The sequence below is a fragment of the Streptomyces litmocidini genome, from assembly GCF_014649755.1.
In the GTDB taxonomy this organism is placed as follows: domain Bacteria; phylum Actinomycetota; class Actinomycetes; order Streptomycetales; family Streptomycetaceae; genus Streptomyces; species Streptomyces litmocidini.
In genome coordinates, this window is record NZ_BMTQ01000027.1 from 1 (window position 1) to 47544 (window position 47544).

At 69.8% G+C, this 47544-nt stretch carries 40 protein-coding genes, 1 tRNA gene and 6 pseudogenes; 22 read left to right on the forward strand and 25 right to left on the reverse strand.

Annotated features, from left to right (window positions below; all coding sequences use genetic code 11):
* Positions 1–754: 754 nt before the first annotated feature.
* Entirely contained in the window at positions 755–1189 is a 435-nt protein-coding gene (locus IE180_RS34015) for a hypothetical protein (RefSeq protein ID WP_190160814.1), read from the reverse strand.
* 333 nt (positions 1190–1522) lie between these two features.
* Between IE180_RS34015 and IE180_RS34020 the strand changes: the two genes are divergently transcribed.
* Positions 1523–4393 (forward strand): DEAD/DEAH box helicase, encoded by a 2871-nt coding sequence (locus IE180_RS34020; RefSeq protein WP_190160815.1) that lies wholly within the window; start codon positions 1523–1525, stop codon positions 4391–4393.
* A 498-nt stretch (positions 4394–4891) separates the two neighbouring features.
* On the opposite strand, the gene IE180_RS34025 is transcribed toward IE180_RS34020, so the two are convergent.
* Entirely contained in the window at positions 4892–6073 is a 1182-nt protein-coding gene (locus tag IE180_RS34025; protein ID WP_190160816.1) for a hypothetical protein, read from the reverse strand.
* Positions 6074–6201: 128 nt separating this feature from the next.
* Here IE180_RS34025 and IE180_RS34030 point away from each other — a divergent pair, with 128 nt between their 5' ends.
* A complete protein-coding gene (locus IE180_RS34030) occupies positions 6202–6462 on the forward strand; it encodes a hypothetical protein (RefSeq protein ID WP_190160817.1) in 261 nt (86 codons plus the stop codon).
* Between the two features lie 138 nt (positions 6463–6600).
* Positions 6601–7296 carry a hypothetical protein gene (locus IE180_RS34035; RefSeq protein WP_190160818.1) on the forward strand — a complete coding sequence of 232 codons (696 nt, stop codon included), beginning with the start codon at positions 6601–6603 and terminating at the stop codon, positions 7294–7296.
* A gap of 992 nt (positions 7297–8288) precedes the next feature.
* Here IE180_RS34035 and IE180_RS34040 read toward each other — a convergent pair.
* From IE180_RS34040 to IE180_RS34055, 5 genes and pseudogenes are all read right to left on the reverse strand, one after another.
* On the reverse strand, positions 8289–8453 hold the full coding sequence (locus tag IE180_RS34040; RefSeq protein WP_190160819.1) for a hypothetical protein: 165 nt from the start codon (positions 8451–8453) through the stop codon (positions 8289–8291).
* A 367-nt stretch (positions 8454–8820) separates the two neighbouring features.
* On the reverse strand, positions 8821–9231 hold the full coding sequence (locus IE180_RS34045) for a hypothetical protein (protein ID WP_190160820.1): 411 nt from the start codon (positions 9229–9231) through the stop codon (positions 8821–8823).
* 42 nt (positions 9232–9273) lie between these two features.
* Entirely contained in the window at positions 9274–9579 is a 306-nt protein-coding gene (locus tag IE180_RS37730) for a helix-turn-helix domain-containing protein (protein ID WP_190160821.1), read from the reverse strand.
* 47 nt (positions 9580–9626) lie between these two features.
* Positions 9627–9806 (reverse strand): annotated as a pseudogene (locus IE180_RS37735) (hypothetical protein); the annotation flags it as partial.
* Positions 9803–9952, reverse strand: coding sequence for a hypothetical protein (locus tag IE180_RS34055; RefSeq protein WP_190160822.1), 150 nt, complete (start codon positions 9950–9952; stop codon positions 9803–9805). The pseudogene IE180_RS37735 and the gene IE180_RS34055, both read right to left, overlap by 4 nt.
* 71 nt (positions 9953–10023) lie before the next feature.
* On the opposite strand from IE180_RS34055, the pseudogene IE180_RS36950 reads away from it, so the two are divergent.
* Positions 10024–10293 (forward strand): annotated as a pseudogene (locus IE180_RS36950) (hypothetical protein); the annotation flags it as partial.
* 124 nt (positions 10294–10417) lie between these two features.
* On the opposite strand, the gene IE180_RS34060 reads toward IE180_RS36950, so the two are convergent.
* Entirely contained in the window at positions 10418–10810 is a 393-nt protein-coding gene (locus IE180_RS34060) for a hypothetical protein (RefSeq protein ID WP_190160823.1), read from the reverse strand.
* Here IE180_RS34060 and IE180_RS37695 point away from each other — a divergent pair.
* A complete protein-coding gene (locus IE180_RS37695) occupies positions 10726–11208 on the forward strand; it encodes a transposase (RefSeq protein WP_444545789.1) in 483 nt (160 codons plus the stop codon). The genes IE180_RS34060 and IE180_RS37695 overlap by 85 nt on opposite strands.
* A 38-nt stretch (positions 11209–11246) precedes the next feature.
* Here IE180_RS37695 and IE180_RS34070 read toward each other — a convergent pair whose 3' ends face one another.
* The 4 genes and pseudogenes from IE180_RS34070 to IE180_RS37635 all read right to left on the reverse strand — a co-directional run.
* Positions 11247–11954 carry a hypothetical protein gene (locus IE180_RS34070; RefSeq protein WP_190160825.1) on the reverse strand — a complete coding sequence of 236 codons (708 nt, stop codon included), beginning with the start codon at positions 11952–11954 and terminating at the stop codon, positions 11247–11249.
* Between the two features lie 315 nt (positions 11955–12269).
* Entirely contained in the window at positions 12270–12530 is a 261-nt protein-coding gene (locus IE180_RS34075; protein WP_190160850.1) for a hypothetical protein, read from the reverse strand.
* Positions 12527–12835 (reverse strand): DUF6247 family protein, encoded by a 309-nt coding sequence (locus IE180_RS34080; protein ID WP_190160826.1) that lies wholly within the window; start codon positions 12833–12835, stop codon positions 12527–12529. Before IE180_RS34080 ends, IE180_RS34075 begins: the two co-directional genes overlap by 4 nt.
* 49 nt (positions 12836–12884) lie before the next feature.
* Positions 12885–12974 (reverse strand): annotated as a pseudogene (locus IE180_RS37635) (hypothetical protein); the annotation flags it as partial.
* 228 nt (positions 12975–13202) lie between these two features.
* On the opposite strand from IE180_RS37635, the gene IE180_RS34090 reads away from it, so the two are divergent.
* Both IE180_RS34090 and IE180_RS34095 read left to right on the forward strand, forming a co-directional pair.
* The gene (locus tag IE180_RS34090; protein WP_190160827.1) at positions 13203–13415 is read left to right on the forward strand and encodes a PA2433 domain-containing protein; all 213 of its coding nucleotides are present in this window, start codon (positions 13203–13205) and stop codon (positions 13413–13415) included.
* 210 nt (positions 13416–13625) lie between these two features.
* On the forward strand, positions 13626–14003 hold the full coding sequence (locus IE180_RS34095; protein ID WP_190160828.1) for a hypothetical protein: 378 nt from the start codon (positions 13626–13628) through the stop codon (positions 14001–14003).
* Positions 14004–14175: 172 nt separating this feature from the next.
* On the opposite strand, the gene IE180_RS34100 is transcribed toward IE180_RS34095, so the two are convergent.
* Positions 14176–14979 (reverse strand): aldose epimerase family protein, encoded by an 804-nt coding sequence (locus IE180_RS34100; RefSeq protein WP_190160829.1) that lies wholly within the window; start codon positions 14977–14979, stop codon positions 14176–14178.
* A gap of 390 nt (positions 14980–15369) precedes the next feature.
* Here IE180_RS34100 and IE180_RS34105 point away from each other — a divergent pair, with 390 nt between their 5' ends.
* Both IE180_RS34105 and IE180_RS34110 read left to right on the forward strand, forming a co-directional pair.
* Complete coding sequence (locus IE180_RS34105) at positions 15370–15909, forward strand: EF-hand domain-containing protein (protein WP_190160830.1); 540 nt, start codon at positions 15370–15372, stop codon at positions 15907–15909.
* A 745-nt stretch (positions 15910–16654) separates the two neighbouring features.
* Entirely contained in the window at positions 16655–17149 is a 495-nt protein-coding gene (locus IE180_RS34110) for an EF-hand domain-containing protein (RefSeq protein WP_190160831.1), read from the forward strand.
* A 493-nt stretch (positions 17150–17642) separates the two neighbouring features.
* Here IE180_RS34110 and IE180_RS34115 read toward each other — a convergent pair whose 3' ends face one another.
* Positions 17643–18281 carry a hypothetical protein gene (locus IE180_RS34115; RefSeq protein ID WP_229861183.1) on the reverse strand — a complete coding sequence of 213 codons (639 nt, stop codon included), beginning with the start codon at positions 18279–18281 and terminating at the stop codon, positions 17643–17645.
* Between the two features lie 251 nt (positions 18282–18532).
* Here IE180_RS34115 and IE180_RS34120 point away from each other — a divergent pair, with 251 nt between their 5' ends.
* The 3 genes from IE180_RS34120 (at position 18533) to IE180_RS34130 (ending at position 21795) form a co-directional block, all read left to right on the forward strand.
* Positions 18533–20137: a multicopper oxidase family protein gene (locus IE180_RS34120; RefSeq protein ID WP_190160832.1), complete on the forward strand. Its 1605-nt coding sequence runs from the start codon at positions 18533–18535 to the stop codon at positions 20135–20137.
* 95 nt (positions 20138–20232) lie between these two features.
* Positions 20233–20306, forward strand: a tRNA-Met gene (locus IE180_RS34125).
* Between the two features lie 1012 nt (positions 20307–21318).
* The gene (locus IE180_RS34130) at positions 21319–21795 is read left to right on the forward strand and encodes a lamin tail domain-containing protein (RefSeq protein ID WP_229861185.1); all 477 of its coding nucleotides are present in this window, start codon (positions 21319–21321) and stop codon (positions 21793–21795) included.
* A gap of 289 nt (positions 21796–22084) precedes the next feature.
* Here the strand turns inward: IE180_RS34130 and IE180_RS34135 are convergent, their stop codons facing one another.
* On the reverse strand, positions 22085–23080 hold the full coding sequence (locus tag IE180_RS34135) for a helix-turn-helix domain-containing protein (RefSeq protein ID WP_190160834.1): 996 nt from the start codon (positions 23078–23080) through the stop codon (positions 22085–22087).
* 168 nt (positions 23081–23248) lie between these two features.
* Between IE180_RS34135 and IE180_RS34140 the strand changes: the two are divergent.
* Positions 23249–23554, forward strand: a pseudogene (locus IE180_RS34140) (transposase); the annotation flags it as partial.
* 815 nt (positions 23555–24369) lie between these two features.
* Here IE180_RS34140 and IE180_RS34145 read toward each other — a convergent pair.
* Positions 24370–24630, reverse strand: a complete 261-nt coding sequence (locus tag IE180_RS34145; RefSeq protein WP_190160836.1) for a hypothetical protein — start codon at positions 24628–24630, stop codon at positions 24370–24372.
* Between the two features lie 261 nt (positions 24631–24891).
* Here IE180_RS34145 and IE180_RS34150 point away from each other — a divergent pair.
* Positions 24892–25640 (forward strand): annotated as a pseudogene (locus tag IE180_RS34150) (MFS transporter); the annotation flags it as partial.
* On the opposite strand, the gene IE180_RS37435 reads toward IE180_RS34150, so the two are convergent.
* Both IE180_RS37435 and IE180_RS34160 read right to left on the reverse strand, forming a co-directional pair.
* Complete coding sequence (locus IE180_RS37435) at positions 25600–25788, reverse strand: hypothetical protein (RefSeq protein WP_308434459.1); 189 nt, start codon at positions 25786–25788, stop codon at positions 25600–25602. The pseudogene IE180_RS34150 and the gene IE180_RS37435 overlap by 41 nt on opposite strands.
* A gap of 411 nt (positions 25789–26199) precedes the next feature.
* Complete coding sequence (locus tag IE180_RS34160) at positions 26200–26382, reverse strand: hypothetical protein (protein ID WP_190160837.1); 183 nt, start codon at positions 26380–26382, stop codon at positions 26200–26202.
* Between the two features lie 409 nt (positions 26383–26791).
* On the opposite strand from IE180_RS34160, the gene IE180_RS34165 reads away from it, so the two are divergent.
* Positions 26792–29008 (forward strand): FG-GAP repeat domain-containing protein, encoded by a 2217-nt coding sequence (locus IE180_RS34165; protein WP_229861187.1) that lies wholly within the window; start codon positions 26792–26794, stop codon positions 29006–29008.
* A 384-nt stretch (positions 29009–29392) separates the two neighbouring features.
* Here IE180_RS34165 and IE180_RS34170 read toward each other — a convergent pair whose 3' ends face one another.
* Complete coding sequence (locus IE180_RS34170) at positions 29393–30472, reverse strand: FG-GAP-like repeat-containing protein (protein ID WP_190160839.1); 1080 nt, start codon at positions 30470–30472, stop codon at positions 29393–29395.
* A gap of 379 nt (positions 30473–30851) precedes the next feature.
* On the opposite strand from IE180_RS34170, the gene IE180_RS34175 reads away from it, so the two are divergent.
* Positions 30852–31660, forward strand: a protein-coding gene (locus IE180_RS34175; protein WP_190160840.1) for an IS5 family transposase whose coding sequence is annotated in 2 segments (ribosomal slippage) — positions 30852–31191 and positions 31191–31660 — 810 coding nt in all. Because the reading frame shifts where the segments join, the coding sequence is not laid out codon by codon here.
* Positions 31661–31684: 24 nt separating this feature from the next.
* On the opposite strand, the gene IE180_RS34180 is transcribed toward IE180_RS34175, so the two are convergent.
* Both IE180_RS34180 and IE180_RS34185 read right to left on the reverse strand, forming a co-directional pair.
* Positions 31685–32002, reverse strand: coding sequence for a putative quinol monooxygenase (locus tag IE180_RS34180; protein ID WP_190160841.1), 318 nt, complete (start codon positions 32000–32002; stop codon positions 31685–31687).
* A 121-nt stretch (positions 32003–32123) separates the two neighbouring features.
* Positions 32124–32283, reverse strand: a pseudogene (locus tag IE180_RS34185) (IS5/IS1182 family transposase); the annotation flags it as partial.
* Positions 32284–33026: 743 nt separating this feature from the next.
* Between IE180_RS34185 and IE180_RS34190 the strand changes: the two are divergent.
* The 3 genes from IE180_RS34190 to IE180_RS37290 all read left to right on the forward strand — a co-directional run bounded on the left by IE180_RS34190 (position 33027) and on the right by IE180_RS37290 (position 35037).
* The gene (locus IE180_RS34190) at positions 33027–33599 is read left to right on the forward strand and encodes a TetR/AcrR family transcriptional regulator (protein ID WP_268255502.1); all 573 of its coding nucleotides are present in this window, start codon (positions 33027–33029) and stop codon (positions 33597–33599) included.
* Positions 33596–34435, forward strand: a complete 840-nt coding sequence (locus IE180_RS34195; RefSeq protein WP_190160843.1) for an oxidoreductase — start codon at positions 33596–33598, stop codon at positions 34433–34435. Before IE180_RS34190 ends, IE180_RS34195 begins: the two co-directional genes overlap by 4 nt.
* A 476-nt stretch (positions 34436–34911) precedes the next feature.
* Positions 34912–35037, forward strand: a complete 126-nt coding sequence (locus tag IE180_RS37290; protein WP_268255503.1) for a hypothetical protein — start codon at positions 34912–34914, stop codon at positions 35035–35037.
* Positions 35038–35548: 511 nt separating this feature from the next.
* Here IE180_RS37290 and IE180_RS34200 read toward each other — a convergent pair.
* Positions 35549–36457: a hypothetical protein gene (locus IE180_RS34200; protein WP_190160844.1), complete on the reverse strand. Its 909-nt coding sequence runs from the start codon at positions 36455–36457 to the stop codon at positions 35549–35551.
* Positions 36458–37806: 1349 nt separating this feature from the next.
* On the reverse strand, positions 37807–38058 hold the full coding sequence (locus IE180_RS34205) for a hypothetical protein (protein ID WP_190160845.1): 252 nt from the start codon (positions 38056–38058) through the stop codon (positions 37807–37809).
* Positions 38059–38574: 516 nt separating this feature from the next.
* On the opposite strand from IE180_RS34205, the gene IE180_RS34210 reads away from it, so the two are divergent.
* Together IE180_RS34210 and IE180_RS34215 are read left to right on the forward strand one after the other, a co-directional pair.
* Positions 38575–38796, forward strand: coding sequence for a hypothetical protein (locus tag IE180_RS34210; RefSeq protein ID WP_190160846.1), 222 nt, complete (start codon positions 38575–38577; stop codon positions 38794–38796).
* Positions 38796–39047, forward strand: coding sequence for a hypothetical protein (locus tag IE180_RS34215; RefSeq protein WP_190160847.1), 252 nt, complete (start codon positions 38796–38798; stop codon positions 39045–39047). The genes IE180_RS34210 and IE180_RS34215 overlap by 1 nt, the downstream gene beginning before the upstream one ends.
* 24 nt (positions 39048–39071) lie before the next feature.
* Here the strand turns inward: IE180_RS34215 and IE180_RS34220 are convergent, their stop codons facing one another.
* Entirely contained in the window at positions 39072–40607 is a 1536-nt protein-coding gene (locus IE180_RS34220) for an FG-GAP-like repeat-containing protein (RefSeq protein WP_190160848.1), read from the reverse strand.
* A 208-nt stretch (positions 40608–40815) separates the two neighbouring features.
* Complete coding sequence (locus tag IE180_RS34225; protein WP_190160849.1) at positions 40816–42702, reverse strand: FG-GAP-like repeat-containing protein; 1887 nt, start codon at positions 42700–42702, stop codon at positions 40816–40818.
* Between the two features lie 614 nt (positions 42703–43316).
* Here IE180_RS34225 and IE180_RS34230 point away from each other — a divergent pair.
* Positions 43317–47378 (forward strand): DddA-like double-stranded DNA deaminase toxin, encoded by a 4062-nt coding sequence (locus tag IE180_RS34230; protein ID WP_229861191.1) that lies wholly within the window; start codon positions 43317–43319, stop codon positions 47376–47378.
* The last annotated feature ends 166 nt before the right edge of the window (positions 47379–47544 follow it).

The window sequence follows — 47544 nt, forward strand, 5'->3', positions numbered from 1 at the left end:
CCCGCGGAGCGGGTACCCCATCGCTGCGCGATGGGAAAGCGAACCACCGCGCTGCGCGCGGTGGTTGCGCTCCCGCTCCGCGGGAGCGCTGGCGGCCCGCTGTGCGGGCCGCTCACTTCCGGTGCTGCGCACCGGAAGTGAGGCTTCGTTCGCTGCGCTTCCGAAGCCGTAGGGCTTCGCCCTACCCCGGCCTTTCCGCTTCGCTCCAGGCCGGGGCGGCGGGTCCGCTGCGCTCCCCCGCCTTGAAGGGGCCTTCCGGCTACGCCTCCAGTCCCCCTTCGGCCCGCTGACGCGGGCCGGGCTGGCTACAGGGGCGGGCTACTCCCAGGAGCCGGCATGGATCTCGAAGGCCGCTCTCGCAGCGAAGGCATCATCGATCGGCACATCCCACCGGGCAGCCGCTTGCTTGAGGGCTTCCTCCACTTCCTCGAGAGGCCGGGCCCAATGTGTCGAGGAAACCTCCTCCCACACCATGCGCATCCTCCTCGCCTGCTCCACCACGTGCAGAACATCCACCCTGGACGGTCTAGGCCGCATGACCGATTCCCCTGACTCTCCTTTTGGACAAGGAAGCTGTTGCCCCGTCCGCTCATGGTGCTCTTCACTCGAGCCGAAGGGGCGATACCGGGGGCTTTCCCGGCCAAAGGCCAGATGAGCAGGGGGGTAGGGCAGGGTGGGGACTGGGGGCAGAGCCGGCGTCTGGTGTTGGTGTGGCTGGTACGGGTGGCTCCGGTGCCGGCGAGGTGCGGGAGGGTCAGGCCCGATCAGCCTTGCCTGGCGTCCAGGACCAGGGCTTCGGTGCAGGGGCTGGGCCCTCCATGGCACTGCGGAGCTTTTCCTTCAGGCTCTTCGAAGGTCCTTCCTTCTCTTCCCGCTCATGGACAAGCTGGGCCGTGGTCACCCGTATATGACATTCACGGTGACGCTGCTTCACGATCACTATCCACGCCCCGTCTTGAGTGAGCAGTGCATGGCGGGCGGGCTCATCTCCTGGGCGTGCGTGACGGGCCAGGATGCCTGGGATGTGGTGCAGGGCCGCGTCCTCGGCGGCCGCGGCCGCATCCGCCCGGTCCGGGCCGATGCGGTGGGTGCCTGTAAGCATCCATCGATGCAGTTTGAGGTCCGTGCCGTCGGCACGCTCGGTGGTCCGGGTGTCTTCCTCGATGAGGACGTACCAGTCAGCAGTCATGGGCGGACTTTATCTGTTGGTGTGAGGTGTGGGAGTGTCTTCTGGTTTGATGCAGCATGTAGAGATGGCAGAATGACGGGATACCCTGGGAATTTTTTCACTGGGTCTAGGTGCTGAATCTTGTTTTCGGTGGATCGCATTGCCCGTACTCGACAGATTTTTCGTAAGAATGGTCGCCGATGTAGAGGCACGGTGGGTAGACGGGCTGCATCCCGTACCAGACTGTCCAGATCAGGGCGGTGAGAGCGAGGGAGGACGCCAGGTGCTTCCACGTAGGAGGTCCTGCGACGCGACGGATCATGAAGCTGATCATAGGACGGGGAGGGAGGGGTCATGATTACGCTCAGGGAGCATCAGGTAGACCAGCGGTCGGCGTTTCGCAGATGGGTGGGATTTCCTGCACGATCTTCTGTGCCCCCGCAGGGCGCACGGGGCACGATCGTGTCAGCGACCGGCTCGGGCAAGACGATCACGGCCGCCGCGTGCGCCCTGGAATCGTTCGCGAACGGACGGGTCCTCGTCACTGTCCCGACGTTGGACCTGCTCACGCAGACCGCCCAAGCCTGGCGGGCGGTGGGGCATCGGGCGCCGATGGTCGCGGTGTGCTCACTGGAGAACGACCCCGTCCTGAACTCGCTGGGGGTGCGGACCACCACCAACCCGATCCAACTCGCCCTGTGGGCCGTGTCCGGGCCGGTCGTCGTGTTCGCCACGTACGCCTCGCTGGTCGACCGCGAGGACGTCGACGCTCCCGAGGGCCAGCGGAAGGTTCGCGGGCCCCTGGAAGCCGCACTCGCGGGCGGGGAGCGGCTGTACGGCCAGCAGATGGTCGGCTTCGACCTCGCCATCGTGGATGAGGCGCACGGAACCGCCGGCGATCTGGGACGTCCGTGGGCGGCGATCCATGACAACGCCCGGATCCCCGCGGACTTCCGGCTCTACCTCACCGCGACCCCGCGCATCCTCGCCGCGCCCCGGCCCCAGAAGGGCGCGGACGGCCAAGAGGTGGAGCTCGCGACCATGGCCGACGACCCGAACGGGACCTACGGCGCGTGGCTCGCCGAGCTCGGGCTGAGCGAGGCGATCGAGCGGGAAATCCTCGCGGGGTTCGAGATCGACGTGCTGGAGATCCGCGACCCCTCCCCCGTCCTCGGGGAGTCGGAGGAAGCCAGGCGGGGCCGGCGCCTGGCGCTGCTGCAGACCGCGCTCCTGGAACACGCCGCCGCCTGGAACCTGCGTACGGTCATGACATTCCACCAGAAGGTCGAGGAGGCCGCGGCGTTCGCGGAGAAGCTGCCCCAGACGGCTGCCGCGCTGTACATGAACGACACCTCCGACGAGGGCATGGCGAGGGCGGAGAAGCTGCCCGCGTCGTCGATCGGCGCGGAGTTCTACGAGCTGGAGGCCGGCCGCCACGTCCCGCCGGACCGGGTGTGGTCGGCATGGCTGTGCGGCGACCATCTCGTGGCCGAGCGCCGGGAGGTGCTGCGCCAGTTCGCAGGCGGCATCGACGCGGCCGGGCGCCGGGTGCACCGGGCCTTCCTCGCGAGCGTTCGCGTCCTTGGGGAAGGGGTCGACATCACCGGCGAGCGGGGCGTCGAGGCCGTGTGCTTCGCCGACACGCGCGGCTCCCAGGTCGAGATCGTGCAGAACATCGGCCGCGCGCTGAGGCTTAACCGCGACGGCAGCACGAAGGTGGCCAGGATCATCGTGCCGGTGTTCCTGGAGCCGGGCGAGGACCCCACCGACATGGTCGCCTCCGCCAGCTTCAAACCGCTCGTGGCCGTACTCCAGGGCCTGCGCTCGCATGATGAGCGCCTGGTCGAACAGCTCGCCTCCCGCGCACTCACCAGCGGCAAGCGCAAGGTCCACCTCCAGCGCGACGAAGAAGGGCGGATCGTCGGGGCGAGCGACACGGGCGACGGTGAGGACCGGGAGGACGACACGCAGGCCGCCGCCGAGTCCGCCCTGCTGCACTTCTCCTCTCCCCGCGACGCGGCGACGATCGCCGCGTTCCTGCGCACCCGGGTCTACCGGCCGGAGTCCCTGGTGTGGCTGGAGGGCTACCAGGCCCTCATCCGCTGGCGGGCGGAGAACGAGATCACCGGCGTCTACGCCGTGCCCTACGACGTCGAGGTCGCAGTCGGCGTCACGAAGAACTTCCCCCTCGGGCGCTGGGTGCACCAGCAGCGGAAGGCGCTGCGGGCCGGGGAGCTGGAGGACCGGCGCAAGACGCTGCTGGACGCCCCGGAGGCGGGGATGGTGTGGGAGCCGGGCGAGGAGGCTTGGGAGGCCAAGCTCGCCGCCCTGCGGGCCTACCGGCGGGCGACCGGGCACCTCGCGCCCCGGCAGGACGCGGTGTGGGGCGAGGGCGAGGAGGTGGTTCCCATCGGGCAGCACATGGCCAACCTGCGCCGGAAGGGCGGCCTGGGCAAGGATCCGAAGCGGGCGGCGGAGCGCGCGGAGCAGCTGGCGGAGATCGACCCGGACTGGAACTGCCCGTGGCCGCTGAACTGGCAGCGGCACTACCGGGTCCTCGCCGACCTCGTCGACGCTGACGGAGTGCTGCCCCACATCGCGCCCGGCGTCGTCTTCGATGGCGACGACATCGGTACCTGGAGGTGGCGTCAGCAGGAACCGGGCACCTGGGCGCAGCTGGTGCCCGAGCAGCGCGAGCGGCTGACCAAGCTGGGTATCAAGGGCGCCGCCCTCCCCGTGGCGGCCGCCAGCCCGGCGCTGGCTGCCGCGCTCAAGGGGCCGAAGAAGCCGGGGAGCAAGGCGGAGACGGCGTTCCAGCGGGGGCTGACTGCCCTGGCCCAGTGGGTGGAGAAGGGAGGGCAGCGGGCCGTCCCGCGCGGCGCGGTCGTGGAGATCACGATCGACGGCGAGGCGGAGCCGGTGCCGGTGAAGCTGGGTGTGTGGCTGTCGAACACCAAGAGCCGGCGAGACAAGCTCACCACGGAGCAGCGCGCCGCTCTCGCCGCGCTGGGCATGGAGTGGGCGGGCGTCGTACCGGCCGTCGAGGCCGCCCCAGAGCCGCCCGCCCCGCAGCCCGCGCCAGCGACAGCACCCTCGGCGGCCCTGACGAAGCGGCGGCTGCGGGAGCATCACGAGGAGTGCGACGGGGAGCTGTACGAAGGCGGGAACTGCACCTGCTGGTCCATCGAACGGTACGGGCCCCCCTCCGAGCGGGAGAGCTACTGAGACAACCTCTGACCGCTCCCCCACCCCATGCGACCCCGGGCCCGCGCAGGGCCCGGGGTCTCGTACGACAGCAGCGGGCGTGCCAGTGGGGCTCTCCGTCGGCACAGCTGATTCAACATGCCGAACAGCGGACCGCCGCTCTGCCCCGGAAACGGTCGGCCGCCGGCTTCGTGGAACGTCGCCCTGGCGGCCCATCAGGAACTGCGCTCTGCGGGAAGGGCTCGTACGGTGGCGGCGGGACGGCGTACAGGACCGCCGCCCCGTGCCGGTCGGCGCCGGCCCCTCTCCGCCCCTCACGAGGGGCCGGCTCCGCCCCGCCAGAGGGGGCGTGCGGATCCGAAGCCACAGGCGTGGGTGGGCCCCGCCTACGGCCGGACGACTCACCCGGCCAAGGTTCGCGTGCGCTCCAGCGCCTCGCGCCTGCCCTCAGCGGCGCAAACGACCAAGAGGCTTGGTTCGGGTGCGCTCTTGCCGCCGACGGGACTCACACGGACTGTCTCAGGTGCCTTCGTCCTCGGAGGCGGAAGCGTCCCGTAGCCGGTTGTGGAAGGCATCGGCCTGAGCACACAGCTCCCTCAGGTAGCGGAGCAACGCCTCCGGATCGGGATTGACCAGTGCGATACGGCTCATCGTACGGACCACTGCCGCATCGTCCAGGGACGACACCCAGTCCTTGATCGTCTTCGGGTCGGCGCCCACCGGCTCCATGGAAAGGATCCCGGGAAGCTCACGGCGCGCCAGTGTGGCCTGCATGCTCAGGTTGCCGCGCTGCGTTGCGGACATGGTGCCTGCCGACAGGAGTGCGCGTCGCAGATCGCTGTGTCCGACCGTGATGTCGAGCTGAGGGGGGATGGGGGTGTCGTGGCGGGAGCCGGTGATGAGGATCGGGATGGCTGTGGTGCGGACCCAGTCTTCGAGGTAGCCGAGTTCCTTCAGCGCGATGTTCCAGACCCCGGTGTGGGGACGCTGCAGGCAGACAGGCGGGTAGATCGACAGTTCGATCCGGGTGTCGCGGGGGCCGCTGGCCAGAATGTCTCCCGTCTGGAGGGGCAGCCCGTGTCCGGGCTGGGGGTTGCGCTCCAGGGGAAGGGCGAGGGTGAGGTCGGGGTGCTGACGGTCGGGGTGGACGGCGCCGAGGCGAGTGGCGGCGACGGCCGGGGTGCGGTGCTTGGCCAGGTTGGTGTGCTCGGCCAGGAGACGCAGTGGATGATCGTCGGCGTCTCGGCGCTGGAAGGGCTGGAGCGTTCGGATGCGCTCGGCAAGTACGGCACCGGCGGCCAGTGGAGGCAGCTGGCGCCGGCGCCCGTGTGCGAGCCAGGACTCGAAGCGGCCCTGGTCGGGACAGGCGGGCATCTCGATGACCCGTGCTTCCTGGTCGGTCAGAGGGCGCTTCAGGAGGTACTCGACCTCCGCGTACAGGGTGTGCTCCACCGCGGCACGCAGCTGGGTAAGGGCGTCCGCGACAAGGCGGGGTATCACCTCGGGTATCGGGGCGACAGCGCTCACCTCCACCTGGGTCCGATCGCCGTGCACCACCTCCCTGAGGGTGAGCGGACCCTGATCGGTGTAGTCATGGACGATGCGCGTGACGTCGGCGATCAGCCGGTCCACATGGGCAAGGGTGGGCACCACGTGCAGTTGATGGTCCGGTAGCCAGCCGTAGTCCGCGAGAGTCCTCATGACCGGAAGCGTAGCCACAGCGCACCCGTGCCGACCTGCCTGTTTCCTCCGCTCTCGATGACCTGGTGCGGGAGCGGGGGTGGACGAGGTGCTGGTAAGCGGCCGGACCGGTCTGTGACACGGCCGGCGTGGTCTTCGACGGCGACGATATCGGCCGGTGGAAGTGGCGGCAGCAGAAATCCGGCACCTGGGCGCAGCTGATGTCCGAGCAGCGCGAGCGGCTGACCGCGCTGGGCATCCAGGCACCGGCCCCCGCCCCGGCGCCGGCCCCGGCGGCGGCCCTGGCGGCGGGCGGCGCGGGGGAGGGGTCGTCCAAGGCGCAGCAGGCGTTCCAACGCGGCCTCGCTGCGGCGGCGCGGCCCGGCCTGCGGTGGCACCCGGGCGGGTGAATCTTCTTCTCGCGTACGCGGGCGCAGTCCTAGCGGAGAGCGTCCAATTTGCCCAGTTTCAGAGGCACTTGACACGTTTTCATGCGTTCTGCCATGTTCTGTTCCGCCGCTTCCGGCGACCGAGCGAGAGGTGATCTCATGCGACGAACCGAGTACGACGAGGGCCAGGCCGCCAGGCGCCTGAAGGTGCCCGTAGCCGCCTTCCGGTGGGCCCGGCACACCGGTCTGGTCCCGGCCCCGGACGTGTCGTCCTCCCAGTGGTCCCGGGCCGCTGTGGAGGCGCTGGACGCCGACGCCATCTGGGCCGCGGTGCCCTCTCCGCCGATCTCTGGCGGCGCGGCAGCCGACCGGATCGCCGCCGCCCTCGGCACCCCGAACCGGACCATTTACGGCGAGCCGGCGAACGTGACGGCGTTCGTGGTGCGCCGGTTCGTCGACCGCGGCCTCCTGGTCGACCTCAGCGCGAACCCGGACGGAACGCTGCACCACCCCGGCCAGGTCGAGGAGGTCTGCCGCCGCGAGGACCTGGCCGCCCTGGTCGCCGCCGACACCCCGCTCGGACCCGAGCAGGCCGCCGCCCGCCTTCAGGTCCGCCGCGCCGACTTCAACCACATGGTCCGGCTCGGCTGGGTCCGCTCCCCGCAGTCGATCGAGGTCCGCTTCGGCACCAGCCGGGCCGGGGCCGTCGACGTCGCGCTCTACATCACGGCCTCCGTCGACGCGATCGTCCCCGCCCACCCCGAGGTCGACTGGGAGCAGCTGCGCACGGTGGAGAAAGGTCGGCGCTCTCCGCTCGCGTCGCTGCGCCCGCAGCCGGCGCCCGTACCGGCGTAAGCCTCCAAGGTCCGTACGCCCGCCCGCGTCCCGCACCGCCCGGAAAGGCGGCCCGGGACGCGGGCGTTCTTCTCGCGTGCCGCTCACGCCTGCCCGGCCGCCGGCTCCCACAAGGGCCGGGCACGTCCGGTCCCGCTGCAGTGGAAGCACAGGCCGCCTCCCGGCGTGCTGCGGGCGCCGACGGTGCCAGCGGCGTGACGGAAGAGCCGGGTGAGGCCCACCGCGTGCGCCTCGTGGAGCGGGGCTCCTGCCGTCTGCCGAGCGTGACCTCCAGCGCCACGCCGGGACCGGTGAAATGGGCGCGCATGCCCCCGGTGACCGCACTGAGCGTCTCGTTCACCTCGCGCATCGACTCCGCGCCGGACAGCTGCACACGGGCCGCGAGGACGGTGTCGTCGGCCGCGGCGAAGGACAGCAGCCCGGCCGGGCGGGCGAGCGGCCCACGGGGTCGGGGTGGGTGTGGTGGAGCTGGGCCAGGGCGTGCCACAGGTCGCCCGGCAGATCCTGAGGTGCGGTCTCTTCTCGGCTACGTCTCATACACCCCTGTGTAGGGCCTCCTCGGGCCGGTGAGCGCCGGGTGGGCCCGCCCCGTCCCGCGCGGTGGCACGGGGACTTCGATGCCTGTTCCGCCCGCCGGGCAGCCCGCCCCACAGCGAGGGGCGTGCTTGGCGCCGCCTACTCCGGGCCGGGGTCGCGCAGTGGGTTTTCGTGACCGCAGTCCCAGCAGTCCACGGTCTCGGGAAGGTTCTCGAACCGTATGCCGGGCACTCCGAAGGAGCCGTCGATGCGGAAGCCTCCGCAGCCCTGGCACGGTGTCGCGCGGAAGGGCTTGTTGCAGCGGAAGCAGGTGCCTTCCGCGCTGGTCCGGTCGAGGCGGGTAACTCGGGTGTCTGCGCTGCCGCATCGCACGCAGAACGCTTCTTGGGCCGTCATGGTTCTGGTGTACCTCAGGTTCGCGGCGTCGTTCCCCCTGCTCCGCTCCATGGGCACGTTCAGAGTCGCAGGGCCCTGATGCTCCTATTGATCGTCAAGGGGTTCCTGCGCAGGGTCGCCTTCCGTACTGCTGGCTGCTCGTCGCTGTTCTGTTGCGCGCCGTAGGTGGTGAGCGACAATGCCCGCATGACGGGCGGGGGAGGCAGCGTGGATCGGGATGCCACGAGGGCATGGTGGGAAGGGCTCGTTCGCCGGGTGGCTGCCGCCATGCTGGTGTCGGCCGTGCTCTCGCTCCTGGTATCGGCCCTTCTCATCGGCATCCCTCACGGATGGAAGACGGCAACGTCCTTGGCCGACGTCACACTGCGCACGTCATGGATCGCACGTTTCCTTGTCCCGATCGCCGTCGCCATGCACCTGGTGATCCACTTCCATCGCCGCAGCAAGCTGCCGCCACGAGGCCGCCCCCGGCCCCGGTCCACCAAGAGGGGCGGCCAGCACCGCTGACCTGGGGCCGGCCCCAGCCTGCGGAACTCATGGACGAGGCGATGATCCTATTGCCAGTCAAGAGAGTTGAGAACCTGATGGTGGTCAGGTTCGGTAGGGGTGAAGAGCGACGCTCTCCGGTCCGACGCTGATCTCCACCCAGGACTCGTCCACGCTGCTGGGGATGGGTGATGCCAGGTCGAACAGCACGGACCAGTGGCCCATCTGGAGGTAGGCGGCTGCGTCGTCGGTCAGGTGAAGGCGGCCGCGCATGATCACCCGGCCGCCTTCCTGCCGGAGCTTCGGCTCAGTGGTAGCGGCTGGCCGGGTGTTCTGGCCCCAGTGGAGGTCCGCGTCGACGGTCCATTCGATGAGGTGCCGGCCGTCGGCTTCTCGCGGATCGCCGCGCCAGAGCACCACGGCGGACCCGATGGGAGTGTGAACCCGAACTGTCATGTGCTGCTGCGGGGCCTGCGGCAGGCTCTCTGTGCGGACGAACATCGCCTCATCATCCATGACGTCACGTCCCGTGACCGTGGAGTTGTCGGGCTGCCGAGGTCAAGCGGCGGTGAGCCAGTCCCGGTAGGCGCCTGCGAGGTCGTCGTCGCGGCGTGTGCCGCGTTCGATGCAGGAGATCACGGCCGGCCAGACGCCGAAGTGCTCGGCGACGGTGGTCAGGGTGATGTTCTTGGCCTGGCGTGCAGGCCGGAGGTCGGAGACATCCGGGACGCTGACCGGTGTGGTGAGGTAGCGGAAGATCTCCCGGGCGATCGTCCGCTTGAGCAGGCGGATGATCTCCTTCTTCGTGCGTCCGGCGGCGGTCTGCCGGGCGACGTAGTCGCGGGTGCGGGCGTCGCTGGACATCCGGACGAGAGCGATGCGGTAGAGGGCTGAGTTCGCCCCGCGGTCGCCGCCGCGGGAGAGGCGGCGCCGCGACCGCCCTCGGCCAAAACGATGGTGCGACCGGCGACGGTGATCCACGAATCCCCGCCGGCGGTGCGAACGTCGTCGCCGTCGGTCGGGGGCGTGGAGGGCTGGCCGCCCCGGCCGATGTGGACCTCGAACTCGGTGCCCGGCTTGACTCCCGTCAGCCGGCACTCGACGTAGTAGCCACCACCCCCACCAGCGCCGCCGCCGCCACGTCGGCGAGCCGGTCCAGGGCTCGCCGGTCAACACCGATGCCGTACGACAGGGCGTTGACGACTGCGGCCAGAAGCTGGACGCGGTCGAAGTCCATGCGGGTCACGGTCAGTCCGCTCGCCGGGTCGAAGACGAGGGCCGCGATGTCTGCTGGTAGCGGGACCTGCGGCTGGCTGGTACCCCTACGTCCTCACCTGCACGCTCGTCGAAGCCGACTGAGCCCGCCCCAACGCCTGGCCGCCCTGGCCGGCATCACCGTGCTCGACCTCGACCTCCCGGCCGTCCTCGCCGTCGCCCAGCAGGCCACCTGGACCCCGGCCCACCTCCAGCACGCGGCCCAGCCCACCGTGGAGCGCCCGGACGGCGCGATCATCGCCACCATCATCCCCGAGCGTTGGAAGGGGAGAACCGGTCCGCGTCCTTGCCCTCGCCCCGTGAGCACTGCGGCGGCAGCAATACCAGCCCAGCTGCTCGAAGCGGAACTCCGACTGCTGGCATCCTCGAGCGCCGAAGGGCGTCATCGACGGGCCGTCACCACCAGCACGGGCATTAACTGATCGTTTCAGAATGAGGGCGTGGGCTCTTCGTCATCGAGTCGCTGAAGAACCTGCGTGAAGTCACCGGCGTCGAGCAGGCCGGCGAGTACCTGGGTCATGTTGTCGATGCCAGCGTCCCGGACTATCAGACCGTCAGAACACCAGAAGTAACGGCCGCCCAACTCCTCGCCCGTTTGGGACCACCTCTTCATCAGGCGCTCGACCTCGGCGAGCGTGAACACGGTCGCGCTCCAGCGGGAGCCGTCCGCTGCCAGCCTCACCTCTACATCGACGTTGCAGACGGCGTCTAGATCCTCGCCGGCGCTGGGCAGGAATGACGCCTCGAACCGATCTGTGCGGACGCGGTACCAGGGTTCATCCCAACCCTGCTCAGCGGTTTTGTCCCCGGTGCTGGTCATCCGGGGAGTATGTCGATCCGGCTCGGCTTGCTCAACCGGGTTCTCTGGCAAGCTCCAGCCTCGTGAACGTGAACCTTGTCCCCGACGATCTCTGGGACCGGATAGCCCCGCTGTTGCCGGCGCGCCCACGTCGGCACAGCCACCCCGGACGGCTCCCAGTGCCGGATCGGGTCGCACTGACGGGCATCGTTTACGTCCTGCGCAAGGACATGACCTGGCGCGACGGGCCAGACGCGGAGGAAGAGGCGATGGCCGGTTCCACCGGGCATGCCGGCAGAAGAGGGTTAGCGGCCCTGTCCGGCCATCGCTCGGATACGCGGCTCCACGAGGCAACACCTTGCCCACAACCACGCTCCGACCCGCACCATAGCCCTTTACGGAATGGGCTGTACGTCTGAATTATGACGCGCGTCGGCTGGCATCAAAATTCCCTGGATCATTTCGGGACCTCGGCGTCTTCCCGGTCTAGGACTGCCCGGATCCCTCGGCGGACCGCCGACGGATATCCGAGCCGGTCCGCGGCCGCCTCAAATGGCAGCTCTGGGTGTGCCTTCACCAGGGTTGCGATCTGCTCGCTTCGGAGCTCCGCCAGTGCCCGCTGCACGGAGGCGTAGGCGGCCCCGACTGTCTCCTGGACGCTGGCGATCGTGATCGCGGGCTCGGCGTCGAGGAGGACGGCCACCCGGGCACGGAGTTCACCACGCGGGACCGCGTCGGTGCTGCCCTTCGGCCGGCCGGGGGCGGCCGACTTTCCGGGACGGCTGTCGCGGAAGGCGTGCACGGTGCTCCGCGGCCAGTGGTCGACACCGTGGACGTCGACGATGTGCGGGGTGAGACGCGGGTCAGTTGCGTAGCCGTCCCAGGTTCGGGGCGTCACGCCGAGTTCGGCAGCGGCCTCCTGACGGTCCAGGAGCATGTCGGTTTTGCCGGCAGACGGTAGGTCGGGGACGGTGTCACCGGCGAGGAAGGCAGCGGTCTGCTCGCCGTCCCACAGCAGTGTGCGGGCGCCGGCCGAGCTGATCGGAGCGGGAAACCCGGGCTGGGTGTAGGGCTTCTTGTTCCGGAAGGTCCCCATGGCCATGCCCATGTCCTGGGCCAGCAGCTCCCGGGTCCGGACGAGGTGCTGCCGATCTGGATGGATCATCGCGGGTGCTCCTCCTGGGGGACGGCCGCCGGGCCGGCCCTTGGGCGGCACGACATCGCGAATAAATATACAGCACTACCATCAATGGACGTGTCTCCGCCCCCGCGGCCCGCCCCGTGGAGCCCGCGGGGAAGTTCCACACCGCACCGGTTCAGCGATGGCTACCGCGTACGCGAAGCCTCACCGCAGCGAGTGGCGGCGCACCCAAGGTCAGGATCGCCGCCGCTCTTGCCGGACAACGTGGAGGCACGCCCCGCACCTGGGAATGCCTCCTCACCGCAGCCGCAGCAGCCAGTCCGGATGCGGACGCCGGGCTTAGCCGAGCCAGACGATGTCCAGGACGGACAGGTGCCGCAGGGCTCGGTTGGCGAAGTAGATGGCGGACAGGCGGCCGGCGGACGCGATCCGGACGTCTTCGCCTTCGGGGTCGTCGGGGTCCCACTGGCGGAAGCCCCACGGGGCGGCCGCGGCGGCGTCGAGCAGGTCCCAGACCGTCTCTTCGGCGTGCTCGGGAAGTTCGGTGAGGACCTTCGCGGCCGGTGTCGAGAAGCGGACCGCGTACGGCTGCGTGCTCACCGGCGCCGCCGGCCGCGGAGCTCGGCCATGTCGATGAACCCTGTCTCGTCGTGGCCGGAGGCCACGAACGCGTCGACCGCCGGGGCGGAAGCGAGACGGGCCTGCCAGACGTGGACGACCTCGTAGAGGGTGTTCAAGGAGAACGTCCGACGCGACTCCTCCAACGCGGCCGCCCACTCCCTCTCGAAAGCCGGCACCCACCGCTTTGCACGCCGATCGGCCCGCAGCTGGACAAGGAGCTCGGCCGGGGCGCCGGGTGCGGGCGCGTACGGCGCGACGGGTGCGGGGTCGGGCTGGACGCTCATCGGCTCCTCCTGCGGCGGGTGCTACCCGCCACCGTAGAGCGCCACGCCCCAGGCCGTGCGGGATCGGGTCAAGGTCGGTGATGCCCATGGCGTACGCGACGATCGAACCGGCCACAGAGCCCCGGCCGGGCCCCTCCGCGCATGTCTTATGCGACCACCTATGAAACCCCCGCACGCCGCCGCTCTATCCAGCGTGAGGGGGCGAAGACGACCGATTCCGCCTCCCCTGGTGAATGGATGCAGGAGGCTGCGCCAGTGGAGACCATCCATGAAGTGCAGGGTCGTCGGCGACATACCTTCCTGGAGGACTCGATAGGATGCGCTGAGTGCACGCGTGGTGACGCTTCGTAATTGAAGGAGATAGCGCATGGTTCTTAGGGATCCGGCATCGGTCAACATCCGGAAGATCAGGGACTACATCGCCATGAACGGCGAGACCATGGATAAGGACCTGCTCAGGGACGCCGAAGAGATCATCGAGAAGGCCGAGAAGTCTCAGGCGGAAGGGGACTTCAGGGTCGCCAAGGCAATGACGGACATGGTCCTGGAGAGGTTGAAGAAGGCCGAGACGAGCGCCTGACTGTACGGGTCGCCCACTGCGGGATCCTGGTGCCCACCGCGCCAGCCCCGTAGTGCGGGGGACGGCTGATCAGACCGGGGCCGCCCTCGAGCGTTTCCGCCCCCTCGCGACATTGGATCACGTATCCGGCCGCGCGACTGTTCTACCGCGGCACCGGGCAGGGTTCACCAGTCGCCGGATGATCCGGCGCGAGAGGGAGGGGGGAACCCGATGGCCAAGGATCTGAATGCCGAGCTGTCCCGCATCTACGAGCGCTGCATCGAGGCGGTACGCACGATCGCCGCGCTCGACCCGACCAAGCCCGTCGAGGGATGGGACCAGTACACCTGCACGTCCGCCAACGAGTTCGCGATGGACGTCGGGATGGCATGGATGGCTGCTCATCCCGAGCACGAGGCGCAGGACACGTACCAGGCGATCATGGGCGGCGTTCCCGTTGAGCGGGCGAGTGTCTCCGGGGACTCGCCCACGCGATACGTCACGTACGGACTGACGTCGTTCGGCCGTGTCCTGCAATGCATCGAGGCCATGCGTGTCGGCCGATTCGACCCCCACGTGCCAGGCGGCGTCCGAAACGACGATGCCTGAACCAACCAAGGCCGGCGTCCAAGCCGTCCCTATCAGGCGGGGGAACGGGCATCGGACCCGTTCCTGACCGGGTCCCGGCTTGCCGCCTGCCCGAGGTCAAGACCCGGGGGGTGGACGACGGCCCGCAGGCCCGGTCCGCCCCCGGGCACGTCGAGAGGGCGGCCTCAGAAATTCAGCCGAGGGTGCGCCAGGTCCAGGTGGTGGAGAACTCCAACGGGTCGATCAGGGTGACCAGCCGGGGGGAGGTGTTGAGCCCGTTCGGGGGGCCGGACTGCGGCTCGACGACGATGGCCTCAGGCTGGGTGTCGCAGATGGTCACCCATTCGGCGCGGCTGTCGATGGCCAGCTCCAGGGCGCCGGGCCAGGTGAGGGTGACGTGCACGCCGTCGGGCATCCCGAAGGTGTCGTCCCAGGGGCCGGATGCGGGGTCGATGCGGTTTCCGGTGGGCAGCTGGTCCTCGCCGCGTTCCTCCTGCCATGCGGGGGTGAAATCGAGCTTCACATCGCCACCGGTGCCGAGGTTGCGTCGGAAGCAGGGGCGCCAGCCGGCCTGCGCGGGGAAGCTGTCGTTGCCGGTCTCCACGCCCACGGTGAGGGTGAGCGAGGAATCGGTGAGCTCGACCAGCTGACTGACGCGCCCGGGGTAGGGCCAGGCGGTGTCGGCGAGGTCGTAGATGAACGCGGCGGAGTCCGTGTCGGTGCGAGTTACCCTCCAGGCGGTGTCGCGGCCGGTGCCGTGGATGCTGTGCGGCGGGGCGTTGACGGGCATCTGGTGCCGCTCACCGCCGTTGTGGAACTGGCCTTGGGCGAGCCGGCCGCACCAGGGCACCGTGGGGAAAGAGCCCTCCTTCGCCCCCTGCTGCAGAAGCTCGATCCCGCGGACGCGCAGGCTGCTGATCCGGCAACCGTTACCGGGGGCGACTGTCAGCTCGGCGTCTCCGCTCTTCAATCGGACGTCATCGGCGTTGGTGGTCATGGGCTTCCTCTCACTGGAGTGCGCCGCGTAACGCCGCGGCTCGCTTCGCGCTCTCGCCGCGCCGCCGGCGGCCCCTGGGGCGCGGTCGGCACGCGGGAGTTACTTAACGCCATGATCCTGTCACAAATAGCGACAACAACGGAGTGGTCGTCGCCTGAGCGTGGGAGCGAAGGGCCCCGGGAGGGTGCGCTGTCCCCGCGGTCTTGACCAACCCAAGGGGCGCAGGAGGGCCCCGGGGAGGGGCGGTCGGACACCGTGGTCGCCGCGCGCCCAATCTCTCTCTACGTAATGATGGCAATACTTTGAGTAATGGCTTGGCTGTGTGACGGTGCTCCGCAGGCACACCGGGCCATCACCGCTCTCGCATCGACCCCCTGGAGGACTCCCCAGATGTTCACTTCCCTTCAGCTCGACCGGGCACAGCAGCGCTTCGACACGTGGGACGTCAACGGCGACGGACAGATCGACCGCTCCGACTGGCAGGCCGAGGCCCAGCAGATCCTGAAGGCCCTCCGCGTGCCTTCCGTCTCCCCGGCCGGCCGCGCCCTGACCGAGGCCTACCTGGGCATGTGGAGCTTCTTCGCGGGCGAGGCCGGGATCGACGAGGAGGACGGCTCGCTGAACCTCGACCAGTTCAACCACATCGCCCATGAGCACATCGTGGAGGACAGCAGCTCGGGTTTCGGCAGGGTCGTCCGGCCGGTCATCGAGGCCATGGTCGAACTGGTCGACACCGACGGCGACCACCAGGTCAACCCGCCCGAGTTCAAGACCTGGCTCGACGCCATCAACGCCTCGAACATCGACCCGGCCGAGGCCTTCCGCCAGATCGACACCGACGGCGACGGCCAGCTCTCCGTCGACGAGCTCGTCCAGGCCGTCCGCGCCTACCACATGGGCGACATCGACGTCCCCCTGCTCGGACACTGAGCCCTCAGAAACAGACAGCCAAGACGTACCGGGCACCAGGCGGCCCGGGGCAGGAGAACCTCCCGCCCCGGGCCGCACGGTGGACTTCGGCACACCCAGTTCCCGGGCCACCACCGCGAGACTCGCACCCTCGCGATACCGGCGCCGGATCCACGCCGACAGTGCTTTCACATCCGCACCACTCCGCCTCCTTCCCTCACCCGGGCCAACGAGGCGCTTCTGCGGAGCATGCGCCGGCACGGCGACGGCTACTAGAGCGACCCATCCCGGCGGAAGGTTCAGACGAGGCAGCAAACTCCCAGTGCGGCCCGGAGGCTTTCGCCGACGGCCGCCGCCAGGGGCGGGCCGTACGGGACCGGGGCTGATGCGTCCTCGGGGTCGAGGGCGGGTTCGGGAACTCGGGCGTTCCAGTGGTCGGCCGCGCGGTGCAGCGACGTGACAATCACCTCCACGGCGGCCTACCAGGCGAGAGCGGCCCGGACGGACAGGCCGGGCACAAGCCCGCAGCGGCAGCGCGGGTGCCGGGGTGGATGTCGGTCTCCGCGACCGGGGCGGGGAAGTCGTCGTACCGTCGGCGTCAGTTCACAGCCGCCGCCCACCCGGCTCCGGCCATCCGCGTGCCTGCGCCAGGAACACAGCGTCCCCTTTTCGAGTGATCAACGACGTAATACCCCTGTATCAGGCGAGAGGATATGGGAGTTTTGCGCACGATATTCCGCTACTAGGAGAGGAAGAGGTAGGTCCTGTGGTGACTCAGACGGAGCGCGACCGTTTCCAGGCGATGTTCAAGAAGGTCGACAGCGACGGCGACGGTGTGATCGAGCAGGTGGACATCGACCAGATGGTCCAGGGCGCGCTGGCAAAGACCACAGCCCCTGTCGGCTGTCCGGAATGGCGTCGGGTGACGGACCTGGGCAACAAGCTGTGGCACATGCTGCAGCAGGGCGCGGACACGAACGGCGACAGCCGGGTCACCGCCCGGGAGTTCGTCGCGGCATACCGCCGCCCCGACTTCCGCGACGAGGTCGCCATTCCCTTCGAGCTGGCGTTCCTGGAGATGGCCGGCAGCGACAACGACGGCAAGATCTCACTGGGAGAGTGGCTGACCTGGCAGGAGGCCAAGGGCCTGCCCCTGATGGAGTCCCTCGAGGAGTTCCAGCAGATCGACATCGACAGCGACGGCTACCTCACCCGCGAAGAATGTGTGCAGCACGTCAAGCAGTCCTACGCAGCCCAGTAAAGCGGCCAGGGCCATCGGCCGTGCCGGCGCACTTGGCGGCACGGCCGATGCGTGTCGATCCGGGGCGGGAACTCCCCCATCTCGGCGTCAAGCTCGCCGAGTCACGCTGGACATCTCGTGCCCAGCAACTGCTGCATATGGATATGTCAGTCGAGGCGCTTGCCCGCCCGGACGATGGACGTTCTACCTCCAAGCCGGAGCCTGCCGCAGCAGCGCCACCAATCCCAGGAGCCGGACAGAGGCGCGCGGGGTAACGTCACGGGCAGGCTCGGCTGCGTCCCGTGCGTCCTGTGCATGGCCTACGGCGGGCTGGCACCATCAGAGGAACCGGCCCGTCCCGCTTGTCGGCACAGGGACTTCGAGGCCGGTCCCGCTGTGCGTCCTGGCGATTGCCGACCGCGCAGCGGGCTTGCGCGGTCAGGTGCGCCAGCAGAACCAGCTGCGGACCCGATCCGGCTCCTGGTCGTCCTCCGGCCACCGAATCACGTGCCGACTACCCACGGCGGCCGAACAGGCCGCGGCCCTTCCTTGCCTCCGCTTCGGCCGCCTCCCGGGCCGCGGCTTCCTCCGCCTGGCGCCGCGCGGCCTGCTCCGCCTGCACCTGTTCCCGATGTTCGGTCAGGCACGGATCACACAGCTCGCGGTGCTGCTGCGCCGGGTAGTGCCGGATCGAACGCCAGCGCTCATCGGTGAACTTCGCTCCGCAGCGCCCACACATGGGCCGCTTCGCCTCGCGGGCCGCGGCTTCACGCTCCTTCTGGCGCCTGCGGGCCTGCTCCGCCTGCACCACGTACAACCGGTCGCCATCGGGGTTGTCCAGGGCTTCAATCAGCGTCTGCCACTCATCGCGACCGAGCCTGCGCCACACCTTCCCCGCCGCCCCATCCCGATCGGCCGTGATCCGCTCCAGCTCGGTGACGACCACGGGCACCGACTGGTTGTAATCGACAGTCGTGATGCCCCCGCCCGCGTACAGGGTGCCGGCGAAGTAGCAGCGGATGGCCTGCTCCAGGCGCCGCATCCGGCTCTCGCGCTGCGCGACGGTCTTGCCCGTGAACACGAACGTGAGGGGCACGTAGCCCTCGTGGCCGGTCGCCGGGTAGATCCGCGGCCACAGCCTGAAGTCATGCACCTTCACTCCCCCGAAAGCGCGGCGCTTGGCGGCTTCCTGGGACCGCCGACGTTGCTCGCGCGGCTCCTTCTTCTTGGCCGCCTTCGCCTTCGGCTTCCGGGGGCGCTTGCAGACCGGCTGCCACCCCGCGGGCTCACCGGACTCTCGCTCCTGGTCCTCTTGGGAGCAGCTCATTCAGCACGTGCGGCCGGGGCGTTGCCCGCGGTGTGCCGTGCGAATCCGCTACGGGTTTTGCTCTAGGTTGCGGCTTCATGAGAGAAAACGGCGGAGTCGGCCGCCGGACGGTGTTGAAGGCTCTTCCCGTCGGGGTCCTCGCGGGGGTGTCCGGGGGGGTGTGGGCCGGGCGGCGCGCGGTGACGCCGGCCTCTTTTCCCCAGCCGGTGACGCCCGCCATGCGGCCCATGCCCGGCTCGGCGCCCGCGGTGGTCGGTCAGACCCTCGATGTGCGGTTCACCGATGTGCTGGTCCCCGGCTACGGGGTGGTCACCACGCGCACCTACAACGGGACAATCCCGGGTCCGACCCTGCGCGTGCGGGGCGGGGATGTTCTGCGGCTGACGCAGGTCAACGGTCTGCCGCCCAATCCCGCCCACAGCGGTGGCCACAACGTGCCGCACCGTCCCAACAGTTTCAACCTTCACACCCACGGCATGCACGTCTCTCCCTCCGGGCAGGCGGACAACGTTTTGCGTGAGTTCGCTCCACGCACCGCCGGTGAAGCCGCTGCCGGCGCGCCGGAGCCCCGGTATGTGACGAGTGTGCATGTGCCGGCCGATCACCCGGCCGGCACGTACTGGTACCACCCTCATCTACACGGATCCATCGCCGAACAGATCGTGGGCGGTATGACCGGGGTGATCATCGTCGAAGGTGACATCGATGAGGTACCGGAGATCAAGGCGGCCGCGGACATCGTGGTCTGCATCAACGAGCTCAAGCTGAAGAACGGCAAGGTCCCCGCTTTCACCTCGGGCAGCTGGGTGACCGGCATCCCTTCCCTCTTCACTGTCAACGGCACGGTCAACCCCACCCTCAGGATCCGCCCGGGCGAGGTGCAGCGCTGGCGACTGGTCGCCGCGACCGCCTTCACCGCCCTGCGACTTGAGATGAGCGGGAACTCCACACGCCCGTCGTTGCACCAGATCGCGCAGGACGGTGTCACCTTCTCCACGCCCGTCGCCCTGAACACGGTGGAGCTGGCCATGGGCAACCGCGCCGACGTGCTGGTCCAGGGCGGCGCACCCGGCGTCTATGAGCTGCGGGCCGACGGGGTGCCCAGGGCGCTGATGACAATCGAGGTGGCGGGCGAGCCGATCGAGCCGCCGATGCGGCTGCCGGCCTCACTGCCGCCCGGCCTGCCCCTTCTGGACGAGAAGGACATCACCCACCCCGGGGCGGAGCGGGAAGTAATCTTCCACACCGATCCCGGTGTCTTTCCCGGGGCGTTTCCCAACGCCTTCCGCATCCTGGGCACCGGCGCGACCCCCGCGGCACATCCCGACGGAGACCTCACCCGCGACCCCTCCTACGGCCTGTTCGACCCCGCTCACACCAACCACACCCTGCCTCTGGGCACCGTGGAACGCTGGACGATCCGCACCGACGAAACCCTCCCCGCGCACAGCCACCCCTTCCACCTGCACACCAACCAGGTCCTACTCACACACCGCAACGGCAGACGACTCGAGCCGCCCGTGTGGCACGACACCATCAACCTCACCGGCGGCACCCCCGCAGGATCCGTCACCCTCCTCGTCAAGTACGAGGACTTCACCGGCCACACCATCGCCCACTGCCACCAGCTCCACCACGAAGACCTCGGCATGATGCAGACAGTGCACTACGTCCAACCATGAAAAGCCCTGGCTGACGAACTCGTCAGGTGAGGTCGAGCAAGCCAACGGCTTGGTCGTGGGCAGGGCCGTGGGTGGCGTACAGTTGGGCCTTCCGACGCGGGGTGGAGCAGCTCGGTAGCTCGCTGGGCTCATAACCCAGAGGTCGCAGGTTCAAATCCTGTCCCCGCTACTGAAACGACATGAGGCCCGGATCCACAGGATCCGGGCCTCACGCGTACATCCGCACTTCGAGCTGTCCGTCCGCTTCTCGTCACCCGCGCTGACGAGACCCCCTGCCGTGCAGGAGGCGAAGGTCTGCCCCTGCCCGGCCCGGCTCGGCTCGGCACTGATGGCTTCGCCACTCGAGCCGCTTCACCCGGGCCGGCCCGGTGTAGGCGCGCTCGACGCAGCAGCTGTTCCAGGACAGCACCCCGCGGCGAGCCGACCGGCCCTGCCTCGCGGCGGCTGCACAGCCACCGCTTCCTCACCTGCGTGTGAAGCCCCCGCTACCCACCACACCGCCGGACCGGTGCTCCCAAGGCCGTAACCAGACCGGCCGCAGCGTGATCACCCCAACTACGTGTCGCAACGGCCGCTGGGATCCACCGCACGGGTGGCCGCTGAGGCGTTGCAGGGGTACGCCTCAAGCCTCCCGTGGGGAGCCGGGAGGCAGGCGCGGTCCCGCCCTCGCGGACGGTACGGGACGGGTCCGATGCGGTGTCGCATCAAGGGATGGGTCCGCTGTGCTCAGCCTGCCACCGGGCCGTCTCGGTACGCCAGAGGTGTGCGCGCACCAGTCAATGGCATATGCCGGGCCTTGTCGTTTCGGTGTACGAGCGGCGGGTCGGGCGTGCGAAGAAACGTGCAGAACGGCTGTTACTCGAGCCGGTCACTCCCCTGGCGGAATATGCCGGGCGACGCGCCCGGCGGCGCCCTGGAGGGCGCAAGGGCTTGTCGTTGATCACCGGACGGGTGGGTGTAGCGCGCAGTGGATGTCAGGGCCACGTCTGTGGCATATGCGTGCCGGGTACAGGCGACAGTCACTGAAATGTCCGCACCCGGTAACGGGGCATAGCAGGCATTCCGGTGGCCTGGTCGGGGCGGCAGAGTTCGGGTCCTCGGCCCGCACCAGGCCGGGACCCGCACCGCTCCCGCTGGCCGGCACCGGCCGGCGGAGCCTTGTTCCCCAGGAGTCATCACCCGTGTCTGCTTCTTCGACCGCCCGCCGTATCACCGCGACCGTCCTCGCGGCCGGCTCTGTGGTCTGCCTCGTGGCCCTGCCGGCCTCCGCCCACGACGACGACCGCCACCGCACGCCGAGGGTGGAGATCAGCGCCGTGCAGGCCGACAGCCCCGGACGCGACAACCGCTCCAACCGGTCGCTGAACGCCGAGTGGGTCGAGATCACCAACAACTCCCGCCACACGGTCGACCTGGACGGCTGGACCCTGAAGGACGAGGACGGCCACCGCTACCGCTTCAACGACGTCCGCCTCGCCGGACGGGCCACCATCCGCATCCACACCGGCGAGGGCCGCGACAGCCGCACCGACCTCTACCAGGACCGCCGCGACTACGTCTGGGACAACCACTCCGACACCGCGACCCTGCGCGATGACCGCGGCCGCATCGTCGACACCGAGTCCTGGGGCGGCCGCCGCCACCACCATCACCACTGATCCCGTCCGCCCCGGATCGGGGCCGGGGCCATGACACACGCGTGTGCCGGGCAGGCCCGTCCTGCCCGGCGCACGCACGTCCGCATGCTTCCAGTCACCGGTACCCGGTCTGATGTGGGTGTGATGCGGCCTTGTTCACGAAGAGGGTGGTGGGGCCGGCCGAGGCCCGAGCGGCCCCGTCGATGCGGCGAGGTCTTCGCCGGTCAGGCGACAAGTGCGTAAAGGCGTCGGCAGAAAGAGCCGGGCCCGACCCCTCCATGCGGAGGCTCGATGCGGCTGCAGCACCGTGTCACACGCGGGCACGAACCGTTTTCACCGACAGACCGGTTTCGGCGGCGATCGCGGCCCAGGTCAGGCCCCGGGCTCGCAGAGCACGGATGGATTCCGCGTCAATACCGGGGGCCGGCCGGTTCAGCTGCCGGGCCTGCAGGTGAGTGCGCCGCTCGCCTTCGGGAATCCGGCGCAAAATCGTCCTGCAGTCCACGCCGATCTCGCGGGCGATGGCCGACGCGGACTGGCCGGACCGGTAGCGGGCGAGGATCTCCTCGTCCGAAATCGGCAGCCTCATCCGGCTGCGTGTTGTCCTCGGCTGCGGAGGGCGGGATGGCGGGGGCGGGGCTTTTCTGGCCGGGCGGCCGCGCCAGTCGGTGTCGGGGATCCGTGCCCGGATGGTGTGGGGAGAGACGCCGAACGCGCGGGCGAGCGCGTAGGAGCTCTCACCAGCTTGGTAGCGCCGGCGGATCTCCTCATCCGCAAGCATCCACCGAGGCCGGGTCCGAGGCTGCGGGGTCCGGCCGCGGGGGCGGATCAGGTCGTCGGGGATCCGGCGGCGGATCGTGGAGGGGTGCACCTGATAGACCCGTCCGAGCTCGATGACGGTGGCACCCCGCACATACCGGGCGATGATCTCGTCCCGGGGCAGAAGCTCACCCTGCCGCTGGACGGCAAGCCGCGCCGCCTCCTTACGGGAGCGGCGCTGGGAGGGGTCGAGTCGTGCGGTCACCGCTTGGACCGAGATCTTGAGGGTGGCCGCAACCCGCTGCTGCGGCATCCCTGAACGGTAGAGGCGCACGACCTGGGCACGCAGGGCCTTCTCGGAGGGTTGCCCGGCTCGGTTCTGGTGCCGCTGCCGTGCGGCGGCCGCCGCGTCGCACCGTTCCTGCGCGGGGATATGCCGCTGGACGGTGGTCTTCGACACTCCCAGTTCCCTGGCCACCACGGCGATACTGGCGCCCTCGCGGTACCGGCGCCGGACCAACGCCGACAGCACCTTCGCATCCCTCACCACTCCCCTGCACCTCCCCCAGGCCAACGACAGGGCCCTGGCAGGAGATACGCCGACGCCCGGGAGGGATGGCACAGGACGCGCTGGACAACGACGCGGTGCGCTTTGGGGTCCAGGCAAACACCTCACGCTGCTAAGACCGTGTCCTACATGCCTGTTGGTCTGGTCATGGGGAGTGGACGGTGGGGATGGATCGTTCCGGAGGGATTGCGGGAGATAGCCGAGCCGTTGCTGCCTCCCGCTCGTGTGCGGCGCCAAGGCGGCGGGGTGACGAACATCGATGATGAGGCGGTGTTCGCCGCGATCACCTACGTGCTGGTCGGTGGCTGCGCCTGGCGGGCTCTGCCGCCGTGTTTCGGGGCGTCGAAGTCGACCGTGCACCGCCGGTTCCTGATCTGGCCCAGAGCAGGGGTGTGCGGCCGGCTGCACCAGAAGGTGCTCGGGCTCCTGGACGGCCACGGCCTGATCCGGCTCGACGCCCGCTGTTGACCACCGTTCCCCATCTCACCTGGCACGCGTCAGCACATGGGGAAGTGTGCGGGAAGACGCTGGGGAACGTGAGGGAGCATGCCGTCACTGTCTACCCAAAGGGAGCGGGCCCAAGGCCGGAGATGCCCACGTGGTTGGCGGGCCCACTCGTAGCCATGAACTCTCCTTCAGCGCCATCAGGTAGGCGGAGGATGCCAGGTGCGGCATCGAACAGGTCTACGTCGGCGTCGGTCTGAAGAGAGCCAGCCCAAGCGTTCATACGGTCATGGGTGAAGTCTTCCACCGTACTTGGATCGATCGTGATGACGAGGCTAGCCAGAACCGGAACCTCCGTCCCGTCCATGAGCACGATTGCGGGACCTTCGTATCTGATGGGCATGGTTCAGTCTGGCGCTGAGGAAGCGGGCGCCGCCGAAGTTTCGTGATTTGGCAGCCCCAACCTGGAGGGGGCCTGCCCCGTGGCAAGCCCCTCCACGCTGACCGGAGGGAGAAGCTCCAGCGCTACACCGAAGCGCTTGATGTCTACGGGATCCGCCGACTCTTCTGATCCGTAGCTCTAGCGGGATCGGTCAGTGGGGGCCGTACCGGCCGCTCCGGGGCCCGGTAGGGGCGCTACCGGACAGGACCGGTTGCTGGGGTTGCGGTACCGCGCTGCTGTACCGCACGACGGCCACCGGTCACGGCAGCGGTCCGCGATCTCCGGCCCATGGCCCCCTGCTTCGCCGCCACGGCAATCATGTCCACGGCGCCCCTCCTTGCAGGGGCTGGCGCATCGTCGGTCAAACTCGCGGGTCAACGTGTCAGTTGCGTGTGGCGATGACGAGTCCAGCGAGGACGAGCAGGGGCGAGCAGAGAAACACGATGCCGCCCGTGAGCCGAAAGAACCAAGTACCGAGTCGCGACGGCTCTGTAAGCCTCAGATTCATCGTCTGCGCTGCGGCCACAGCCCTGACGGCGTTGCGTCGCGCGGCGATCTTGTCGGCCGCACCACGTACGTTGAAGAGGAACATCGCTCCCCACGCCACGCCTGCCAGTCCCAATATGAACAGCGCGATACCCACAACCACAGCCGATCCCCTCCCTTGAGTACCGCCATGACCAGCGGTCGTCCGAGGATGATGCCAGCCGGCCCGTGGGCTGGTATGGGCGGCCCTTGGTCAGGGCTCCAGCGCCCCGAGCCGTAGCCCGTGCAGGTGGTCGGCGGGAAGCCTGACCAGGCGGTCTGGTCAGGCTTCCCGCCGACCTTGCCCATAATCCGCCCTGCCTCCCATCCCGTCTGCCGTCGACCCACACACCGTGGAGCAGACGCGATGCCGGGCGTCCAGGTGCTCGCCGTCCTCCTCGGCGGGACGACCGTCGCCACTATCGTCGGCGTGCCCGGCGGCGCCCTGCTCGGGGCGTACGCCGGGTGGCGGGCCGCGTTCTGGGTGGTCGCCGCGCTATGCGCAGCCGCCGCGCTGGGCATTCTGAGGGGTGTGCCCGCCGAGGCCATGAAGGCCGAACAGGGCTCCCTGAGGGCCAATTTCCGCGTCCTGCGCGAGCCCCGCCTCGTCCGCGTGCTGGTCCTTGCCGCGCTGGTGAACGCCGCCACTTTCGGCGCCTTCACCTTCCTCGCCCCGGTCGTCACCGACCCGGCCGGACTCACCGCGTCCTGGGTCTCCGTCGCCCTGGTGCTGTTCGGGGCGGGCTCCTTCGCCAGGGTCACGCTCGCGGGCCGGCTCGCCGACCGGCTCCTCGCGGTCGGCGGACCGCTGTCGCCCATCGGGTGGGTCGTCCTCGCCGCCCTGGCCGACTGCCCGGCAGCCCTGCTGGGGCTCCTGCTCGTCCAGGGGCGCTGTCGTTCGCTCTCGGCGGCACGCTCATCGCTCGGCTCCTGTACGCGGCGGCCGGCGCGCCCGCGCTCGCCGGGGCGTACGCCACGCCGCGCTCAACGTCGGGGCCGCTGTCGGCGGCACTGGTGCTCGACCCGCCGACGGGGCCATTCCGGCTAAGCGCGGCGCTCGTCGCCGCCGCGCTGGCGTTCGCGGCCGTCAGCGATAGTCGTCGGGGTGGTCCTGCATCCATGTGTTGATGAAGTCGCGGGTGCCGACGAGCAGCTTCTCGTGCTTCTTCAGGTTCTCGTAGAAAGCGTCGCCAGCCAGCTCCTTGTTGAGATCGGTGATCTTCTGGATCGGCTCGGGGAAGTGGCCGGGGCCCTTCGGGTCGTTCTTCATCGCCATGCCCAGTTCCTGGAGCTCCTTGTTGAGGCGGCCGAGGAAGTAGGCGCAGTCGCTCGCGCAGGAGTCGTCCAGGGTGGCCTGGAGGGTGGCGAAGGCGTCACGGACCTTCTCGGTGGAGCTGGGGGCGAACTCGCCGGTCGCGCTGGGGACGCCGTCGGCCGGCTCGGGCGCGGTGGTCTCCGGTGCGGCGGCCGTCGTCCCCGGCGCCGCTGTCGTGGCCGGGACCGTCGCCGTGGCAGACGTCCCCGGGCCCGCCGCGTCGTCGGGCTCGGGGGTCGTACCGCAGGAGACGGCCAGGGCCGCCAGGCGGCAAGGAGCTCAAGCCGCAGTACTTCCCCGACCAGCTCACCAGCTGGCTGTCCATCCCGCTCGCCACCCAGGGCCACGCGGCCAGGATCCTCTTCCCGCAGATCACGAGGAAGGCTGCCCCGGCTGATCGAGAGAGCGCGCGGCGTCCAGGACGGCGACTTCTTCGACGAGACCACCGAGGACCGCTACCCCGACGCCTTCGGCCTCCTGCCCCCGCCCGCCGACCACACCGCCCTGCGCGCCGCTCTGGCCGAATTGCCCCGCCAGGGACTCGTGATGGGCCACGACACCAGCGTCAACGCCACGCTCCTGAAGGACGCCATTGCCCGCCTGAGCGCCTGACCTCGAGACCCCCGGTCCGTACCCCTATAACGGGCCGGCCCCGCCCGGTGCCCCTTCTCGCCCCAGCCTCGCGAGGAGGGGCACCGGCATGCCGCGGCACGATCCGAGACAGCGCTTACGGGCGGGCCCCGGCCCGGGCGCCGATCACCCACTGAGACGGGCAGGGGCAGCAAGCGGCCGACAATCAGAAGAACCGCTGGCCGCGACAGCCCGTCACCCGGCCCGGCCTATACGGCCGGGCCGGGTGACGGCCCGAAATTCCCGGACTCCCCGTACAACTATTCGAGCTGCTCGCGAGTCTGAGTCGGACACGGCATCTCCGTGTCCGACTCAGACTCGTGGGGGCTTCACCTTGCAGTTCCGTTCCACCAGCAGCCGTCTCGCCACCGCCGTCACGGCCGTCCTCGCGGTCACCGCCCTCGGCGTCGGCACGCTGGCGACCGCCCCGGCCGCCTTCGCGACGACATCGGCCTCGTCCGGGCAGGCCGACGCCACGCTTCCCCTCTACCCCGAGGGCTCCCCCCTCGGGGGCGCGGGCACCAGCGGGTTCTTCACGTACGACTACGTCGAAGCCGACAGCATCACGGACCTGGTCTGGACGCCGTACGACGGAGGAGCCTCGAAGCGGCTCCGGCACCCCAAGAACGGCGGTTACGCCCTGGCGGGCAACGACATCGCCGTCGTCGGCGATGACAGCTGGCCCGTGGCCATGCAGTCGATCACCTTGTGGAACATGGCCGACCCGGCGGCCCCCGGCGTGGACATCGACCTCGGCGCGTTGGGCGGCGGCTACCTGGCCACGCTGAGCCCGACGAGTGTGCTCGCGCAGATCTGGAAGGCGGACGGCACGGCGGAACTGCGCGTCGTCACCAAGGACGGCGCCACGACGACCAGCCGCAAGATCACGGGCCTGCCGGCGGACGCCGCCAACTTCAACGGTTCGACGGTCCTCGGAGGCTCCGTTCTCGTGAGGTACGAGGCGGGCCCGCCGGAGGCGCGCACCGGCCACCGGGCTCTGGTCGACGTGGCGGCCGGGACGGTGACCGAGACCTACTCCTCGGCCAAGTCCGGGTACAACGACTCCGGCCACCTGACGTTCTCCGCTTCGCACGTGGCCTGGCTCGACCAGGACGACACCGAGGCGTACGTCACGTCCGTCGACCGCAAGACGGGCGAGCAGAAGAAGACCGTTCTGGGTGACAGCACTCAAGAGTGGTACTACGAGCTGGTGGGCGACTGGCTGGTGTACGGCGCCTACTGGGCACACGCCACGGCCGTCTCCCTGACCACCGGCGAGACCCGCGACCTCGGCGTCACGATGTCGGAGTCGGCGCCCTCGACCGACGGCAGCGCCGTGCTGCGCGGCAGCGGGGACGTCGACGGCGACGGTCTGTTCCGCGTCGCGGCCGGTTCGGACGGCGCCCCGACGGTCACCAAGGTCGCCGAGACGGGCCAGGTGATACCCCCGCTGGAGATCCAGCAGGTCCGCGTCCCCGACGCGGTCGACCTCGACAAGTCCGGCGGCAAGGTGACCCTGAGCTGGATGCTGTCGCGCACCGACGCCTACCTGGACGTCACGCTGACGCACACCGTCACGGGCAAGGAGTTCAAGAAGCGTCTGACCGCGCCCGCGTCCGGCACCCTGTTCTCCTTCGACTGGGACGGTGTCATCGCCGGTGTGGACGCGCCGAACGGCACGTACGGCGTGGAGGCCGAGGCGACGCTGCTCGACGGCACCGGCGAGCCCGCCTACCAGGGCTGGCTCATGAACGTCACCCGCGCGGCCAATCCGCACGACTACACCAACAACGGCTCCACCGACGTCCTCGCCCGGGACGCCTCCGGCGTGCTGTGGCGCGACGACCTGCGGGACCGCCCGGTGGGCGGCAAGTTCGTGTCCGCTCAACGCACGAAGATCGGCGCGGGCTGGGGGGCGTACAAGCAGGTCGAGGCCGTCGGCAACGTCGCCGGCGCCGCCCCCGGCGACCTGATCGCGATCGACGGCTCCGGCGTGCAGTGGCTCTACCTGGGCAAGGGCGACGGCACGTTCGCCCCCCGCGTGCAGGTCGGCACCGGCTGGCAGATCTACAACAAGATCACCGGCGGTTCGGACCTCGACGGTGACGGCCGTGCCGACCTGGTGGGCACGGACGGCGCCGGCTACCTGTGGTTCTACAAGGGCACCGGCAACTACGCGAAGCCGTACGCGCCCCGCGTGAAGGTCGGCGGCGGCTGGGGGGTCTACAACCAGATCACCGCCGTCGGGAACATCGCCGGTGCGGCCGCGGGGGACATGGTCGCCCGCGACACCTCCGGCGTCCTCTGGCTCTACCTGGGCAAGGGCGACGGCACGTTCGCCCCCCGGGTGAAGATCGGTGCGGGTTGGGGCGCCTACTCCCAGCTCGTCGGCGCCGGCGACCTCGACAACGACGGCCGCCCGGACCTGATCGCGTACGGGTCCGGCGGCACGTACGTCTACCGCTCGACGGGCAGTGTCGCCGCCTCCCTCAGTCGTCAGACGACGACGCTGTACTCGGGTGAGGGCACCAAGTTCAACAGCGTGATCTAAGGCCGGTCCGTACTTTGAACGGACCGGCTCGCCCGGTGCCACTCCTCGCCCCAGCCACGCGAGGAGGGGCACCGTCCTGTCACGGGACGGGACGGGACGGGGCGCGGGGGCCCGACGGCCCTGTGCCCCGAGGTGCCGTTATGCGGGGGCCTGGCCGAGGTGGTCGCGGGGGTGCCCGGTGAGCTGTCGATGCAGGGCCTCGATCCGGGAGCGGACCAGGCCGTCGCGGTAGGGGCAGGGAGCCGGTCGAGTACGCTGGCGGCCATCTCAGACGCCGGCGTGGGGCCGCAGGTTCTGTTCCGCCGTCAGAGCGGACTGCTGCCGCGCCCCCGTACTTCGGCGCGGGGCGCGGTGCTTCACGCGGAGCCTGATCCGGAGCGTTGTTCAGGCAGCGTGGTCGTAGTCGAAACCGATGGCGTAGGACCAGACCCGCTGGGCGCCGAGGAAGGGGATCTTCCAGTCGCCGGTCCCCCGGTAGAGGGACATGTCGCCGTTACTGCGAATGGCGACCAGGTCAGGGCGACCGTCCTTGGAGACGTCTCCGGCGGCGACGAGGTGGCTGTAGGTGTTCCAGCCGCCGCCTACGCGGGTGCGCGGGGCGAACGTGCCGTCGCCCTTGCCCAGATGGCTCCAGAGAACGCCCGAGGTGTCGCGGGCGAGGAGGTCTCCGGCCTGGCCGCCCGCGATGTCGCCGACGGCGGTGATGTCGTTATAGATGCCCCAGCCGGTGCCGATCTTCTTCCGAGCGGTGAAGGGGCTGGTGGCATTGCCGGTTCCGGGGTGGAGCCAGAGAACGCCGGTTTTGTCGACGGCGAGGACGTCCGGTCTGCCGTCGCCGGTCAGGTCGCTGCCGCCGGTGATCCGGTTGTAGATCTGCCAGCCGGTGCCGACCTTGGTACGGCCGTAGAAGCCGCCCTTGCCGTTGCCGGTGTGGAGCCAGAGCGCCCCGGAGGTGTCACGAGTGAGGATGTCGCTCACGGGCGAACCGCCGAGGTTGCCGACCGCCTCGATCCGGTCGTAGATCTGCCACCCGGGGCCGATGAGCGCACGGTGGGACGAGTCCATGTCCAGCTCACCGCTGTAGTACGTGCTGTCGGTGCGCCACAGCCCGCCGGCGGAGTCCCGCTGGAGGAGGTCGAAGGCGCCGTTGGCATTGAGGTCGTGTGCGGCGGGCTGGCGGACGAGCTTGAATGAGCCGGAGGCCTGGAAGCCGAGCGGGGTTCCGTCCAGTGTGGTCGCCGTGATCGTCCAGGTGTAGTCGCCGTTGGGGACATCGCCCTTCTCGGTGTCGTGGGTGTCCCAGGAGAGGCGGAACGTGCTCGAATTTGTTTCGGTGCCCAGGAGGTCGGTGGTGGTGTGGCCGGTGCGGGTGTTGCGGATGACGACGGTGGCCCACGCGCCCCCCGACAGTTCCCACTCCAGCCAGATGTACTGCCGGTTGGTCATGTCGATGACGGGCGGCACGCTATGCCGGATGAGCGTGATGCCGTCCTCGGCCGAGACGGCCGTGGCTGCCGAAGTGCCTACAGCGCCTGCGCCGAACGTGACGGACAGAACGGTGGCGAGGGCAGTGGCGAACCGCCGGGCGGCATGGGGACGGGGCAATTCAGTTCTCCCTCAGACGCATCAGGTGCACCTTGCACCACACTCCTGTGACGCACGAGAAGGCGAAAGGTTGTACGAAGGTCCGTATGCTTTTTGCTGGCGACCATCCGGGTCTCGTCCAGGACCTTCTGTCGGAGTCCGCCCGGCAAGGGCGGCAGACCGTCTTCTAACTGATCGTTTCAGAATGAGTTGAGCTGCCGGTCTTGTGTTTGTCGATCTTGGTCGGCAGGGTGTCTGGGTGCGTGCTGATCTTGTTCTGGACGACCTGTGGGAGCGGGTGGCTCCGTTGCTGCCACCCGCTCCTGTACGACGCCACTGCCATCCCGGGCGACTTCGCGTTCCGGACCGGGCGGCCCTCGCCGGCATCATGTACGTGCTGTGGACCGGTGTCGCCTGGCGCGACGTGCCCGCCGAGACCGTGGGCTGCTCCGGTGTGACGGCCTGGCGTCGGCTGCGGGACTGGACCGAGGCCGGCGTCTGGTCACGCCTGCACGCCGTTCTGCTGGCCGAACTCCGCCGCGCAGACTTGTTGGACCTGGACGACTGCTCCGTGGACGGCTCTCATGTCCGGGCCCTCAAAGGGGGGATCATGTCGGCCCCTCGCCCGTCGACCGTGCCCGCCCGGGTTCCAAGCACCACCTGATCGTCGACCGGCACGGAACCCCGCTCGCCGTCACGCTCACCGGCGGCAACCGGCACGACGTTACCCAGCTCTTTCCGTTGCTGGATGCCATTCCGTCGATCCGGGGCCTGCGTGGACGTCCCCGCCGTAAACCCCGGCGTCTGTACGCCGACCGGGGCTACGACTTCGACAAGTACCGCCGCCTGCTGTGGAAGCGCGGCATCAAACCGCTGATCGCCCGACGCGGCGTCGCCCACGGTTCCGGGCTGGGGAAGGTGCGTTGGGTGGTGGAGCGGGCGTTTGCCTGGCTGCACCAGTTCAAACGACTCCGCATCCGCTACGAGCGACGCGCCGACCTCCATCAGGGCCTGCTCGAACTCGCCTGCAGCATCATCTGCCTTCGGCGACTCCGAACGTCCTTCTGAGGCGATCGGCAAGCCGTGACACGGCTAACGTCCCGCGGGCGGGACTTCACACGGCTGGTCATACATCCGCACGTCGCGCGCAGTCGTCAGCGGCATCAGCCGGGCAAGGCCAATCTCGCGGAAGTGGTCGGAGTCGCGGTGAGACGCGAATGCGGCGGAGTCAACGTACTTCTCGATGCTCACGTACCGCTCGGATGAGTCCTCGGAGCGAAACACGTCGTAGGAGAGACAGCCCGGCTCCTTGCGACACGCGGCGGCGAACTCGTGCAAGACCCGGCCGAACTCAACGGCATTCTCCGGGCTGCATGACACATCGGCAATGACAAGCACGTGCGAATCCATGACACACACCCTACGTCCAGCGTGGCCAGAAATGCGTTGGGTGGTGGAGCGGGCCTGCTCGAACTCACCTGCAGCACCAGCTACCTCTAACGAACCGAACAGGCATTCTGAAACGATCGGTGAAGCAGCCGAGCTTGCGCCATCGGGTGTTGCGGGTCTGGCGGTGCTCGTGCAGCAGCCAGGAAACGTGCTCGACGAGCTCATGCGGGACGTCGAGCGTGGCAGGATACGGAAACCTTCAGGGCCCCTTCGGTCGCCGGTGTGTTGAGTGGAATCATCACGCCAACGACGAGGGGCCCTGTCTCGTCACCACACCCACTGACCAGCCCATTTCACCCTCCAGCACAGGATGAAAGAGGCTCACTGACGTGGCGGAGAAAATGGGGCCTTCGCGATCGATACGCCCTGCGCCGACAGCAACACCATCTGCCTTCCCCGCCGGGGCGTGGACGGGGCCGGTCAGAGCGGATCACGGGCAGCGGTCAGAGGCCGCGGCTGAATGCCGAGAGGGTTGCTTTCAGCGCCAGTCGGAATTCCAGTTCAGCCAGTTCAGGGGGTGCTGAGAGGGGTCCGTCGGTGAGGGGGCGGCGGCTCAGTCCATGGACGGCGGACCAGGCTGCGCACTCGGAGCCATGTCGCCGGTCAGGTGGTACCGCGCCTGCCGTGGTCCTGGACGGTCCCTCGCTCTTCGCCTCGTAAGGCTGCTCCGTGCTCGGGCTCCTCGGCCCCGCTGCCTGGGTCGTTGCCGAGACCAGGCCTGACTCGGGACTACACCCCGCCCGTCCGAGCCGAGACGCAGGGGAAGCAGCGGCTCGCTCTGGTGGCGCCTCGCGCGCACCGTTGCCACGGCAGAGCGCGCACGTGGTCCGACTCTCAAGGCCCCCCAGGACCGCCCCCAAGGCCCCCCGCTACTCAGCGGAATCCGCTCGCGGCGACTCTGAATCCACCCCACCCTCCTGCCGACAGGCAACCGTGACAGAGACCCTGCATTGACAGCCTGACATTCCATGCTTAGTTTGTCAGTATGTCTGACGCTGATCGAGTGACGACCATCCTGCAAGCCGCCTACACGTGCTTCACCAGGCACGGAGTGCGGCGTACCACCATGGATGACCTCGCCCGCCAGGCAGGCATGTCACGGCCGGCCGTCTACCAGTACGTACGCAACAAGGAAGACGCGTTCCGGCGCTTGGTCCAGCACCTCCTCGACGACGCGCTCGCCGCCTCACGGGCGGCGGTCACGGAGGAGAGGGATCTGCCCGCGCAACTCACCGGCGCTCTGACGGCCAAGCTGGACCTGGTCGCGGGAGTGTGGCGGGACAGCCCCGCCCACGCGGCCGAGCTGCTCGCCGTCGACGCCCGCCTGTCCGCCGACCTCCTCACCGCCTATGACGAGGCGATGACCGACCTCCTCGCCGGCGCGCTGTCCCGGGCGGGCAGCCGCACCGACGCACATGACACAGCCCACGTGCTCCTCGCGCTTACCCGCGGCCTGGAAGCCGGCCTCACCGACCCGGAGACACCCCGGCGCCGCCTTCACCTCGGCGTCGCCCTGATCGTCTCCGGTCTCGACACCCCCAGGGACCCCCGCTCATGACCACCACCGCTGTCCTCATCACCGGCACGTCCTCCGGCATCGGCCGGACCGCCGCCGAACACCTCGTCCGCCGCCCCGGCCTCACCGTCTACGCCACTGCCCGCCGCACCGAGGCCGTCGCCGACCTCGCCGCCGCCGGGGCGCGTGTCCTCCCGCTCGACGTCACGGACGAAGAGTCCATGCGGGCCGCCGTCAAGGCGGTGGAAGAGGAGCACGGCCACGTCGGCGTCCTGGTCAACAACGCCGGCTACGGCGAGTACGGCACCATCGAGGAGACCGGTCTGGACGGCGTGCGCCGCCAGTTCGAGACCAACGTCTTCGGCCTCGCCCGGATGACCCAGTTGGTCCTGCCCGCCATGCGGGCCGCGGGATCCGGCCGCATCATCAACGTCGGCTCCATGGGTGGACGGCTCGTCTTCCCCGTCGGTGGCTACTACCACGCCAGCAAGTACGCCGTCGAGGCGATCACGGACGCGCTGCGCTTCGAGACCGCCCCATTCGGCATCAAGGTCAGCCTGATCGAGCCCGGCCTGATCCGCACGGGTTTCGGTGCGGTCGCCGCACGGACCCAGGCGTCCTCCTCCGCCCCGGAAGGCCCCTACGCCGCCCTGGTGTCGGCGAACGAGGAGCAGATGCGCACCTCCTACGACTCCACGTTGCTGTCCGCCCCACCGCAGACCGTCGCCAAGGCCGTCGAGCACGCCGCCACCGCGCGCCGCCCCCGCACCCGCTACGTCGTCACACCCGCCGCCAAGGCCCTCGTCCACACCCGCCGCCTCCTCGGCGCCCGAACCTTCGACGCCTACCTCAAGCTGCAGTACCGCGGCGCCGTATGACCGGGGACTACTCCTGGCCCTGGCCACCGGCCCCCCAGCCCGACCGGGGCGCGCTCGCCGTGCGCAACGAGGTCACCACCGACCTGGCCGCCACGAACTCTGGCCCACCCTCGTCGACGCCGCGAACTGGCCCGCCTGGTACGCCAACGCCCCAATGTCGAGCTTCAGGCAGGGCACCCCCGGCTCACCCACGGCACCGCCTTCACCTGGACCACCTTCCATCTGCGCGTCACCAGCACCGTTCGCGAACACGTCCCCCACTCCCGTCTGGCCTGGGACGGCAGGGCCCTGGGCGCCACCAGCTACCACCGCTGGGAACTGCGGCCCACCCCCGTGGGCGGCACGCGTCTCATCACCGAGGAAGTGCAGAGCGGCCCGGCCGCCCGTCTGCTGGCCCCGGCGATGCGCCGCGCCCTGCACCACCAACACCAGGTCTGGCTGGAAAGCCTGGTGCGCCACACCCGGAAGAACCTCGCATGAGCCCCACCGCACTGATCTACGGCGCCACCGGCTACATGGGCCGCCTCAACGCCCGCCAAGCCGCCGAGGCAGGCATGCGCCCCGTGCTCCCCGGACGCGACGCGTCCGTCCTGCCGTCGTAGGCCGCGAACTCGGCCTGCCCATCCGTGCCTTCGCTCTCGACGACCCGGCGGCCGTCCGGGAAGCCCTCGGCGACATCACCGTCGTCCTCAACAGCGCCGGGCCCTTCGACCGAACGACGAAGCCCCTCATGGACGCGTGTCTGCGCACGGGCACCCACTACCTCGACCTCGCCGGCGAACCTCTACCAGGACCGCCGCGACTACATCTGGAACAACCACTCCGACACCGCCACCCTGCGCGACGACCACGGCCGCATCGTCGACACCGAGACCTGGGGCGGCCGCCACCACCATCACCACTGACCCCACCCGCCCCGGACCGGGGCCGGGGCCATGACACACACGTGTGCCGGGCAGGACGAACCTGCCCGGCACACCCGCGCCTCCGGGCCGACAAGCCGTGATGCGTGAACATGCCGATGCCGACCGGTAAAGCGTCGGCGGGACGAGCCGAGGCGGGCGCCTCCACGCGGCGGCTCGGTGCGGCTCCAGCACCGCTTCACACGCGGGTTCACATGCGGGCGCGGAGCGTTTTCACCGACAGGCCGACTTCGGCGGCGATCGCGGCCCAGGTCAGGCCCCGGGCTCGCAGAGCACGGATGGATCGCGCGTCGATGCCGGGGGCCGGCCGGTTCAGCCGCCGGGCCTGGCGGTGGGTGCGCCGCTCGTCTTCGGGGATGCGGCGCAGGATCGTCCTGCAGTCCACGCCGATCTCGCGGGCGATGGCCGACGCGGACCGTCCGGCCCGGTAGCGGGTGAGGATCTCCTCGTCCGGGATCGGCAGGGCCATCCGGCGGCTTCCCGGCCTCGGTCTCGCAGGGCGGGGCGGCGGGGCCGGGGCTTTTGCGGCCGGGCGGCCGCGCCAGTGGGCGTCGGGGATCCGTGCCCGGATGGTCTGGGGAGAGACACCGAACTCGCGGGCGAGCGCGTAGGAGCTCTCACCTGCGCGGTAGCGCCGGCGGATCTCCTCATCCGCAAGCATCCACCGAGGCCGGGTCCGAGGCTGCGGGGTCCGGCCGCGGGGGCGGATCAGGTCGTCGGGGATCCGGCGGCGGATCGTGGAGGGGTGGACCTGGTAGAGCCGTCCGAGCTCGGTGATGGTGGCGCCCCGCACACACCGGGTGATGATCTCGTCCCGGGGCAGAAGCTCACCCCGTTGCTGGACGGCGAGCCGTGCCGCTTCCTTACGGGAGCGGCGCCGGGACGGGTCGAGTCGCGCGGTCAGCGCTTGGACCGAGATCCCGAGAGCGGCGGCAACCCGCTGCTGCGGCCTCCCTGAACGGTAGAGGCGCACGACCTGGGTGCGCAGGGCCTTCTCGTACGGCTGCCCGGCCCGGTTGTGGTGCCGCTGCCGAGCGGCGGCCACCGCATCACGCCGCTCCCGAGGAGGGACGTGCCGCTGGACGGTGGTCTTGGACACCCCCAGCTCCCTGGCCACCACGGCGATACTGGCACCCTCACGGTACCGGCGCCGGACCAACGCCGGCAGCGCCTTCGCATCCCCCACCACTCCCCCTGTCCCGTGTTCCTCCTCTGGGCCAACGACAGGACCCTGGCGAAGGGTGCGCCGGCGTAGGGAGCAGGGGTCGTCCGGGAAACGGTGCCCGCCATACTTGAGGCCACCCCTGCGGGTGCGGGGAGCAGATCACCAGATCGGCCGGGTAATCCGGGCCACCGGGTCCGCCCCCGCAAGAGCGGGGAGCGGACCGAGTTGCGGACCGCACCGTCAGTACCAGCCCGTTCCGGCTTGAGCTGAACTGGGCTGAACCGCGGTGGTGAAGGCCAGCCCACCCTGAGGAGGAGCAGGCCTCTTCCTCCGGCTATCGCGGAGAAAGAGGTGTCGTCGTGGCGCGCAGGCTTGCCCGCCACGCTTGACCAGGCACAACGCTCAAGATCGAAAAATGGGGGTCCCACTCCCGGTCACACCTCCGGTGCAACCCCTAGGGCGCCTCTACGTGCAACCCTCCAGCCTCCTTCCGGTGCAACTGTCCCAGTAGGACTCCCCCGTGGGGCTTGCCCGCCTGCGCAGCGCACCGGCCGGTTCCCGCCTGCCTCCGGCGGTGATACCGGAGATCGCGCCGGTCGGTCTTGCCGGACACCACGTCGTAGCAGCCCGGGCAGGGCAGGCCGTGCGAGCGATCATCCAGCCGTCGACCGCGGCGGTCGTCCCCCGGTTCCTGCAGGGGGCGACGTCGGAAGTCGGGCCGGTTGCGGGGAGCGCCTCGGCGGTCCTGTGGCTGGGGAAGGCCGGTCGGTCCGCGGTCCAACCGTGCCGCTGGGACTCGGCCCGGGCGTCTTGCGAAGGTGGAAGCGGCCGGGGGCGCCCAGGAACCGTCGGCCTGCGGGCCAGGCGGTGACCGGCTGCTCATCGTCGAGGGGCAGAGCCTGCTCCGCGATCCACCTGCGGGGTGCGGACGGCGTGCAGACCGCGTACGTCCTTGCCGTACGCGGTCTGCACGTCCACGACGGAGACGACGCCGAGCTCGTCTACCGCGCGCTCGCGGCGGTGACCTTCTTGGCAGCGGCCGCCTTCGTGACCTTCCCCTCGTCGGCTCGCTCCTTCCGCTGTTCCGCCCTGAGCTGGCATTTCGCGGCCTGGGCAGGTCTCGCCACCTCATGGGCAAGGCCTGGGCAAGCCTGCGTGCACCGTGGGCAAGCCGTTTCCTGTGGGCTTGGCAAGTTGGTCAGTGCGGGCGCGGCGGGTTCTCTTTGGCGGAGAACGAAAACGCTTGGCTCTGCGTGAGGTGTGCCTGGTCCGGTCGACCGGGTTCAGGGTGCGATGTGGGGGCGGTTGGTGCCCTTGCGTCTGTCGCGCAGGGCAGCGAGCAGCTCTTCCGGCTCGGGCCGCAGCCCGCTGACCAGGCAGCGGATCTCCTCGCCTTCGGGGGCAGTCTCCGTGGGTCTGCCGATGGGGTGCCGGCAGCTGGTAGCGGTTTGCTGTCCGAAGCACTCGTCCCGTACGAGGGCCGGCGCCGACTGGTCGGCGGCGAGGTGTTCTCCGCCGGGTTGCCGCATCTCCACCTGGGCCTGCTGGATGATGCCGGCCGCGGCCAGGAAGACCGCGGTGTGCTGCGGGCATGCAGCTCCCGCTCGGCGATCGTGATGGCGCCGTGGCGGGGGATGGTGGGGTAGCCCAGCTGGATAGCGGCGGCCTTCGGGCCCAGATCGGGCTGGGCCCCGACGAGATCGGCGATGCGCCGGCCGCGCAGGGGGGCCAGCCCGGACTGGACGGTGGGGAACCTGGTGACGTCCAGGGTGTCGGCGACGGTCTCCAGGGTGATGGCGGGGTCAGCCTCCAGAAACTCGGCGATCCGCAGCAGGAGATGGACGCGAGGGATCATGTCACCGCCGCTCCGCAGGACGGCCGCCTCCGGCGGCCCTGCCGGGACGCTTGCCATCCGCCTCGACGAAAGTGGGCGCCGGCCGCTTTGTTTCTGTCGGCCGCAGGGTGATCCCGCGCACCGGGCGGCCTGTGTATCTCGTCTTCCGGGTTCCGGCCGTGCACTCCTGCGCTAGCCTCGATGCAGCGTCTACGACTTGGAGGCAGCAATGCGGATCGTCTTCGACCCGGCCGAGCAGGAGGCCCTGCGGGCCGACGCGCGGGAGATGGCTGACGGCGACCCGCAGATCGCCTACGTCCTGGAGCGTCTGGCCGGCGAGGGCGTCGACCTGGACCGCGTCACCTCCTGGGAAGACCTGCGCGAGAACCTCGGGCAGCCCCCGCTCGACGACTCCACTCCCACCTCGCACGTCGCCTGATGGGGCGCCACGCACCCAAGCGCGCCCGCATCGTCTTCTACGACGTGGCACAGGACCAGATCGAGAAGATGACCGAGGCCGAGCGCCTGCGGCTGGAGCCCGTGCTGGTGGCCGTCTCCAGGAATCCGGAGATCGGCGTGCTGTCGAAGCACGGAGCGGTCCGCGAGCACCGCGAGGGCGGCGTCCGCGTGCTGTACGTGCCCACGGCCCTGGGCACCCTGATCCTGGTCGCGTACGTCGAGACGGACTGACCGCCGCCCTCCGATCCGAACCAATCAGTAAAGCCGGCCGGTGTAGGTCCAGCCGTTGGGACCGGACGTGTCGCCGCCGTTGAAGAGATAGGCGTGTGTGGCGCCGTCGACGGTGGTGTAGAGGTAGTCGGCGTGGGCGTCGGCGTTGATGTCGGCGAGCTGGACGCGGTCGTGGTCGGTGGTGACGCCGGAGGCGGTACGTTCCGGGCCCTGCCAACCGCCGTGGCGGTCGCCGCCACGGTTGAGGTAGCTGGTGAGACTGCCATCGGGATTGACGGTGTGGTAGTCGACCCGCCCGTCGCCGTCGAGATCCGCGAGCCGGACCCGGCTACGGTCCTGGGTGGTTCCGGTGGCCACCTGGCCCAGGCCCACCCAGCCGCCGGTCCCGGCCGGGTCGCCGCCGCGGTTGAGGTGGACGGTGACGGCACCGTTGTCGGCGATGGTGATGTAGTCGGTGCGGCCGTCGCCGTCCCAGTCCGCGAAGCGGACCTGCTCCTGGCGGGTGGTAGTGCCCCAGGCGACCTGGCCGATGTGCTGCCAGCCGCTCGGGCCGGAGACATCGCCGCCCTTGTTGAGGTAGACGCTCACCCCTCCGCCGGCCGTGATGAGGAGGTAGTCGGCCTTGCCGTCGCCGTCGAAGTCGGCGAACCGCACCCGGGTGCGGTCGGTGGTGACGCCCGTGGCGACGCGCCCCACGTCCTGCCATCCGTCGACGCGGTTCAGCCGTGCGTGCACCTCGCCGCTGTCGGCGATGGTGAGTTGGTCGGTGCGGCCGTCGCCATCGAAGTCGGCCCACCGCACGGGCCCGGTGCCGCCGGCTTCGGTCCCCGCGCGGGGCGCAGGGGATCGGAGGGTCCAGCCGTCGGTGACCGTCTGCTCGATGGCCGCGTTGTAGGCGGTGGCCAGCTTGCGGTAACCGGCGTCGTTGGGGTGCAGTCCGTCAGGCAGTTCGGTGGCAACGTCCAGCTGCGGTGGGGCCACGTATCGGAAGTGCTGCCCGGCCGTTTGCCGGCTTGCCTGCTGTCCTTGGACGACGGAGTTGAACGCGGCGGTCTGCCGCTCCAGGCCCGGGGTGTCGGTCAGCAGCCCGAGGACGATGACGGCGGTGCCGGGCCGCTGGGTCTGGAGACGGTCGACGAGTTCGAGGAGCCGGTGGGCCGCGTCCTCGGGGTCGGCGGCGTGCCACTTCAGGTCGTTGATGCCGAGGTGGAGCAGGACGACATCGGGCCGGGCGGCGTCCTGCCAGCGGTCGATCTCGGCGTGAACCTGGTCGATCGTCCAGCCGCTGTGGCCCTCGTTGTCGGGATCTCCGGCGGCGCCGAAGGAGCCGGAGCCCACGAAGTCGGGGGTGTAGCGGGTCTGGCCGGCCATCAGCTCCCACAGGGGGCCGCGATAACCGGCACCGGTCGTGCTCTCGGCGCCCGCGGTGATGGAGTCGCCCAGCGGCATGATCCTCACCAGCGGCGGTGCGGGTACGGGCGCGGCTGCTGCTGGGGAGACCGATCCGGCGAAGGCGAGGGCCGTGGCGAGGGAGAGCGTGGACAGTACGGTGCGTTTCATCGGTGGGGACCTTCGGGTTACGGGAGTCGAGCCGCGCGCATGCCGGTGACGGCCCGCGCGCGGCAGCCCGGGAGAGAGGCTGCTCGGGGCCGGCGGAGGAGAGTCCGCCGGCCCCGAGCGTGCCCTGTCCTGTGGGCTTGGATGGGCCGGGGGCGCCGGCCGGGCCCGGGGTGCTGAAGGGCCCCGGGCCCGGTCGTGCGGTGTCCGGTCAGGTGCCGCTGGCGACCTTGCCGATGCCGGTCCAGCCGTTGGGGCCGGACTTGTCGCCGCCGTTCCACAGCCAGACGGAGGCGCTGCCGCCCGCGCCGGCAACGACGTAGTCGGCGTGGGTGTCGCCGTTGAAGTCGACGAACTGGACCTTGGTGTGGTCGGTGGTGACGCCGCTGGCGATCTGGCCGATCGTGTTCCAGCCGGTGCCGCCGGCCGGGTCGCCGCCGCGGTTGAGGTAGAGGTCGACCTTGCCGTCGGACTTGATGTGGAGGTAGTCGGCCTTGCCGTCACCGTCGTTGTCGGCGAGGCGGATGCGGGAGCGGTCGCTGGTCACACCGGTGGCGACGGTGCCGGTCGCGGGCCAGCCGTTGCCGGACTGGTCGCCGCCGCGGTTGAGGTAGACCGAGAGGGCACCGGAGTCGGTGAAGACCAGGTAGTCGGAGCGGCCGTCGCCGTCCCAGTCCGCGAAGCGGACCTTGGTGGCGTCGCTGGTCGTGCCGTAGGCGACCTTGCCGATGTGCTTCCAGCCGTTGCCCGGGTCGCCGCCCTGGTTGAGGTAGACCTCGACGGAGCCGTCGGTGTTGATCAGGAAGTAGTCGGCCTTGCCGTCGCCGTCGAAGTCGGCGAAGCGGACCCGGTTGCGGTCGGTGGTCAGACCGGTGGCCACGCGGCCCAGCGGCTGCCAGCCGTTGGAGCCGGCCGGGTCGCCGCCGCGGTTGAGCCAGACGGAGACCTCGCCGTTGTCGGCGACGCTGATGTAGTCCGGCTTGCGGTCGCCGTCGAAGTCGGCCCAGCGGATCCGGTCGTTGCCACCGGCCTCGTTGACTGCGGCGGAGCGGCGGTTGGTCAGAGTACTGACCCAGTCGCGGATGTCGTCGGTGCGTACGTCATAGGCGCCGGCGGTGGTGTTGGCGGCGTCGAGGCAGCCAGCCTGGCCGGAGCGGGCGGTGATGCCGACCAGGGCCGGCTTGCCGTTCTCCGTGCGGATCGCCGGGCCGCCCGCATCCCCCTGGCAGACGGTGGCGTCGGCCGGGGACTTGGGCGCGAGGAGGACGCCGGTGGCGTCGGAGACGCCGGTGGTGAAGGTGGCGGAGTGGAGCTTGGAGGGCACCCACTCGTTCTTCGTCCGCCCGAAGCCCGCGACGGTGACGTCCTGGCCCGCGGTCGGCGCGGTGGCGGACAACACGACCGGGGTAACGGTGAAGGCTGGCTTGTCCAGGCGGGCCATGACGAGGTCACGGTCGGCACGGGGGACGAGCTCGACGATGTCGGTGGTGTGGCCGCCGGACGTGAGCAGGTCGGTGCGGCCGACGGTGAGGGTCGTCTTCTCCTTCGGCGCGCCCGCGGCAACCGTGCTGGTGTCGGCCGGGTTGTCCGCGAAGCAGTGCTTGGCCGTCAGGACCCAGTACGGGTCGACCAGCGTGGCGGTGCAGGAACGCTTGCCGTCACCGATGGTGATCCTGCCGGTGAACGCGAGCGTCTGGTCACCGCCGGGAGCGGGCGGGTTCGCGTCCGTGCCGGTCACACGCAGTTCGATCAGGCTCGACTTGATGCGGTCCGCGGTGGCCTCGCCGTAGCCGGTGAAGTCGTTGGCGGGGGCGTCGATGACGGTCTTGGTGCCGTCGGCCTCGATGGTGGTCTTGACCGGGTAGGCCTCGGTCCAGATCCCGTACGCGGAGGGCAGTTCCAGGGAGAGGTAGGCCGGCTTCGTCTTGACGTCGAAGCAGTAGTCCTTCAGCCCCGAACGGGTGTTGACCAGGATGTCCTGCGTGCCGTCACAGGCCTGCAGCATCAAGTTGCCGTCACCACGCTTGAGCGTGATCGCCTTCTCCGCCTGAATGGCCGCCGCACCAGGGTAGGAGAAGTCCTCCACCGCATACGACATCGCATCCACACCGGGCAGCGAGTCCGCGGTCGCCGGAGGAGCCGCCGTGAGGGACAGAGTGGTCAGTGCGAGCGCTGACGGCGCACCGACCATCAGGTGTCTGCGCGCGCGGGATATAGCCATTGCGGGCCTTCCAGAAAAGCAGGAGACAAGACACGGAGGTCCCATCTGATTTCCCCGAAAATTCAACCACGTCCAAGATCAGCTTCCGGCCATTTCAAACATGATCAAGATCTCAAAAAAACATTGACCTGCCGTGCAACCCTTCACGCTACTGACTGGCTGTCAGGTGGCAGCGGCGTTGCGGAGCCCGGAATCACGCCGCCCGACACGCGCGGCACGGCAGAAGCAGGGCCTCACCTGCGCGTTGTCGGCCCGTAGCCACCGGGTCGGGCCGGTGCGGCAGGGTCCTGTCACGGCTGTACGATCATCCGGATCGAACCCTCCTCGAACGGCCCGATGGACTCTTTTCAGTCAAGTGCAATACGCGCAATTTCAATGAAGCCCCTTTCGCGGGTTGATTCCGTGCCGTTCCGGAGGGCTGAAACGAGGTATTTTAAAGGGGGCGCCGCGTGAAACGGCGAATACCCTCCTGGACGTCTGGTTCGGGAGCATTGGAAAGGTTTTCCGCGCGTCGGCGTGGTCTGAGAGGGCTGCTCGCGGCCGGCCTGCTCTCGGGCCTGCTGGGTGGACCCGCCGCGGCAGCGGACGAGGCCCCGACCCTGTCACCGCAGGAAGTCCGGGCGCAGATCGTCGACTTCTGGCACAACGGCGGTCCGGGAGTGAAGGAGGCCGCCGAGCAGGCGCTGCTGGGCGGTCCGGAGGCGATCCAGAAGTTCCTGGATGAGGCCCCGTCCATCGAGTACGACGACAACCGGGTCGATACGGCCCGGATGGCCATGACCGGTGGGCCGGGGGTTCGGCAGGCCGCCAAGGAGGCGATGCTGAAGTCGCCTGCGGACCTGCGGAGGTTCCTCCTCTACGGGTTCCGCGATCCGCTGGACGAGGACCGCAAGGTCGACATCGCGCGGATCGTCACCTACGGGGGCCCGGGCGTACGCGACGCGGGCAAGGCCGCCCTGCTGGGCAGCTTCGCCGACCGCGAGGAGTTCTTGAACTCCGGCCAGTATGTCGCGCAACAGGACGACAACCGGGTGGACGTGGCCCGGATGACGAACACGGGCGGGCCGAACGTCAAGGCAGCGGCGAAGGTCGCGCTGAAGGGCACGCCCGAGGACATCGTCGAGTTCCTGGAGGTCGGGCAGTTCACCGCCCGCAACCGTGACCAGGTCCACGCCTCGATCGCTGAGCTGACCGAGCAGGCCAAGCAGGCCGGCAAGCAGGCCGAGGACGCCACCAAGCAGGCCCAGGAGGCCTCCGCCAAGGCGATCACGGCAGCGGAGCTGGCCAAGACCGCTGCTCAGAACGCCGCGAGGGAGACACAGGCGGCCAAGGCCGACTCCGAGCGCGCCGCGGTCAAGGCCAAGCAGGCCGCCGACGCCGCCCGTGCTGCCGCGTCGGCCGCCCAGGAGGCGATCGGATCGGCCAACGCCGCCAACCGTGCCGCCCGCCGGGCCGCTCTCGCCGCAGCCCAGACCGCGTCGGCGGCCGCCGCGGCCGCCGACGCCGCGAACAAGGCCTACAACGCGGCCATCGCCGCAGCCGGGAACAAGGACGACGCCGAGGCGGCCCGCGGCGCCGCGGCGACCGCACGGGCAGCGGCGCAGCTGGCGAAGGACTCCGCCGCCGCGGCCGAGAAGGCCGGTATCGCATCCACGGCCGCCGGTCTGGCGGCGGGCGCCGCCAAGGGAGCCTCCGACAACGCCGACGCGGCCGCATCCGCGGCCGAGGAAGCCAACACCTACGCCGACGAGGCGGGCCTGCATTCGGACGAGGCCCGGCAGGCCGCGGCCGAGGCGCGCCGTCACGCGACCGCCGCACGCGCTGCCGCCGACCGCTCCTCTGCCCTGGCACGCCGAGCGGCCACGGCCGCCTACGGGGCGCGCGACGCGGCGAACTCCGCCGCCGCGCACGCCGAGAACGCCGCGAACTTCGCTGACGAAGCCGTCCGCCAGGCGGGCAACGCCTCGACGTACGCGGCTCAGGCTCAGAAGAACGCCGACGCGGCCAAGACGGCTGCGGAGGCGGCCTCGGCCGCGGTGAAAAAGGCCCGGGAGATTTTCGACCTCGCCAACCAGGCCGAGGCGGACGATCTGACGACCCGCACCGAGGCCGCTGTCGAGCGCGCCCGCTCGGCGAAGTCCGCGAGCGATCGGGCCATCTCGGCCTCTGCCGCCTCCCAGGTCCAGGCCCTGGGCCTGCAGGACACGGCCACCCTTCTCGCGCAGGAGGCGAGCCGGCCGGACGTCGATGTCGCCGCGACCGCCAAGAAGGGCCGCGAGCTGGCCATGCAGGCGATGAAGCTGCTGGGCCCCTGGCATCAGGAAGCCGCCGCCCGCGCGCTCGCCGGCACCGACCAGGACGTCTTGGACTACCTGCGCACCCGCTGGAAGGAGGCCGAACAGCACGACGTCCGCCAGCGCGTACTCACCCTCTCCACCCAGAGCCCGTACGCCTCCGTGCGTACCGCTGCGGTCGAGATCCTCAAGGGCACGCCCGAGCAGATCCGCGGCTTCTACACCAGCGGTCAGTACGCCGTCGGTCTCGACGACATGAAGGTCGACGTCGCCCGGCTCACCAACACCGGCGGCCCTGGTGTCAGGGAGGCGGCCAAGGCCGCCCTCGCCGAGGGCACCGGCAGGGCCCTGGCGGTCTTCTTGCAGTCCGCTCAGTACGCCGAGCGCGTCGACGACGACAAGGTCACCGCCGCGCGTCTTGCCACCACCGGAGGCGCGGAGGTCAAGGCGGCCGCCAAGATCGCCCTGGCCGGGCCGCCCGACCTGCTGCACGAGTTCGTCACCACCGGCCAGTACATGGCCCAGCGCAAGGACGACCTCGCCGACCACCACAAGAACCAGATCGAGGTCCTCCTCGCCGAAGGCGACGAAGTCGCCGCGAAGGCGCAGGAGAACCGCTGGAAGGCGGCTCAGGCTGCCGCGCTGGCCGTGAAGGCCGATGCCGAGGCCCAAGACGCCGCGGCCCAGGCGCTGCAGTCCAAGAACGATGCCGCCGGGTTCGCCGCTTCCGCGAAGGCCTCGGCCGACAAGGCCGCCGCAAGCGCGACTGCGGCCGCGAACTCCGCGGCCTCTGCGCGCAGCGCTGCCAGCCGTGCCGAGGCCGATGCCTCGGCAGCAGAGAGTTCCGCGGCTCAGGCCCAGTTCTCCGCGGACTACGCCCGCCAGTCCGCGCACGAGGCGGACAAGTCGGCTGACGAGGCGCGTGCCTCCGCGATCGCGGCCGGCAAGAGCAAGGACCAGGCCGAGGCCGAGGCCAAGCAGGCCTGGAGCGCGGTCCTGGCTCTGCGGGAGAAGGAGGAGGCCGAGGCCCGCCGTCGGGCCGAAGAAGACCGCAAGAGGCAGGAACAGGCCAAACCCAAGCGGATCTGCGTCCCGCACCCCACCCGCGAGACCATGGCACCGATCATGGCCTGCGCGCTGGATCCGGAGCACTCCGAGATCCGCATGCCGGAGATCGACCCCACCCTCCGCGAGATCGTGTGGGAGGTCACCGGCCTCAACGACATCAAGGCCTGTATCACCACCCCCACCCTTGTCGGCTGCACCATGGCCGCGGCCGGAGTCCTGCCGGTCGGCAAGCTGAAGCTGCTGACCAAGGTCGACGACGCGATCGACGGCATCAGAGGCCTGCGGGCCGGACGCCGCGCCACCGAATGCCTCGTGGAAGCCGCCAAGCACAGCTTCCCCGCCGGCACCAAGGTGCTCATGGCCGACGGCACCCGCCGGGCCATCGAGGAGATCCAGGTCGGTGACCTCGTCACCGCCACCGACCCCGCCACCGGCACCACCGCGGCCCGGCCGGTCACCCGCGCCATCACCACCCCTGACGACCGCGACTTCACCGACGTCACGCTGTCGGACGGCTCCGGCCTGACCTCCACCGATCACCACCCGTACTGGGTGGAGAACCGCAAGCGCTGGGTGGACGCCACCGACCTTCGCGTCGGCGACGCCCTGCGGACCCCGGTCGGCACGGCGATCCAGGTCGGCCGGATCAGCCACTGGAAGGGCCTCCAGCCCGCCTACGACCTCACCGTCGAAAGCACCCACACCTACTACGTCAACACCGGCACCACCGACGTCCTGGTCCACAACACCGACGGCGCTCTCTGCGAGAAGTGGGTGCTCGACGCATGGGCGGACCTGCCTGACACGGACAAGACCGTCGGGTACGCCTTCGCCGACGGCAAGCGGTTCTGGAAGGACCCCATCTGGAGCGGCAAGAGCGGCCTCTCCGACGAGATCAACAAAATTCTTCGCGAGTCACCGAATTTCGATCTCGAAAAGGGTGGCGTCTGGGCGGCCGACCACGTGGAGACGAAGCTTGCTCTCTACATGCGCCAGGGGAAAGCCCCGAACAAGATGGACGTCGTCATCAACACCAACTATGTCTGCCCGAAGGACGGAGGAAACCAGGGATGCCAACAGGCCGTTCCCGCACTCCTCTGCGTGGGGCAGACACTGATCGTCCACTACCCCGACATGCCGGAACCCATGAAACTGGAAGGACTCGCGACCGGAAAGGACTGCGAGAGGTAACCGCTGAATAGATGAAGGCGCTGCTCTGCACACGCAGAGCAGCGCCTTCATGTAATACGGGTGCCGATGGTTGCAATTTCCAGGACGGCCCGCGACAACCAGCCCTGCTAGGAGATGTCCGGCCGATCATGTGACTACTCCGCCGTCGTGTCGTTGATGTGGACAT

Bases quoted from the DNA above. Each gene is read 5' to 3' on its own strand.
- IE180_RS34015 (WP_190160814.1), bottom strand. From the start codon at position 1,189: ATGACTGCTGACTGGTACGTCCTCATCGAGGAAGACACCCGGACCACC.
- IE180_RS34020 (WP_190160815.1), top strand. From the start codon at position 1,523: ATGATTACGCTCAGGGAGCATCAGGTAGACCAGCGGTCGGCGTTTCGC.
- IE180_RS34025 (WP_190160816.1), bottom strand. From the start codon at position 6,073: ATGAGGACTCTCGCGGACTACGGCTGGCTACCGGACCATCAACTGCAC.
- IE180_RS34035 (WP_190160818.1), top strand. From the start codon at position 6,601: ATGCGACGAACCGAGTACGACGAGGGCCAGGCCGCCAGGCGCCTGAAG.
- IE180_RS34045 (WP_190160820.1), bottom strand. From the start codon at position 9,231: ATGGATGATGAGGCGATGTTCGTCCGCACAGAGAGCCTGCCGCAGGCC.
- IE180_RS37730 (WP_190160821.1), bottom strand. From the start codon at position 9,579: ATGTCCAGCGACGCCCGCACCCGCGACTACGTCGCCCGGCAGACCGCC.
- IE180_RS34055 (WP_190160822.1), bottom strand. From the start codon at position 9,952: ATGGACTTCGACCGCGTCCAGCTTCTGGCCGCAGTCGTCAACGCCCTG.
- IE180_RS37695 (WP_444545789.1), top strand. From the start codon at position 10,726: ATGACGCCTCGAACCGATCTGTGCGGACGCGGTACCAGGGTTCATCCC.
- IE180_RS34060 (WP_190160823.1), bottom strand. From the start codon at position 10,810: ATGACCAGCACCGGGGACAAAACCGCTGAGCAGGGTTGGGATGAACCC.
- IE180_RS34070 (WP_190160825.1), bottom strand. From the start codon at position 11,954: ATGATCCATCCAGATCGGCAGCACCTCGTCCGGACCCGGGAGCTGCTG.
- IE180_RS34080 (WP_190160826.1), bottom strand. From the start codon at position 12,835: ATGAGCGTCCAGCCCGACCCCGCACCCGTCGCGCCGTACGCGCCCGCA.
- IE180_RS34090 (WP_190160827.1), top strand. From the start codon at position 13,203: ATGGTTCTTAGGGATCCGGCATCGGTCAACATCCGGAAGATCAGGGAC.
- IE180_RS34095 (WP_190160828.1), top strand. From the start codon at position 13,626: ATGGCCAAGGATCTGAATGCCGAGCTGTCCCGCATCTACGAGCGCTGC.
- IE180_RS34100 (WP_190160829.1), bottom strand. From the start codon at position 14,979: ATGACCACCAACGCCGATGACGTCCGATTGAAGAGCGGAGACGCCGAG.
- IE180_RS34105 (WP_190160830.1), top strand. From the start codon at position 15,370: ATGTTCACTTCCCTTCAGCTCGACCGGGCACAGCAGCGCTTCGACACG.
- IE180_RS34120 (WP_190160832.1), top strand. From the start codon at position 18,533: ATGAGAGAAAACGGCGGAGTCGGCCGCCGGACGGTGTTGAAGGCTCTT.
- IE180_RS37435 (WP_308434459.1), bottom strand. From the start codon at position 25,788: ATGGCGATGAAGAACGACCCGAAGGGCCCCGGCCACTTCCCCGAGCCG.
- IE180_RS34180 (WP_190160841.1), bottom strand. From the start codon at position 32,002: ATGGATTCGCACGTGCTTGTCATTGCCGATGTGTCATGCAGCCCGGAG.
- IE180_RS34190 (WP_268255502.1), top strand. From the start codon at position 33,027: ATGTCTGACGCTGATCGAGTGACGACCATCCTGCAAGCCGCCTACACG.
- IE180_RS34195 (WP_190160843.1), top strand. From the start codon at position 33,596: ATGACCACCACCGCTGTCCTCATCACCGGCACGTCCTCCGGCATCGGC.
- IE180_RS37290 (WP_268255503.1), top strand. From the start codon at position 34,912: ATGAGCCCCACCGCACTGATCTACGGCGCCACCGGCTACATGGGCCGC.
- IE180_RS34215 (WP_190160847.1), top strand. From the start codon at position 38,796: ATGGGGCGCCACGCACCCAAGCGCGCCCGCATCGTCTTCTACGACGTG.
- IE180_RS34220 (WP_190160848.1), bottom strand. From the start codon at position 40,607: ATGAAACGCACCGTACTGTCCACGCTCTCCCTCGCCACGGCCCTCGCC.
- IE180_RS34225 (WP_190160849.1), bottom strand. From the start codon at position 42,702: ATGTCGTATGCGGTGGAGGACTTCTCCTACCCTGGTGCGGCGGCCATT.